Source organism: Acidimangrovimonas sediminis (genome assembly GCF_002871005.1).
Lineage (GTDB): Bacteria > Pseudomonadota > Alphaproteobacteria > Rhodobacterales > Rhodobacteraceae > Acidimangrovimonas > Acidimangrovimonas sediminis.
Window position 1 is genome coordinate 1 of the sequence record NZ_PHSN01000031.1, and the last position, 55,286, is coordinate 55,286.

General features: G+C 67.2%; 49 protein-coding genes. 23 read left to right on the forward strand and 26 right to left on the reverse strand.

The annotated features are described in order from the left end of the window. Positions 1-184 precede the first annotated feature (184 nt). The 3 genes from CVV76_RS21510 to CVV76_RS21520 are packed head-to-tail and all read right to left on the reverse strand — an operon-like array spanning position 185 to position 3,914. Positions 185-2,386, reverse strand: a complete 2,202-nt coding sequence (locus tag CVV76_RS21510) for a xanthine dehydrogenase family protein molybdopterin-binding subunit (protein ID WP_102226746.1) — start codon at positions 2,384-2,386, stop codon at positions 185-187. Continuing rightward, positions 2,383-3,408, reverse strand: a complete 1,026-nt coding sequence (locus CVV76_RS21515; RefSeq protein WP_102226747.1) for an FAD binding domain-containing protein — start codon at positions 3,406-3,408, stop codon at positions 2,383-2,385. Before CVV76_RS21515 ends, CVV76_RS21510 begins: the two co-directional genes overlap by 4 nt. Beyond that, entirely contained in the window at positions 3,405-3,914 is a 510-nt protein-coding gene (locus tag CVV76_RS21520; RefSeq protein WP_102226748.1) for a 2Fe-2S iron-sulfur cluster-binding protein, read from the reverse strand. The genes CVV76_RS21515 and CVV76_RS21520 overlap by 4 nt, the downstream gene beginning before the upstream one ends. A gap of 360 nt (positions 3,915-4,274) precedes the next feature. On the opposite strand from CVV76_RS21520, the gene otsB reads away from it, so the two are divergent. Both otsB and CVV76_RS21530 read left to right on the forward strand, forming a co-directional pair. Further along, positions 4,275-5,045, forward strand: a complete 771-nt coding sequence (gene otsB, locus CVV76_RS21525; RefSeq protein ID WP_102226749.1) for a trehalose-phosphatase — start codon at positions 4,275-4,277, stop codon at positions 5,043-5,045. A gap of 317 nt (positions 5,046-5,362) precedes the next feature. Then, positions 5,363-6,760 (forward strand): alpha,alpha-trehalose-phosphate synthase (UDP-forming), encoded by a 1,398-nt coding sequence (locus CVV76_RS21530; protein WP_102226750.1) that lies wholly within the window; start codon positions 5,363-5,365, stop codon positions 6,758-6,760. Positions 6,761-6,836: 76 nt separating this feature from the next. Here the strand turns inward: CVV76_RS21530 and CVV76_RS21535 are convergent, their stop codons facing one another. The 6 genes from CVV76_RS21535 to CVV76_RS24765 all read right to left on the reverse strand — a co-directional run bounded on the left by CVV76_RS21535 (position 6,837) and on the right by CVV76_RS24765 (position 12,414). After that, positions 6,837-7,949, reverse strand: a complete 1,113-nt coding sequence (locus CVV76_RS21535; RefSeq protein ID WP_102226751.1) for a mechanosensitive ion channel family protein — start codon at positions 7,947-7,949, stop codon at positions 6,837-6,839. A 107-nt stretch (positions 7,950-8,056) separates the two neighbouring features. Next, positions 8,057-9,115 (reverse strand): ABC transporter ATP-binding protein, encoded by a 1,059-nt coding sequence (locus CVV76_RS21540; RefSeq protein WP_102226752.1) that lies wholly within the window; start codon positions 9,113-9,115, stop codon positions 8,057-8,059. Continuing rightward, positions 9,115-9,960, reverse strand: a complete 846-nt coding sequence (locus CVV76_RS21545; RefSeq protein WP_199178673.1) for an ABC transporter permease — start codon at positions 9,958-9,960, stop codon at positions 9,115-9,117. Before CVV76_RS21545 ends, CVV76_RS21540 begins: the two co-directional genes overlap by 1 nt. Further along, positions 9,945-10,859 carry an ABC transporter permease gene (locus CVV76_RS21550; RefSeq protein ID WP_199178674.1) on the reverse strand — a complete coding sequence of 305 codons (915 nt, stop codon included), beginning with the start codon at positions 10,857-10,859 and terminating at the stop codon, positions 9,945-9,947. The genes CVV76_RS21545 and CVV76_RS21550 overlap by 16 nt, the downstream gene beginning before the upstream one ends. A gap of 1 nt (position 10,860) precedes the next feature. Continuing rightward, entirely contained in the window at positions 10,861-11,955 is a 1,095-nt protein-coding gene (locus CVV76_RS21555; protein ID WP_102226753.1) for an ABC transporter substrate-binding protein, read from the reverse strand. A 249-nt stretch (positions 11,956-12,204) separates the two neighbouring features. Further along, positions 12,205-12,414: a hypothetical protein gene (locus CVV76_RS24765; RefSeq protein WP_146010344.1), complete on the reverse strand. Its 210-nt coding sequence runs from the start codon at positions 12,412-12,414 to the stop codon at positions 12,205-12,207. 244 nt (positions 12,415-12,658) lie between these two features. Between CVV76_RS24765 and CVV76_RS21565 the strand changes: the two genes are divergently transcribed. Further along, positions 12,659-14,416, forward strand: coding sequence for a PhoX family protein (locus tag CVV76_RS21565; protein ID WP_102226755.1), 1,758 nt, complete (start codon positions 12,659-12,661; stop codon positions 14,414-14,416). Positions 14,417-14,655: 239 nt separating this feature from the next. Beyond that, entirely contained in the window at positions 14,656-16,308 is a 1,653-nt protein-coding gene (locus CVV76_RS21570) for a hypothetical protein (protein WP_199178675.1), read from the forward strand. Between the two features lie 9 nt (positions 16,309-16,317). Here CVV76_RS21570 and CVV76_RS21575 read toward each other — a convergent pair whose 3' ends face one another. The 5 genes from CVV76_RS21575 to CVV76_RS21600 all read right to left on the reverse strand — a co-directional run bounded on the left by CVV76_RS21575 (position 16,318) and on the right by CVV76_RS21600 (position 21,562). Then, the gene (locus CVV76_RS21575) at positions 16,318-18,021 is read right to left on the reverse strand and encodes an ABC transporter permease (RefSeq protein WP_102226756.1); all 1,704 of its coding nucleotides are present in this window, start codon (positions 18,019-18,021) and stop codon (positions 16,318-16,320) included. A gap of 133 nt (positions 18,022-18,154) precedes the next feature. Further along, complete coding sequence (locus tag CVV76_RS21585; protein ID WP_102226757.1) at positions 18,155-19,117, reverse strand: ABC transporter substrate-binding protein; 963 nt, start codon at positions 19,115-19,117, stop codon at positions 18,155-18,157. A gap of 1 nt (position 19,118) precedes the next feature. Then, positions 19,119-20,270: an ABC transporter ATP-binding protein gene (locus CVV76_RS21590; RefSeq protein ID WP_102226758.1), complete on the reverse strand. Its 1,152-nt coding sequence runs from the start codon at positions 20,268-20,270 to the stop codon at positions 19,119-19,121. 102 nt (positions 20,271-20,372) lie between these two features. Beyond that, positions 20,373-20,702 carry an L-rhamnose mutarotase gene (locus tag CVV76_RS21595; RefSeq protein ID WP_102226759.1) on the reverse strand — a complete coding sequence of 110 codons (330 nt, stop codon included), beginning with the start codon at positions 20,700-20,702 and terminating at the stop codon, positions 20,373-20,375. Between the two features lie 11 nt (positions 20,703-20,713). Beyond that, a complete protein-coding gene (locus CVV76_RS21600) occupies positions 20,714-21,562 on the reverse strand; it encodes an amidohydrolase family protein (RefSeq protein WP_102226760.1) in 849 nt (282 codons plus the stop codon). A gap of 191 nt (positions 21,563-21,753) precedes the next feature. Between CVV76_RS21600 and CVV76_RS21605 the strand changes: the two genes are divergently transcribed. Continuing rightward, entirely contained in the window at positions 21,754-22,731 is a 978-nt protein-coding gene (locus CVV76_RS21605; RefSeq protein WP_102226761.1) for an aldo/keto reductase, read from the forward strand. A 10-nt stretch (positions 22,732-22,741) separates the two neighbouring features. On the opposite strand, the gene CVV76_RS21610 is transcribed toward CVV76_RS21605, so the two are convergent. Beyond that, complete coding sequence (locus CVV76_RS21610; RefSeq protein WP_102226762.1) at positions 22,742-23,644, reverse strand: GntR family transcriptional regulator; 903 nt, start codon at positions 23,642-23,644, stop codon at positions 22,742-22,744. A 141-nt stretch (positions 23,645-23,785) separates the two neighbouring features. Here CVV76_RS21610 and CVV76_RS21615 point away from each other — a divergent pair, with 141 nt between their 5' ends. The 5 genes from CVV76_RS21615 (at position 23,786) to CVV76_RS21635 (ending at position 28,994) form a co-directional block, all read left to right on the forward strand. Next, positions 23,786-24,811 (forward strand): ABC transporter permease, encoded by a 1,026-nt coding sequence (locus tag CVV76_RS21615; RefSeq protein ID WP_102226763.1) that lies wholly within the window; start codon positions 23,786-23,788, stop codon positions 24,809-24,811. A 69-nt stretch (positions 24,812-24,880) separates the two neighbouring features. Continuing rightward, a complete protein-coding gene (locus tag CVV76_RS21620) occupies positions 24,881-25,840 on the forward strand; it encodes an ABC transporter substrate-binding protein (protein WP_233193092.1) in 960 nt (319 codons plus the stop codon). A gap of 54 nt (positions 25,841-25,894) precedes the next feature. Beyond that, entirely contained in the window at positions 25,895-26,668 is a 774-nt protein-coding gene (locus CVV76_RS21625) for an ATP-binding cassette domain-containing protein (RefSeq protein WP_199178676.1), read from the forward strand. Positions 26,669-26,731: 63 nt separating this feature from the next. After that, on the forward strand, positions 26,732-28,249 hold the full coding sequence (locus tag CVV76_RS21630; protein ID WP_102226764.1) for a UxaA family hydrolase: 1,518 nt from the start codon (positions 26,732-26,734) through the stop codon (positions 28,247-28,249). Between the two features lie 16 nt (positions 28,250-28,265). After that, the gene (locus CVV76_RS21635) at positions 28,266-28,994 is read left to right on the forward strand and encodes an SDR family oxidoreductase (protein WP_102226765.1); all 729 of its coding nucleotides are present in this window, start codon (positions 28,266-28,268) and stop codon (positions 28,992-28,994) included. A gap of 153 nt (positions 28,995-29,147) precedes the next feature. On the opposite strand, the gene CVV76_RS21640 is transcribed toward CVV76_RS21635, so the two are convergent. From CVV76_RS21640 to CVV76_RS21670, 8 genes are all read right to left on the reverse strand, one after another. Next, positions 29,148-30,035, reverse strand: coding sequence for a polysaccharide deacetylase family protein (locus CVV76_RS21640; protein ID WP_146010345.1), 888 nt, complete (start codon positions 30,033-30,035; stop codon positions 29,148-29,150). Beyond that, positions 30,032-30,457: a nuclear transport factor 2 family protein gene (locus CVV76_RS24770; RefSeq protein ID WP_146010346.1), complete on the reverse strand. Its 426-nt coding sequence runs from the start codon at positions 30,455-30,457 to the stop codon at positions 30,032-30,034. The genes CVV76_RS21640 and CVV76_RS24770 overlap by 4 nt, the downstream gene beginning before the upstream one ends. 14 nt (positions 30,458-30,471) lie before the next feature. Then, on the reverse strand, positions 30,472-31,131 hold the full coding sequence (locus CVV76_RS21645; RefSeq protein WP_102226767.1) for an aspartate/glutamate racemase family protein: 660 nt from the start codon (positions 31,129-31,131) through the stop codon (positions 30,472-30,474). 3 nt (positions 31,132-31,134) lie between these two features. Then, complete coding sequence (locus tag CVV76_RS21650) at positions 31,135-32,034, reverse strand: ABC transporter permease (protein ID WP_102226768.1); 900 nt, start codon at positions 32,032-32,034, stop codon at positions 31,135-31,137. Between the two features lie 2 nt (positions 32,035-32,036). Next, positions 32,037-32,915, reverse strand: a complete 879-nt coding sequence (locus tag CVV76_RS21655; protein WP_102226769.1) for an ABC transporter permease — start codon at positions 32,913-32,915, stop codon at positions 32,037-32,039. Between the two features lie 116 nt (positions 32,916-33,031). Continuing rightward, the gene (locus tag CVV76_RS21660) at positions 33,032-34,315 is read right to left on the reverse strand and encodes an ABC transporter substrate-binding protein (protein WP_102226770.1); all 1,284 of its coding nucleotides are present in this window, start codon (positions 34,313-34,315) and stop codon (positions 33,032-33,034) included. A gap of 51 nt (positions 34,316-34,366) precedes the next feature. Further along, positions 34,367-35,350, reverse strand: a complete 984-nt coding sequence (locus tag CVV76_RS21665) for an ABC transporter ATP-binding protein (protein ID WP_102226771.1) — start codon at positions 35,348-35,350, stop codon at positions 34,367-34,369. A 164-nt stretch (positions 35,351-35,514) separates the two neighbouring features. Next, a complete protein-coding gene (locus CVV76_RS21670) occupies positions 35,515-36,579 on the reverse strand; it encodes an alpha/beta fold hydrolase (protein WP_102226772.1) in 1,065 nt (354 codons plus the stop codon). 146 nt (positions 36,580-36,725) lie between these two features. On the opposite strand from CVV76_RS21670, the gene CVV76_RS21675 reads away from it, so the two are divergent. The 8 genes from CVV76_RS21675 (at position 36,726) to CVV76_RS21710 (ending at position 45,405) form a co-directional block, all read left to right on the forward strand. Next, a complete protein-coding gene (locus CVV76_RS21675) occupies positions 36,726-37,352 on the forward strand; it encodes a TetR/AcrR family transcriptional regulator (RefSeq protein WP_102226773.1) in 627 nt (208 codons plus the stop codon). A gap of 95 nt (positions 37,353-37,447) precedes the next feature. Continuing rightward, entirely contained in the window at positions 37,448-38,689 is a 1,242-nt protein-coding gene (locus tag CVV76_RS21680; RefSeq protein WP_102226774.1) for a GTP-binding protein, read from the forward strand. Then, positions 38,686-38,976: a DUF6525 family protein gene (locus CVV76_RS21685; RefSeq protein WP_102226775.1), complete on the forward strand. Its 291-nt coding sequence runs from the start codon at positions 38,686-38,688 to the stop codon at positions 38,974-38,976. The genes CVV76_RS21680 and CVV76_RS21685 overlap by 4 nt, the downstream gene beginning before the upstream one ends. Before the next feature lie 396 nt (positions 38,977-39,372). Further along, entirely contained in the window at positions 39,373-40,938 is a 1,566-nt protein-coding gene (locus CVV76_RS21690; protein ID WP_102226776.1) for an ABC transporter substrate-binding protein, read from the forward strand. A gap of 94 nt (positions 40,939-41,032) precedes the next feature. After that, positions 41,033-42,064: an ABC transporter permease gene (locus CVV76_RS21695; RefSeq protein ID WP_102226777.1), complete on the forward strand. Its 1,032-nt coding sequence runs from the start codon at positions 41,033-41,035 to the stop codon at positions 42,062-42,064. After that, positions 42,061-43,023: an ABC transporter permease gene (locus CVV76_RS21700; RefSeq protein ID WP_102226778.1), complete on the forward strand. Its 963-nt coding sequence runs from the start codon at positions 42,061-42,063 to the stop codon at positions 43,021-43,023. Before CVV76_RS21695 ends, CVV76_RS21700 begins: the two co-directional genes overlap by 4 nt. Further along, complete coding sequence (locus CVV76_RS21705; protein WP_102226793.1) at positions 43,020-44,081, forward strand: ABC transporter ATP-binding protein; 1,062 nt, start codon at positions 43,020-43,022, stop codon at positions 44,079-44,081. The genes CVV76_RS21700 and CVV76_RS21705 overlap by 4 nt, the downstream gene beginning before the upstream one ends. Beyond that, positions 44,065-45,405, forward strand: coding sequence for an ABC transporter ATP-binding protein (locus CVV76_RS21710; RefSeq protein WP_199178677.1), 1,341 nt, complete (start codon positions 44,065-44,067; stop codon positions 45,403-45,405). Before CVV76_RS21705 ends, CVV76_RS21710 begins: the two co-directional genes overlap by 17 nt. Positions 45,406-46,507: 1,102 nt before the next feature. Here CVV76_RS21710 and CVV76_RS21715 read toward each other — a convergent pair. The 3 genes from CVV76_RS21715 to CVV76_RS21725 form a co-directional block, all read right to left on the reverse strand. Then, the gene (locus CVV76_RS21715; RefSeq protein WP_102226780.1) at positions 46,508-47,920 is read right to left on the reverse strand and encodes a purine-cytosine permease family protein; all 1,413 of its coding nucleotides are present in this window, start codon (positions 47,918-47,920) and stop codon (positions 46,508-46,510) included. Between the two features lie 209 nt (positions 47,921-48,129). Then, positions 48,130-48,474, reverse strand: a complete 345-nt coding sequence (locus tag CVV76_RS21720; RefSeq protein WP_102226781.1) for an EthD domain-containing protein — start codon at positions 48,472-48,474, stop codon at positions 48,130-48,132. A gap of 100 nt (positions 48,475-48,574) precedes the next feature. After that, positions 48,575-49,501, reverse strand: coding sequence for a helix-turn-helix domain-containing protein (locus CVV76_RS21725; protein WP_158243216.1), 927 nt, complete (start codon positions 49,499-49,501; stop codon positions 48,575-48,577). A gap of 298 nt (positions 49,502-49,799) precedes the next feature. On the opposite strand from CVV76_RS21725, the gene CVV76_RS21730 reads away from it, so the two are divergent. From CVV76_RS21730 to CVV76_RS21750, 5 genes are read left to right on the forward strand one after another with little or no spacing between them, the layout of a single operon-like run. Further along, entirely contained in the window at positions 49,800-50,684 is an 885-nt protein-coding gene (locus CVV76_RS21730; RefSeq protein WP_102226783.1) for an arginase family protein, read from the forward strand. Next, positions 50,681-52,198, forward strand: a complete 1,518-nt coding sequence (locus tag CVV76_RS21735) for a sugar ABC transporter ATP-binding protein (protein ID WP_102226784.1) — start codon at positions 50,681-50,683, stop codon at positions 52,196-52,198. The genes CVV76_RS21730 and CVV76_RS21735 overlap by 4 nt, the downstream gene beginning before the upstream one ends. After that, entirely contained in the window at positions 52,195-53,169 is a 975-nt protein-coding gene (locus tag CVV76_RS21740; RefSeq protein ID WP_102226785.1) for an ABC transporter permease, read from the forward strand. Before CVV76_RS21735 ends, CVV76_RS21740 begins: the two co-directional genes overlap by 4 nt. A gap of 14 nt (positions 53,170-53,183) precedes the next feature. Next, positions 53,184-54,131 (forward strand): ABC transporter permease, encoded by a 948-nt coding sequence (locus tag CVV76_RS21745; protein ID WP_102226786.1) that lies wholly within the window; start codon positions 53,184-53,186, stop codon positions 54,129-54,131. 36 nt (positions 54,132-54,167) lie between these two features. Further along, on the forward strand, positions 54,168-55,145 hold the full coding sequence (locus CVV76_RS21750; protein WP_102226787.1) for a sugar ABC transporter substrate-binding protein: 978 nt from the start codon (positions 54,168-54,170) through the stop codon (positions 55,143-55,145). Positions 55,146-55,286 lie beyond the last annotated feature (141 nt).

Below are 55,286 nucleotides of genomic sequence, written 5' to 3' on the forward strand. Positions count from 1 at the left end.
TCGGGGGTGGAAACACATTGTTCCGTTGGCTGTGTCCCAGATGCCGGAATGCGTCGCAGCATCCTGTGGGGGCGTTTCTTTTGTTTTCTGGGCCGGCTGGGCAGAGAGCGACGGGGGAAGGGCAGGACACCGCGTAGGGTGCGTTTCAACGCGCCCCCACCGCGCCTGTCCCCCGCCGCCGGATTCATGCCCGGCCCAGCCCGTCCAGTCCCGCGATCACCTTGTCGGGCGTCGCCGGGTAGTCGCGCAGCCGAAGCCCTGTCGCGTTGTGCACGGCATTCAGCACCGCCGCACCCGCGCCCGAGATCCCCAGCTCGCCGATCCCTTTCGACTGCATCGGGTTGGCCTCGTCGTCGCGCTCGGGCAGGAACACCACCTCCAGCGCGCGCGGAATGTCCGCATGGGCCGGAACATGGTAATTGGCCAGATCGCGGCCGACGATATGCCCGGTGCGCGGATCATGCTCCAGCGCCTCGTGCAGTGCCGCGCCGACGCCCCAGATCATGCCGCCGACCGCCTGGCTGCGCGCGGTCTTGGCGTTCAGCACCCGGCCGATGCCGAACACCCCCAGCATCCGCCGCACCCGGATCTCGCCGGTGACGTCGCTGACCGCCACCTCGGCGAAATGCGCCCCGAAGCCCGAGGAGAAGTGGCTCTTGGCCGTCTCGCCCTTCTCGATCTTCGCCTCCATCGCCAGCGGCTCGGAGACCAGATCGGCGAGCCGGTGCCGCGTGCCCCCGGCCTCGACCGTGCCGTCGGCGAAACGCACGGTGTTCGGCGCGCCGCCGATCCGCTCGATCAGCGTCTCGCGGATCTTGCGGGCGGCAAGGAACACCGCCGAACCGGCCGACGAGGCGCCGAACGACCCGCCCGAGCCGGAGGAGGGCGGCAGGTCGCTGTCCGCCAGCCGTACCTCGACCTGATCGGGGGCGAGGCCCAGCACCTCGGCCACGATCTGGGCGAAGATCGCGTAGGTGCCGGTGCCGATGTCGGTCATGTCGGTCTCGACCACCGCGCCCGAGGGGCCGAGCGTGACCCGCGCCGCCGAGGGGATGAGCAGGTTCGTGCGCGCGGCCGAGGCAAGCCCCATGCCGATGCGCCACTCCCCCTCGCGCCGCGTGCCGGTTTCGGGGCGTGCGTCCCAGCCAAAGCGGCGCGCGCCGTCGCGCAGGCTTTCGGCCAGCGCATGGGCGGTGAAGGCCTGGCCGGTCTCGGGATGCGTCTCGGGGATGTTGCGCAGCCGCAGGTCCAGCGGGTCGAGGTTCAGCCTTTCGGCCAGCTCGTCCATGGCGCATTCGAGGGCGAGCATCCCCACCGCTTCGCCCGGCGCGCGGACCGACCCGGCGGGGGTGCGGTGGTTGCGCGACACGTGCTGGCGCATCAGCCGGCTGGGGGCGGCATAGAGGAACCGGGTGGCGGCGCTGACGGGTTCGAGGAACCCCTGGTCCGCCACGTTCGACACCCGGTCGTCATGCCCGATGGCGGTCAGCCTGCCTTCGGCATCCGCGGCGAGGCGCAGGCGCTGCCAGGTCTCCGACCGGCGCAGGACGGCGTCGAACACGGTCTGGCGCGCCATCACCACCCGGACCGGTCGGTCGAGGGCGCGCGACGCCACCGCCGCCGCGACATGCTCGGCCGAAATCCCCAGCTTGGAGCCGAAGCCGCCACCCACGTAGGGGGCCAGCAGCCGAACCTTGTCAGGATCCAGGCTCAGCGCATCGGCCAGCTCCGCCTTGTTGAACTGCAGCATCTGAAGCGCCCCGTGCAGCGTCAGCCGCCCGTCCTGCCACTCGGCCACCGCCGCGTGCGGTTCCATCGCCGCGGCGGCATGGCCGGGGGTGGTGTAGGTCAGATCGACCGAGGCGGCCGCCGCAGACATCGCGGCCTCAAGGTCGCCGGTCTCGGTATCGCCGCCGGAATTCGCCTCCAGCGGCGTGGCCGAGGGATCGACCGGTGCGCCGGGCACCTCGTCATAGGAGATGCCGATGCGCGCTGCCGCATCGCGCGCCACCTCGAAGCTTTCGGCGACGACAAGGCCGATCGGCTGACCGTGATAGCCCACCGCCCCGTCCGGTTGCAGCGGCGCCGCGGTCGACATGCCCTGCGCCGGAAGTGCCACGAACTCCGGCCCGTGGAACAACCCCAGGTATCCGGGCAGGTCCTTCACTGCGCCTTCGTCGAAGCCGGTCACGCGGCCATGGGTGATCGTGGCGCGCAGAAGCACCCCGTGCACGAGGCCGTCAGGCCGCTGCTCGGCCGCATAGGGGGCACGGCCGGTCACCTTCAACAGGCCCTCGGGCCGGTCCATCGGGGCGCCGATCACGCCCTGGCCGGTTTCGTCCAGCAGACGCGGTTGCGCCTCGTTCATTCTGAAAAGCTCGGTCATGCCGGCACCTCCACCTTGTCCGTCCCGGTCGAGGCCGGAGCAAGGCCCGTCGTCTCGGCCAGCACCGCCGCCAGCGCGCGGCGGGTCATCGCGAGTTTGAAATCGTTGCCCGCATCGGTCACCGCACCGTCCAGCACCGCCTCGGCCACCTCGGCGAAAAGCGCCTCGGACGGGGCCTTGCCAATCAGCAGCGCCTCGGCCCTGCCATCGCGCCAGGGCCGCGGGGCGAGGCCGCCAAAGGCGAGTGCGGCCCGGGTGATGCGGCCATCCTCGACCGCGACCACGGCGGCCACCGAGACCAGCGCGAAGGCATAGGAGGCGCGGTCGCGGATCTTGCGATAGGCCTGCACGGCGCCCGCATCTGGCGCGGGCAGGTGCACGGCGGTGATGATCTCTCCGGGGGCGAGGGTGGTTTCCACCTCGGGAGTATCGCCCGGCAGGCGGTAGAGATCGTCAAGTCCGATCCGCCGCAGCGTGCCGTCCGGGGCGTGCACCTCGACCTCGGCATCCAGAGCGCGCAGCGCCACCGCCATGTCCGAGGGATGCGCCGCGCGGCAGGCAGGCGAGGTTCCGAGGATCGCGAGCATCCGCGTCACCCCGCCCTCGGCGGCACAGCCCGCTCCGGGTTCGCGCTTGTTGCAGGCCATCGCCGGGTCGTAGAAATACGGGCAGCGAGTGCGTTGCAGCAAGTTCCCGCCCGTCGTCGCCTTGTTGCGGATCTGCCCCGAGGCGCCGGCCAGCAGGGCACGCGACAACACCGGGTAGGCATGGCGCACGCGCGGGTCGGCGGCGAGGTCGGCATTGCGCACCAGCGCGCCGATCCTCAGGCCGCCCGCTTCGGCCTCGATCCGGTCGAGGCCTGGCAGGCGGTTGATGTCGACCAGCGTCTCGGGCGCCATGACCTGCAGCTTCATGAGGTCGAGAAGGTTGGTGCCGCCCGCAATGATCCGGGCGCCGGGGGCATCCAGCGCGTCGGTCGCGGCGTCAAGGCTGTCGGGTCGGGTATAGTCGAAAGGTCTCATTCGCGTTCCTCCCCCACCGCGGCCTCGATTGCCTCGCGGATGAAGGGATAGGCCGAGCAGCGGCAGAGGTTGCCGCTCATCCGTTCGGCGATCTCGGCATCGGTCATCTCGGGCTCAGCCGTCAGGCTGTCAGTGACGTGACTGGGGCTGCCGTCGCGCAGTTCGGCCAGCATGCCGGTGGCCGACATGATCTGGCCCGGGGTGCAATAGCCGCACTGGAACCCGTCGCAGCGGACGAATTCGCGTTGCAGGGGCGCGGGGGCCTCGGGCGTGCCCAGCCCCTCGATCGTGGTGATCTCGGCGCCGTCGTGCATCACGGCCAAGGTCAGGCAGGCATTCACGCGGCGGCCGTCGATCAGCACGGTGCAGGCGCCGCACTGGCCGTGGTCGCAGCCTTTCTTGGTGCCGTTCAGGCCGAGGTGGTCGCGCAGCGCGTCGAGCACCGTGACCCGGGGGTCGAGGTCCAGCTCTCCGGGCGCGCCGTTGATGGTCCAGCGAAGTTTCATGGGGGTCCTTCCGGATGTGCCGCCCCGGATCGTCGGCCCGCTTTTTTTCGGGGGGCTGAGACGCGGCGGTCGGGACTGTCTTGAGTGGCGATGGTGAAACGTGCCCCGGGCGGATGAGTTCCGGCCCGGTTCTGGCGAAGGGCCGTCGCAGGGATGACAGCCGCGTGAGGTGATGGCGTCGGGGGCGGGAACAGGGCCGGTGGCACGGCGTTGTGTCGTGGTGGCGGCGCTCACTCTGCCCTCACACGGCGCGGACCGATCCATGGCGGATCGTACCGGCGCTGGCTGAGGGGAGGGCGTGCCGCTTGAAAGCAGACGCCGCATCATGGGCCACACGAAGGGCCACGCGAAGGGAACGTCATGACCAGTGCACATCAGCCGCAAGACGCAGACCTGCTGCCGCGCCCCGGCGACTGGGAAGGCTGGGCGCTGTTTCTCGATTTCGACGGCACGCTGGCGCCGCTCGAGTCCCGGCCCGAGCAGGTGTTCCTGCCGGCGCGCGAACGCCTGCTAATGGAGCGGCTGCACCATGCCACCGGCGGGGCGGTGGCCGTGATCACCGGGCGCGCGCTCGACGATATCCGGAAGATGACCGAGGGCCTCACGCTGGTGCTGAGCGGGTCGCACGGCGTGGAGACGCTCTGGCCCGGCGAGACGCCTCGGCTGGCCGAGGGGGTGTTCGAGGCGCTGGAGGCGCCGCATGATGCCCTTGCCGCCTTCGCCGCGCCGCGCGGCCTGCTGCTGGAGCGCAAGCCCGGCGCGGTGGCCCTGCATTACCGCGGGCACGAGGCTCTGGGCGCCGCCTGCCGCGAGGCGGTCGACCGCGCGGTCGCCGAGAGTTCGGGGGACGGCGGGATCGAGTTGCGAGCCATGCACGGTACGCTGGTCAGCGAGGTCGCGCCGGCCGGTGTCGACAAGGGCACGGCGCTGAGCGGTCTGATGGAACGTGCGCCGTTCTCCGCCCGCCGCCCGCTGATGGCCGGCGATGACCTGACCGACGAGGACGGCATCCGCGCCGCGCAGGCGCTTGGCGGTTCCGGTATCCGCATCGGTGGGCCTGACAGCGACGCCCGGGTCCGCTTTCCGCGCCGCGCGGCCTTCATAGACTGGCTTGAGGCGGCGCTGGGCTAGCGCGCGCCCGGGGTTGGGGGGCAGGGGCGCCGCCCCGGCCGCGTTTCCCCGGGGCCTTGATCGCGCGAGTATGTCGGGCGATATCATGAAGTGCGGAACACCTCGCCGCGTTGCAGCGTTGATCTGGTGACGGGACCAGGGCACCGCGGAAATTTCGCCGCGGCCCGCGGTCCGCCCGGCACACCGCCCCTGAAGCCCGTCCGCAGTGAACTGCCATCAGTGAGCTGGCCCCGGCGATCCCGGCCAGGGATCGCCTCTCCCGGTGAGTTGGTCGTGCAGTCTGCGTTCACCGAAGCACCCGGGCCGAAAAGGATGCCATGACTGAGCGGTTGATCGTCGTCTCCAACAGGATCCCCACCAAGGCGCCGTCCTCGGGCGGGCTGGTGGTCGCGCTGCACGAGGCGCTGGCCGAACGCGGCGGGGTTTGGATCGGGGCACATCCCGACGCGGGCGACGAGAAGGGGCTGTTCAGCATCGGCGACACCCCCTACCAGCGCCTGGCCTTCCGGCTGAGCGAGCAGGAATACGAGGATTACTATCTCGGTTTTTCCAATTCCGTGCTCTGGCCGCTGTTCCACCGCCGTTCCGATCTGGTCGAGCTGCGCTCCGGCTATTCGGCGGGGTACCGCAGGCTGAACGCCCGGCTGGCGGGGATGATCGCCCGGATGATCGAGCCGGGCGATACGATCTGGGTGCATGATTACCATCTCCTGCCGCTGGCGCAGGAGCTGCGCGCGCTGGGGGTGACCAACCGCATCGGGTTCTTCCTGCACATCCCGTTTCCTGCCCTGGGTGACCTGGCCGTGCTGCCCTATCCGGAGGCCTTTGCCGGCTGGCTGGCGGCCTATACCCTGGTGGGGTTGCAGACCCAGGCCGATACCGCGCGCTGCCTCGAGATGTTCCGCTCGGACCCGAGGGCCGAATTCCTGCCGGACGGCGCGGTGAAGTTCGATGGCGGGGTGGTCTCGGTCCGCTCCTTCCCGATCGGGATCGACGACGAGGGGTTTCGCGACCTAGCCGCGCGCGAGGCGCCCAACCCCTTCGGCAAGGATGCCCCCGAGGATCTGATCATCGGCGTCGACCGGCTGGATTACACCAAGGGGTTGCCGAACCGCTTCCGCGCCTTCGAGGCCTATCTCGACCGGTACGCCGCGGGCCGCCGCCCGACGCTTCTTCAGATCGCCCCGCCGACACGCGAGCAGGTCGAGGCCTATCGCCAGATCCGTGCCGAGCTCGAGGAGATCTCGGGCCAGATCAACGGCCGGCACGCCGAGCTGGACTGGACGCCGATCCGCTACATTCATCGGCCGGTGGGGCGCGAGACGCTGGCGCTTCTCTATCGCATGGCGCGGGTCTGCCTGGTGACCTCGCTCGCCGACGGGATGAACCTTGTGGCCAAGGAATACGTGGCGGCGCAGGACCGGGCCGATCCCGGCGTTCTGGTGCTGTCGCGCTTTGCCGGCGCGGCGGAGGAGATGGAAGACGCCCTGCTGGTCAACCCCTACGACACCGACGATTGCGCCAGGGCAATCGACATGGCCCTGAAGATGCCACTGTCCGAGCGGATCCGGCGCAACGAGGCAAGCCTCGCCGCCGTGGAACGCACGCGGGTTTCGACCTGGACGGGGCATTTCCTCGACGTGCTGGCGACGGTACCGCTGCAACCGGGCGGCGCCGACATGATGGCGCGGGAATGGTCGCTGGGCGGGAAGTGAGGGGGGCACCCGCCACCCGCCACCCGTCTTGCCCGGATCCGTCCCGAGCGCGCGGTAGGGTGCGTTTGAACGCGCCCTACGGGGCCGGCGGTTCGTCCATCTGCCGCAGGGCGACCTCGCCCCGGGTCTTGGGAAGGGCGCCCGGCATTTCGGCCTGAAGCCAGCCGATCAGTTTTTCCCGGATCTCGCAGCGCAAATCGAAGGTCGTGGGCCCGTTCTTGGCCGAGGCGAGGATGCGCACCTGCATCACCCGTTCCTCGAACTCCGTCACCTGCACGGCGAAGACCTTGCCATCCCACCGGGGGGAGGCGTGAACGATCTCATCGGTCTTTTCGCGGACCCGCGCAACATCGGCGGTCAGGTCGAGATAGATCATCACCGTGCCGATCAGTGCCGCGCTTTCGCGGGTCCAGTTCTGGAACGGCTGTTCGATGAAATAGGACAGGGGCACGACGAGGCGGCGCCAGTCCCAGATCCGGATCACGACGTAGGTCGAGGTGATCTCCTCGACATTGCCCCATTCACCGTCGACGATCAGCGCGTCGTCGATGCGGATCGGCTGGGTGATGGCCAGCTGGATCCCGGCGAACAGGTTCTTCAGAAGCGGTTGCAGCGCAAGGCCCACGACGACCGAGGCCGCGCCACCCGCAGCCAGGAGCGACACGCCGTATTGCCGCACCGCCGGAAAGGTCATCAGCGCGGCGGCGATGGCGAAGACGATCACCAGGATCCGCGCCACGCGAAGCAGGATGCGGGCCTGAGTGACGTGCTTGCGGGCAAGCAGGTTGTCCTCGGTATCCAGCTTGAAGCGGCGCAGGTGGATCGTCGTCCAGATGTAAAGCGCGGTATCGGACAGCCACGCGATGTCGAGGATCAGCGCGACGAAGAGGATCCGCCCGATCACCGTGGCCGCGCCATAGCCGACGGGCGCGAACGTCGTGGCAAGCCCCAGCGCGAGGATCAGCAGCATCAGCCGCACCGGCGGCGCGCCGCGCCCCACAAGCGAGCGCCAGAACAGGTCGCGCCCCGCGACCGCGCGGTTCAGCAGGTTCAGCGCGATGCGCGCAACCACCAGCGCCACCAGCGCCGCCACGACATAGACCAGGACAGTGACCGCCCAGTCCGGCAGATAGGCCTGCACCCGGACGACGGCCCGAGTCAGCTCCGTGTCGATCTGGTCTGCCGTCATTCGCACTCCGCCTTGCCGCGTTGCAGAAAAGATGGGGCGCGGCGCGCGGCAAGTCAAACTGCCTGGCCAGATGGGCCGCGCGGGAGGGCGCCGCCCGTCTGGTCGCCTCAGGCGGCGGTTCGGTCGCGGGGCAGAATGCGGGCGCGGTCCATGTTCCAGTCGACGGCGACCTCGGTCCCGGGCAGAAGTGCGCCCGCCTCGGGGGTGGCGAGGTCGGCGTGGATCTCGGCCCCGCCGGGAAGCGCCACGGACACTCGGGTCTGTGCGCCCATGAAGGTCTGCGCCCGCACCGTGCCGCGACGGCCACCCTCCACCATGGGCGACAGGCGCACGTCCTCGGGCCGGAGGTAGATGGTCACCTGGGTGCCCGTGGTCATGCCGTGGTCCGGAGGCGCGGGCAGAACCTCGGACCCCAGCACCACGCCACCCTCGGCGACATGGCCCTCCAGCCGGCTGGAAATGCCGATGAACCCCGCGACGAAGGCGGTCGCCGGACGCTGGTAGATCGCCTGCGGGGTGTCGAACTGGTCGATCCGACCGTGGTTCATCACCGCCACCCGGTCCGAGACCGACAGCGCCTCTTCCTGGTCGTGGGTCACGAAGATGGTGGTCACCCCGGTCTCCTGTTGGATACGCCGGATCTCGTCGCGCAACTGAACCCGCACGCGGGCGTCGAGGGCCGAAAGGGGTTCGTCCAGCAACAGAAGGCTGGGGCTGATCGCCAGCGCCCGGGCCAACGCCACGCGCTGCTGCTGGCCGCCCGACAACTGGTGCGGATACTTGTGGCGAAAGGCGCCAAGGCCCACCAGCTCCATGAGGTCGTCGACCCGCGCGGCCCGCCTGCGCCCCTCGGTCCGGCGAACCTTGAGGCCGAAGGCCACGTTCTCGGCCGCCGTCATGTTGGGGAACAGCGAATAGGCCTGGAACACCATCCCCATGTTGCGCCGGTTCGGCGCCATGGCCGAGATGTCGGCGCCATCGAGCATGACGGCTCCGCTGTCGGCCGTCTCCAGCCCCGCGATGATCCGCAGTAGCGTGGTCTTGCCGCAGCCCGAGGGGCCCAGCAATGTCACCAGCTCGCCCTCGGCGAAGGTGAGGCCCGCGTCGCGCAAGACATGTTGCGGACCGTAGGACTTGTTGACGTCACGAATTTCCAGACGGGCCATCAGCCGACGCCTCCTGCACGTACCTGGCCACGGCTGCCGCCTGCCAGCAGCCCCAGCATCCCGACCCAGGTGACGAAGAACGAGAACAGCGACAGTGCTGCCGCCCCGGTGCCGTTCACCTGGCCGATGTAGTTGATATAAACCGCGAAGGTGTTGAACAGCAGGATGTTGGCAAAGACGAATTCGCCCAGCACGATCGCGAAGGTCAGCAGCGTGGCACCGAGGATCGCGGTGCGCAGGTTGGGCACGATGACCCGGGCAAAGATCTGGCCCCAGTTGGCCCCGAGGCTGAGTGCGGCCTGCGTCAGCGTCTGCACGTCCAGCGCGCTCATCCCCACGTCCAGCGCGCGGTAGGTGTAGGGCAGGGCAAGGATGACATAGCCCAGCACCATGAATTCCGGGCGCGAGACGAACCAGACCGGCAGCGCCAGCGCCGCGCCGGGCACGGAATAAAGCCCAGTCAGGCCCTGCACCAGCGCGATCGGCGGGATGACGAAGGGCATGACCGAGATCACCTCGAGCACTGGGCGCAGCCACGGCGCACGCAGCCGGATGAAAAGGACCGCGGGCACCAGCAGGACCATGGTCAGCGCGACGGTGTAGATCGCCAGCTTTACCGACAGCCAGAGCGCGGCCCACATCTTCGGGCTCTGCACCAGCTTGGTGTAGTTCGAGAGGTTGTAATGGCTGCCCCCGGCCCAGAGGCTGAAGATCAGCGTCCCCAGCAGCGGCAGCAGGAAGAAGGCCGCGACCACGAGGATCCACAGGCCCGATGCCAGATCAGCGCCCGAGCGGGCCTTGCGTGTGGCGGGTGCGGGGGCGGATTGGGTCACCGCTTCTGCCATCGTCCGGCCCACTTCTGCAAAAGGGTGTAAAGGATCATCGCGGCCCCCATCACCACGATCATGCCCAGCGACAGCGCGTTGCCCAGCTGCGGGTCGGCGATGACATTGCCCGACATCAGGTTGCCGATCTCGATCGGGACCAGCGGCACAAGGCCCGAGGTCAGCGCATAGGGCGTGGCGTAGGAGGCGAAGGCGTTGCCGAACAACAGGATGAACGAGGCCAGCACCGCGGGCGTCAGCACCGGGATGCCGACGTGCCACCAGTAGTGCCAGCCGTTTCCGCCAAGGTTCAGCGCCGCCTCGCGCCATTCGCGGCGCATGCCCTGCAGGGCCGGGGTGATGATGATCACCATCAGCGGGATCTGGAAATAGAGATAGGTCAGCACCAGCCCCCAGAACGAGAACAGCGAGAACCCGGCCCCGTAGATGTCGAGGCCCACCGTCTTCAGCCAGAGCGTCAGCATGCCCTGCGTGCCGAGCGTAGAGATGAAGGCAAAGGCGAGCGGGATGCCGGCAAAGTTCGCGGCCACGCCAGCGAAGGAATTGACCGCGTTGCGCAGCCATTCGGGCGTGCCCGGGCGCTGGATCTGGTAGGCGGTGAGCAGCCCCGCCACCACGGCGATCAGCGCGGTCGCGGCCGACAGCGCGGCGGTGGTCAGGTAGGCCTTGGCATAGTAGCGGCCGAAGAGCTGGTCCACGTAGTGCATCGTGAACCCGCCGTCCGAGGAGGTGAAGGCCTGGACGAAGATCGATACCGCGGGACCAGCCAGGAAGGCCAGCACGTAAAGGAAGAAAAGCCCGATGAAGACCAGCGGCAGTGCGGCCGACAGGCTGATGCGGCGACGTTCGGCGGGCTGGCGGCGCCCGGGGGCGCCGCCGTTGGTCGTCTCGGAACTCACGTTATTGGCCGACCATGTTCTGCCAGTTTTCCTGAAGCACCTTCTGCGCGGCCTTCTGCTGGTCCTCGGTCGGGAATTTCACGTCGGTATAGAATTTCGACGGCGGCAGCTTGGCCTCCAGGTCCGCAGGGATCTTGCCGGCCTTGGCAAGGTCGTTGAACCGCGCGGGGTGGGCATAGCCTTCGAGGTAGATCAGCTGGCCCTCGTCGGAATAGACGAATTCCTGCCACAGCTTGGCGGCCTCGGGGTTCTTGGCGAATGCGCTGATCGCCTGGGCGTAGAAGTTGCCGAAGACACCGTCGGACGGCACGACCACCTCGATCGGGGCCTTGCCCTTGAACTTGTCGCGGTAGCCGAGGTTCAGGTAGTCCCAGTTGATCGCGATCGGGGTCTGGCCGGATTCCAGCGTCGCGGGCGTCACGCCGACGGGGATGAAGTTGCCCGACTTCGCCAGCTTGGCGAAGAATTCGACGCCCGGCTTGATGTCGTCGAGCGACCCGCCGTTGCCCAGCGACGCCGCATAGACCCCGCCGAAGGCCGCGCCCGCGCTCAGCGGGTTGCCGTTCAGCGCGATCATGTTCTTGTATTCGGGCTTCAGGAGGTCGGCCCAGGTCTGGGGCACGTTCTTGACCACCTTGGTGTTCACCCCGAACGAGACGACGCCGAAGTAATCGCCGTACCAGTGCCCGTCCTTGTCCTTCATGTCGGCGGGGATGCTGTCCCAGCCGGCCACCTTGTAGGGCGCGAACAGCTTCTGCTGCTGGCCGATCAGCGCGAAGGACGGGCCCACGTCGACCACGTCCACCGCGCGATCCTGGCCGCGGGTCGACTTCACCGCCTGAAGCTCCTGCGCGGAGGAGGCGTTGGGCGAGGCGTTGTCGATCTGGATGCCGTATTTCTTGGTGAAGGCCTCCATCATCTTGCCGTAGTTCGCCCAGTCGGGCGGCAGCGCGATGGTGTTCAGCTTGCCTTCCTTCGTGGCGGCGGCGACGAGGTCGCCCATCGCGTCGGCCAGCGCGAAGCCCGGCAGCGAGGCGGTCAGACCAAGGGCGGCGCTGCCCTGGAGGATGGAACGGCGGGTGAAGTGCGATGCCATGGGTTGCTCCCTTGTCGGCGGTGTCGCGCTTCGCATCGCAGTATTTGGTGACACTGCGGTGACAGCAGGGCGACGGCGGGGCAGCGGCGGACGATCGCCGATCACGCGGGCAAAGGGGGCGCCCCATGGCCTGCGGTGCCCGGCAAGCCAGGGCCAAGACAGCACAGGGTCGGCCGCCGTGTCCACGGTAGACGATTGTGTGGAGTTATGTTTTAAAACAGGTGATTGTCATCTGTTTCTCATGTCGCATCAGGCCTCAGGCGAGGCTGTGCTGCGGTCCTTCAGCCAAGCCACGAGGCTGGCGCGGCTCATGCCCGAAACTTCGGCGTCGGGCAGCAGGCGCAGCGCCTCTTCCGGGTCGTGGACAACCCGTGGCGTGCGGCTGCTTCCCCCGGCGCGCCACAGCGCGACAAGGCGCTGCCGCTCGTCCGTCTCGGCGATCAGAACGATTCGTTGCATCTGGGCCCCCCGGTCCATCTGTCCCGAACTCAGCTTAGCCCGGCCGACCCGTCCGGGGGCAGAAAAATTGTTGGTCCCGGCCCTAAATATGTCCCGCATCGCCTGCGCGGGCAGCGCCGCGCCGCCGGCTGCCCCGGTCATGAGCCGGGCCATGACCCGGGCCATGGCCCCACCTGTCACAAAACTGACGGCTCCCCCGGGTATCCCGACCTCGCGATTTCGTTATACCCCCGTGAGGATCACCATGCGCCGCCATCTGCTCGCAGCCACCGCACTGACCCTCGTTCCGGCCCTCGCCGGAGCGTCCGAGATCACCTTTGCCCCCGTGCCCTTTGCCCGGACCGATGCCGAGAAGCGCGCGGTGACGGCCTCGGCCAGCGCCGAGATCGACGGCAAGAAGGTCGACCTCGGCTATCACATCCTGGCGCGGTCGGGCGACAAGCTGGGCGACCATGTCTTTGGCGCGCTGGTCGATCGTCAGGGCAAGGTGGTGAAATCCGACGACGGGGCGGATCAGATCTCCGTCGATGCCGATTTCACCTCGCTGCTGCGGGTCGACGGCAAGCTCTACTCCGTCACCCATTTCGAATCGCGTCCCGGCGCGATGTACCTGACCCAGGTCGAACAGGCCGGGGACGGCACGCTGAAGGCCGTGTCGACCAGGCCAATCGACTTCTCGGGTCTCGGCGGGCTCTGGGTGCCCTGCGCGGGTTCCGTCACGCCGTGGGAGACGCATCTCGGCTCCGAGGAATACCCGGCCGACGCGCGCGCGATCGAGGCCGCGACCGCACTTGACCAGATCGACGATTATATCAAGCCGATGGTCCGCTACGAGGGGCTGAACCCCCGCACCATGACGCTGGCGGAGTTCAAGCAGGCCTACCGGCCCTATCGCTTCGGCTATCCGGTCGAGGTGACGGTGACCGGCGCGGGCGAGGCGACCCCGGCCAAGCACTATTCCATGGGCCGCGTGGCGGTGGAGCTTGCGAACGTCATGCCTGACCGCAAGACCGTCTACATCTCGGACGACGGGACGAACGTCGGTCTGTTCATGTACAAGGCCGATGTCGCGGGCGACCTGTCGGCCGGCACCCTCTATGCCGCGAAATGGACGCAGACCTCGGCCGAGGGCGCGGGGGCAGCCGATATCTCCTGGGTCGACCTGGGGCATGCCGACGATGCCTCGGTCCGGAAGGCGATCGAGGGCGGGGCGACGTTCTCGGACCTGTTCGATACCGCCAAGATCGGTGAAGACGGCAGCTGTCCCGAGGGTTTCAAGGGCTCCAACGCCGAAGGCGCGGCCGAGTGCCTGAAGGTCCGGCCGGGGATGGAGATGGCCGCCTCGCGGTTGGAGACCCGCCGCTACGCCTCAATGATGGGCGCCACGACCGAGTTTCGGAAGATGGAGGGGTCGACCCTCAACCCCGCGACCCACACGCTCTACCTGTCGATGTCGGCGATCGAGAAGGGGATGGAGAAGGACGCCAAGAAGGGCAAGTACGAGCTGGGCGGACGCAATGACATCCAGCTGACGGCGAACAAGTGCGGGGCGGTCTATGCCCTGACGCTGGACGCCGAGTTCAGGGCCACGAAGATGGAGGGCCTCGTCGCCGGCAAGCCCGCCAAGTACGCCGCAAATTCGGAATTCGCGGGCAATACCTGCGACGTGGACGGCATCGCGAACCCTGACAACATCACCTACATGCCCGGCTACGACACGCTGGTGATCGGCGAGGATACCGGCTCGGGCCACCAGAACGACGCGGTCTGGGCCTATAACCTGAACGCCAAATCGCTGACCCGCATCCTGTCGACGCCGTACGGGTCGGAAACCACCTCGGTCTACTGGTATCCGAACCTGAACGGCCATGGCTACCTGATGGGCGTCGTCCAGCATCCCTACGGCGAAAGCGACGAGGACAAGCTGACCGAGGCCGGGCAGGCCCGCGCCTACGTTGGCTATGTCGGCCCGTTCCCGGCCATGGACGCCAAGACCAACTGATCGGCCGCATTCGGCGGGGCGCCGGCGCGCCGGGGCTTCGTCCGGGGCCCCGGTGCGTGTGTGCCGGGCCCTGTCCTTCGTGTCGTGCGCACAGGCCCTCTGCCGGCCCCCGGTGATCCGCGCGCATCCGGCCAGATGCGGCCCTGCCCGACAGTTGTCAGCGCCATATCCAGGGACCTGCGCCGGCCCCGTTGCCGTCGCGCGGTCTTCGGCCGCCACCGAGATCCAAGGAAAACCCGATGCGCCGTCTTGCCATGCCGCTCCTTCTTGCCACCGCGTTGTCCGCCACCTCGGCCGTGGCGGGCAACGACCTCGCGTTGACGAACCCCACCGCCTACATCCCGCCGCAATGCTACACCAAGACCGAGGACGCCTCGGGCGGGGTGCACAACCCCTGCGCCACCTGCCACGTCCGGTCGCGCGCGCCGAACTACATCAACGACCCGGCGCAGCAGATGGAGTGGAGCTTTGCCGCCCCCGCCCGGGTGAACCGCTGGACCAACCTGTTCGTCGACCGCCGCGCCGCGGTGGCGGCGGTGAAACCCGACGACATCCTCGCCTATGTCCGTACCGACAATTACCGCGCCGAGGACGGGACCAACCTGCTGGCCCTTGCGCTTGCCCATCCCCCCGCCGGGTGGGATGCCGAGGGCGATGGCAAGTGGTCGGGCTATACCCCCGACGTCGCCTTCCGTTTCGACGATGCCGGCTTCGACATCGGCGGGGATGGTCGCATGACCGGCTGGCGCGCCTTCAGCTATACCCCGCTGCCGGGCACCTTCTGGCCCGCCAACGGATCCGCCGACGATGTGCTGATCCGCCTGCCTGCCGCCTATCGCCAGCGCGTGGACGGCACCCCGGATAGGGCGGTCTATGTCACCAACCTTGCCATCACCGAGGCGCTGATCAAGCGCCACGACATCGCCATCCCGCCCACGGACGAGGCCGCGATGGGCGTCGACCTCGACCGTGACGGGGTGATGGGCCGGGCGACGAAGGTGGTCTTTGCCTTCGCTCCCCTCGACGGCATCACCATGCGCTATGCGGGCCGGGCGGGCGCGTTGCAGGCCGCGGGCAAGGCGCCGCTTGCCGCCGGCCTCTACCCGCTGGGAACGGAATTCGTCCACACCGTGCGCTACCTCGATCTCGGCGCCGCGGGCGATGTCACGATGGCGCCGCGGATGAAGGAGTTGCGCTACATGCGCAAGATCGCATGGCAGAGCTATTTCGACCTTGAGGATGCCGTGCTGAAGGAGGCCAAGGAAAAGCACGACTTCCCCGACCGGATCCGGCTTTACGACGGCTCGGCCGAGCATGGCATCGCATCGGGCTCGGGCTGGCGGTTGCAGGGGTTCATCGAGGATGCGCAGGGTGCGCTGCGGCCCCAGACGCTGGAAGAGACGGTGTTCTGCATGGGCTGTCACGGCGGGGTGGGGGTGAACGACGATTCCACCTTTTCCTTCGCCCGCAAGCTGGGTGCCGAGGCGCCGCAGCGCGGCTGGCGGCACTGGACACAGGGCGCGGGACTGCGCGGGGTGCCGGACCTCAGGCGCGCGGACGGGACCGGCGATTACGCCCATTACCTGCGCACCAACCGCGCGGGGGACGAGTTTCGCGGCAACATGGAGCTGATCCGTGCCTGGCTGACCGCGAAGGGAGTGCTGACGCCGGAAAAGGCCTCGGCGTTTCGCAACGACATCTCGGCCCTGATCTATCCCAGCCCCGAGCGCGCGCTGGCGCTGGATGCGGCCTACCGGATGATCGTGCGGGACCAGAGCTTTGCGCAGGGCCGGGACGCGACGATCGCGCCGCAGCTGAACGTCTGGCGCAAGGTGGGCGAGGATCAGCCGACCGGCATCGTCTCGCCCGAGGATCCGTGGTTCGCGCCCTGAGGGGGCCGTTCAGCCCGGCATCTCAAGCCGCCGCATGGCGGAGAGGATGACGATCGGGACCAGCGTGGTCGCGACGATGGCAAGAAAGGCCACCGCCATCCCTTCGCCCATCGACCCCTGGTCGAACTGCCGCCAGATGTAGGTGCCGATCGTGTCCACCCCCACCGGGGCGACCAGCAGCGAGGCGACCAGTTCCCGTGCGGCGACGGTGAAGACCAGCAGCATCGCGGCCAGCACGCTGGGCGCGACCAGCGGCACCAGCACCCGCCAGGCGGCACGGGCCGGGCCCGCGCCATGCACCCGGGCCGCCGCCTCGAGCGCGGGGTCGACCTGCTGAAAGGCCGCCACGGTATAGCGCACCGGCTGTGGCAGCAGGATGCAGACATAGGCCAGCACCAGGATCGCGAGCGTGTTGTAGGGCGTCGCGGGCAGGGCGGGCTGGTTCCACAGCAGGATCAGCCCCAGTGCCACCACCACGCCCGGCGCGGCGTTGGGCAGCATCGACAGCGCGTCGATCAGCGCGGCACCGGGGGCCCTTCGCCCGCCCCGGCTGCCCCGGCGCGCGGTGGTGAAGGCCACGGCAAGGCCCAGCACCCCCGCCATCACGGCGCTGATCAGCCCGAGACCGAAGCTCGTGCCAAGTGCGCTCAGCGCGCCGGAGCTGTCGGCCAGCACCGCGCGGAAGTTGCCCAGGCCCAGGTTGTCAGGTGTCAACCCGCCCGAGATCGTCCGGCTCAGCGCGGTCGCAAGGATCGCCAGCAGGGGCAGCCCGGTCGAGACGAAGGCAACCGCCGCGAACAGCACCAGCACCGGCAGCGCCCAGCCGCAGAGGGGGCGCGTGGCCGCCCGCGCGGCCTTGCCGCCCACCACCCCCGCATCGCGCCGCGTGGCGACCCAGCGTTGCAGCGCGAAGGCCGCCAGCGACAGCGCGATCAGGGCGATCGACAGAAGGGCAGCCTTGGGCAGGTCGATCGGCCAGTCCGACAGCGAGGTGTCGATCCCGGTCACCAGCACGTCGAAGCCGAAGCGCGCGCCCAGCACGGCGGGGGTGCCGTATTCCTCGATCGTCATGGCAAAGACCAGAAGGCCGCTTGCCGCCAGCGCGGGCGTGGCAAGCGGCAGCGTCACCCGCCAGAAGGCGCGCAGCGGTCCCGCACCGAACACCCGGCTGGCATCCGATGTGCGCGCGCCGATCGCGGTAAAGGCACGGGAGGCCGCGAAATAGACCACCGGGAAGCAATGCAGCGTCATCACCGCCACGATCCCGGGAAAGGAGAAAAGCTGGGGCCCGAGGCTCACCCCGGTCAGCTGTTGCAGGTAGCCCGCGGGCTGCAGCGTCATGATCCAGCCCAGCGTGGCGATATAGGGCGGGATCATGAACGGCACGAGGAACACGAGATCCCAGATCAGCGCGCCGGGCAGCCGCGTCAGGGCCCTCAGCGCGGCCAGCGGCACGCCCACCGCGAAAGAGGCGACGACCACACCCGCCCCCAGCGCCAGCGTGTTGCGCGTCTGGGTTGCGAAATCCTCGGATCGCAGCACCGTGGCCAGGTGGGCGAGGGGCCGCGCGAAGGAACCGGCGCCGATCTCGGGAAAGACCGCCTGCAACGCGATGAAGGCGAAGGGCAGGGCCACCACCACGACCAGCGCCGCGATCGTCGACCCGCGGCCCAGCAGGGGGAGAAGCCCGCCAGCCAATCTGCCCGTCGTCATTCGGGGGCCAGTCATTCGGGGGCCAGTCATTCGGGGGCCAGTCATGCGGGGGCCTGTCATTCGGGGGCCAGTCATGCGGGGGCGCCGCCTCGACGGGGCCGCGGCCCCGGTGAACGCGTCGCCCCCCATGGGTCTACTTGCCCATCGCCTTGGCGAAATCGCCGAGGATCGCGGCGCGCTTGGCCTGCGCGCCCTCGCTGTCGAGCTTCAGAAGCTTCAACTCGCTGATCGTCGGGCGCTTGGCGGGCACGTCGGTGCGCGCGGGCATCAGGTAGACCTTTGCGACCGCCGCCTGGCCGGCATCCGACAGCACGTAATCGACGAATTTCTTCGCCTCGTCCGCGTGCGTGGTGGATTTCAGGATCATCATCGGGCGCGGCGCCACCACCGTACCGCTTTCGGGGAAGATCACGTCGACCGACTCGCCCTTCGCCTTCGCCGCCATCGAGATGTAGTCGACCGCGCCGAACACCGCCGCCTTGGCGCCCTGCAACACCGGGTTCAGCGCGGCCTTGTTGGCGCCCGCGACCAGCACACCGTTGCCGTGCAGCTTGCCGAAAAGGCCCTGCTGACCGTTCCCGTCCAGCGCCGCGACCAGCTCGAAGGCAGACCCCGACTGCGCCGGGTCGGGCATGGTCACCTTGTCCTTGTAATAGGGCTTGGCGAGGTCGGACCAGTCGGTGGGCCTGGGCGTGCCGCTTTTCGGGTTCCATGCAATGGCGAGGGCGGAAACCCCTTCGGCCACGGCGGTGTCGGTCTTGAGGAAATCCGGCACCTTGGCGGCATTCGGGCTGGTGTAGGGCATGAGGAGGCCCTGTTTGGCAAAGCTGGTGGCCGTACCCCAGGAGGCCGAGATGACGACATCGGCCTGCGGGTTCGACTGCTCGGCCTTGAGCCGCGCCATCACCTTGCCTGTGGTGGCCTGGTAGAGGTTCACCTTGATCCCGCTTTCCTTGGTGAAGCCCTGCACCAGCGCCTTGGCCAGGCCGCCGGGGCCCGCGGTATAGACCGTGATGTCGGCCCGTGCGGCGGTGGCGGCGGCACTGGCGGCGGCGGTCAGGGCCGTGGTGGCGATGAGGAGGGAAAGTCTTTTCATCTCAATCTCCTGTCTGGGGATCTGCATGTTGGTCGGGGCCGCCTGCGAACCAGCGCAGGGCGGAGATGTTCAGCGAGAGCGGCAGCGCCTCGCCCGGATCGGCGCGCTGCGCCAGCGGCAGGTGCAACGTGGCGCCGCCGGGCAGGTCGAGCGTGGCGAGGTAGCCCTCGCCCTTGAACAGGCAGCGCCGGACGCGGGCGGTCAGGGCCGCATCCGCGGTGGCGCAGGGCGTCAGCGCGCGTCGGGTGAAAAGGACATGGGTCGTGCCCCGGGGGGCCGCCGCGGGCGGGGCGACCGGAGTGCCGTCGTCCAGCGCCCAGCCTTCGGCGCCCACCCGCACGGGCAGCACCGCGCCCAGCCGCAGGAAGGCCGCGATCCAGGCGCTGGCGGGTGCGTCGACCAGCCGCTCGGGCGGGGCGCTCTGCACGATGCGTCCCGCCGCCATCACCGCGACCTCGTCGGCCAGCGAGAACGCCTCGGCGTGGTCGTGCGTGACGTAGAGCGCGGTAAGGCCGAGGTCGGCCACCAGCGCAGCGATCTCGTCCACCATGGTCTCGCGCAGCTCTCGGTCGAGGTTGGAGAGCGGCTCGTCGAACAGCACCGTCCCCGCGCCCGATGCGATGGCGCGGGCGATGCCGACGCGTTGTTGCTGCCCGCCCGACAATTGCGCAGGCCGCCGCGCCGCCATGGTGCCCAGGCCCACCCGGTCAAGCGAGGCGAGGGTGCGGGCCTCGCGCTCGGCCCGGGGCACGCCGGCCATTTCGAGCGCGAAGGAGACGTTGCGCGCGACGCTCAGATGCGGCCAGAGCGCGTAATCCTGGAACACCATGCCGAGACCCCGCTTTTCGGGCGGCAGGCAGCGGCGCGCAGTGGCGTCCGCGACGACCCGGCCGTTCAGGGCGATGGTTCCGGCCGAAGGGGCCTCCAGCCCCGCGATGGCGCGCAGGAGGGTGGTCTTGCCGCTGCCAGACGGGCCGAGAAGCGCCAGCGCCCGGCCGGGGGCAAGGGACAGGTCGATGCCGCGCAGGATCTCGGCCGGGCCATAGCTGAGGCGCAGGGACGCGACCGCGATGGCGGCGGTCGCCGCCTCGGTCGCGTCAGTCGCTGTCTCCGTGCCGGCCACCTGTGGCCCGCCTGTGATCCTGTCGAACATGATCCCGTCCCCGTCTTGGGGCCAAGCCCTATGACGGCAAGGTAACACTTCGATAACACCGGGCATGATTGCCGGTGGCAGGGGGGAAAGGGGCGAGAGGGGTCAGGGCAGGTGGAAGACCTCTTCCATCGGCGCCCACCATTCGCCCTCGGCCCGGGTGTCGAGGGGGCGTTGCATCGGGCCGCAGAGCGCCCACCATTCGCGCGTCACCGGGTCGGCGGCGATGGCCGCGTTATCCGCCGCGAAATCCGTGCCGCGGTATTCCCAGTAGCTGAACATCAGGTTCTCTGGCTCGCGGAGGAAGATGGAGTAGTTGGTAATGTTCGAGGCGCCCAGCCGCGCCAGAACCCCGGGCCAGACGTCGGCATGCAGGCGCCTGTATTCGGGGATCTTCGCGGGATCTATGCCGATCACCAGGCCCATCCGTTGCATGACGTCTCCTTTCAGGTGTCCGCGCCGGGGCGCGTGTCGTCGAGGCCGTAGAACCGCGCCGCCGTGCCGCCGAAAAGCGCCTGGACGTCGGCGGGCGGCAGGTCGCGGGACAGGGTGCGGGCGGTGGCTATCCAGCGGGCGTAATCGCCGGCCAGTTCCAGCACCGGCCAGTCGCTGCCCCACATCACGCGGTCCGCCCCGAAGGCGGTCAGCACATGGTCGAAGACCGGGCGCAGGGTGTCGGCCGACCAGCCCGGGCCGAATTCGTTGGCAAGGCCCGAAAGCTTGCAGAACATCTGCGGGTGCGTGGCAAGCCGCGTCATCCCCGTGCGCCAATCGTCGCCCGGGTCGCTGCCCGTGAACACGGGCTTGGCGCAATGGTCTATGACGATCGGCAGGGCGGGGATCTCGGCCGCCAGCCTGTCGATCGTGCCGAGATGGCGCGGCGTGATCAGCGCGTCCAGCCGGAGCCCCGCCGCCGCGACCTCCCGCAGGCCCGCCAGCACCTCTGGGCGCAGGATCCAGCCGGTTTCCCCGATGTCCTGCAGCATGGGGCGCAGGCCGACAAGGTAGGGGTCGGACAGGCGGTGGAGTTGTGCGCGGACATCTCCCGCGAGGTCGATCCAGCCGACCACCCCGCGGATCAGCGGGGTCTCGTGCGCGAGGCCGAGCAGGAAGCGCGTCTCCTCAAGCGTGGGGGCGGCCTGCACCACGACGGTGCCGTCGATGCCGGCCGCGCGGGCGAGGGGGGCCAGGTCGACAGGCAGCAGGTCGCGCCGGATCGGCGCCACGCTGTCGTCCATCCAGGAATAATCCCCCCGCGCGATGCGCCAGAAGTGCTGGTGCGCGTCGATGGCCACCGGATCTCCTCCCCAGTTTCCTCTTGCCCGACGATATGGTTCTTAATAATAAGAAACTGTATTCGGGGAGGAATACGCATGTCAACAACACCGATCGTGCCCTTGGGCACCCGCCGCCGCGCCCGCCGGGCCGGGGCCTGTCTGTCTTTGTCCGGGGCCCTGCCGGGCCGCGCCATTGCGGGAGGGGCGGCATGAAGACGAACCGGATCGGCCGCACGGATGTCGCGGTGACCGAGGTGGCCTTCGGCTGTGCCAGCATCGGCAATCTGTACCGCGAGGTGACCGAGGACGAGGCGCAGGCGGTGCTTGCCGCCGCGTGGGACGCGGGCATCCGTTACTTCGACACCGCGCCGCATTACGGGCGGGGGCTGGCCGAGATGCGGCTGGGGCGGTTCCTGAAGGGGCGGTCGCTGAAAAGTGGGGCGGGCTTTGCGCTGTCGACCAAGGTGGGGCGCATCCTGTCGCCCGCCGCGGCGCCCATTTCCGAGGCCGACGGCTACGTCAACCCGGCGCAGAACGACATGCGCTACGATTATTCCGGCGACGGCATCGAGGAAAGTCTGGCGCAAAGCTTCGAACGGCTGGGCGTGACTCGGGCCGATATCGTCTACGTCCACGACATCGGGGAATACACCCACGGCGCGGCCAACGCGGCGCATATGGAGGCCTTCCTCGGGTCCGGCTACGCACGGCTGGCGCGTCTGAAGGAACAGGGGCGGATCGGGGCCTTCGGGCTTGGCGTCAACGAATGCGAGGTCTGCCTCGAGGTGATGGACCACGGGCCGCTCGACGCGATCCTGCTGGCCGGGCGGTTGACGCTGCTGGACCGTTCGGCCGAGGCGGCGCTGGTGCCGCGTTGCCTTGAGGCGGGGACGAGCCTTGTGCTGGGCGGCGTCTTCAACTCGGGGATCCTCGCCACCGGGCCGGTGGAAGGGGCGACCTACGATTACGGCCCCGCGCCGCAGGAGGTGCTGGACCGTGTGGCCGCGCTGAAGGCCCGGGCCGATGCGCATGGCGTGCCGCTGGCCACCGCTGCGCTGGAATTCGCGCGGCGTCATCCGGCGACGGCGGCGGTCCTGCTGGGGACGGCGAAACCCGCCTCGCTTCGCCGCAACCTCGATGCGCTGTCACGGCCGTTTCCCGCCGGGGCCGAGGCCGCGCTGGCCTGAGGCTGCATTCTCAGCCCAGGTCGTGATGGCGCAATGAGGACAGCAGCGTCGACTTGGAGGTTTTCAGGTGACGCCGCGCCGCCTCGACCGCCGCGTTCCCGTCGCGCGCCTCGAGCGCGTCGATGATCGCCAGATGCTCCTCGATCGCGGCGGCGTTGCGGGTCTTTTCCAGGGTTTTGTCCCACATGTAGTGGTAGTGGAAGATCAGCGAGATGACCTTCTGGAACTCGGCCACGAAGCGGTTGGAAACGACCCCGTTGATCGCCATGTGAAAGCTTTCGTCGAGCTTCGAGAACTCGTGGTAATCGGTATCGATCCGCTGCTTCAGCGCAAGATGGCGGGTGCGGAGCGCGTCGAGCTGGTCCCAGATCGGATGGTCGATCGGCGCCTCGGCGGCATGGGCCACCGCGTTGAGTTCCAGCACGGAGCGGAAATCCGACAGCTCGATCGCGAATTCCCGGGTGAAGCCGCGCAGCATCCAGCCGCCCTGCTTGCGTCGCCCGACGAGGCCGAAGCGGCTGAGGCCCGCAAGGAATTCCTTCAGCTCGTGCTGGGGCACGTCGAAGCTGCGCGACAGCTCCGCCACCGAGAGTGGCGTATTGGCGGGCACGTCGAAGCGCAGGATCCAGCTCAGGAACCGCTTCTCGAGGTCCTCGCTCGACCCGCCATGTTCCGGAAGCGCGATCCGGTCTGCCGGGGCGGGCGCGCGCAGCAGGTGTTTCTCGCGCCCGTCCCAGGAAATCAGCCCCAGTTCCTGCAACCGCGCAAGACATCGCCGGATCACCGTGCGGCTGACCCCTGCCGCGTCGCTCAGCGCCGTTTCCGCCGGCAGGGCGGCCCCGACCGGCAGCGCGCCGCAATAGTCCAGAAGCCGGTTGAAGGCCTCGCGGTAGCGGGTGTCACTGCGCGCCATTTTCCCGGCCCCTCCCTGTTCTTGCGGTCTGGTCCACCCGGATCCGCCTGTTTTGTTTGAAATTATAAAAAACACTTGACGGGAATCAAGAGGGCGATGTGTAGTCTTAAATAATTAAAGTCTGATATGTGAGGGAGGCATATGTCGGATACGAGCAAGCCCGCGCAGGGATTCCGTCTTGATGCCCTTATGCCCGGGGAGGGGCAGATCCACCGGTTGTCGGCCCTGGCCACGCTGCTGCTTCTGGTGGCGGGGTTCTCGATCGCCAGCCCGGCCTTCTTTTCGGTGAACAACGCGCTGACCGTGCTGTTGCAGACCTCGGTGATCGGGCTTCTGGGCATCGGCATGACGATGGTGATCCTGACCGGCGGCATCGACCTGTCGGTGGGGTCGGTGCTGGCGCTGTCGGGTGTCGTGTCGGGGCTTGCGGTGAAGGCGGGGGTGCCGGTCGCGCCGGGAATGGCGCTGGGTATCGTGACCGGCGCGGCCTGCGGCGCCTTCAACGGTTTCGTCATCACCAAGCTTCGGATCACGCCCTTCGTGGCGACGCTGGGCATGATGCTGATTGCGCGCGGCCTTGCCTTGCAGGTGACCGGCGCGGTGCCGGTGTCGGGGCTGGGCGAGGGGTTCGGTACGCTGGGCAACGGCGCGCCGTTCCGCATCGTCCACATGAAGCCGAACGGGTTTCCGCAGGTGCTGTTTCCGGGCATCCCGTACCCGGCGATCCTGCTTCTGGTGATGGCGGTGGCGGGGGCCTACCTGCTGCGCCGGCGCCAGCTGGGCCGCCACATCTACGCCACCGGATCGAACGAGGAGGCGGCGCGGCTGTCGGGCGTGCGCGTCGACCGGGTGAAGCTTTACGCCTACACCATCACCGGGGCGCTGGCGGGGCTTGCGGGCAACGTGCTGATGTCGCGCCTCGTCACCGCGCAGCCGAGCGAGGGGATGTTGTCCGAGCTGGACGCGATCGCCGCGGCGGTGATCGGGGGCGCGTCGCTGATGGGGGGCGTGGGAACGATCTCGGGCACCATGATCGGCGCCTTCATCATCGGCACGCTGCGCAACGGGCTCAACATGGCCGGGGTCTCGGCCTTCATTCAGCAGATCATGATCGGCCTCGTCGTCATCGGCGCGGTCTGGATCGACCAGATGCGGAACCGGCGCTGAGGGAGAGCGGCGCCGGCCCGGCAGGGCGACCCCCGGGGAGGGGGCGGACAACAACGGAGGAGGAAGACGATGACGACAACGAAGATGGTGCGGATGCTGGCCACCACGGCGGCGGTGGGGCTGATCGCAGGATTGACCGCCGGTGCGGCAGGGGCGGCCGAGATCGCGGTGATCGTGAAGACCACGAATTCCAACTACTGGCAAAACGTGAAGAAGGGCGCCGATGCGGCCCTCAAGGGCCAGTCGAAATATACCATGAGCTTCGACGGCCCCTCGGCGGAAAGCCAGATCGCCGACGAGGTGAACATGGTCGAGAACGCGATCAACCGCGGCGTCTCGGGCATCCTGCTGGCGCCGTCGGATCCGGATTCGCTGGTGCCCGCGGTCAAGAAGGCGTTCGAGGCCGGGATCCCCGTGGTGATCATCGACAGCGCGCTGTCGAAGAGCGGCGACAAGTATTACCAGTCGTTCCTGTCCACCGACAATTGCGCGGCGGGCGAGCTGGTGGCCAAGCGCATGATCAAGGACGCGGGCGACACCGGCAAGATCGCGATCATGTCCTACGTGCCGGGCGTGGGGTCGGAAATCGGGCGCGTCGGCTGCTTCACCAAGTACGTGAAGGCGCATTCCAGGCTGTCGATCGTGGGCCCGTATTATTCGCAAAGCCAGATGTCGACCGCGCTGAACCAGACCACCGACGTGCTTTCGGCCAACCCCGACCTGGTGGGGATCTTTGGCGCGAACGAGCCTACCGCGGTGGGCATGGGCCGGGCGCTGGTGCAATCGGGCAAGGCGGGCAAGCTTGTCGCGCTCGGCTTCGACGGCAACAAGGACGAGCAGCAGTTCATCAAGGACGGCGTCTTGCAGGCCACGGCTGTGCAGGGCTCGTTCCAGATGGGCGACATGGGCGTGAAGACCCTGATCAAGGTGATCGAGGGCGACAAGGTGCCGAAGCATGTCGATACCGGGGTGGTGCTGGTCGACAAGACCAACATCGCGACGCCCAAGGCCGAGAACGTTCTTTACTGAGATCGGAAGGGGGCCATCGGGGCCCCCTTTCACCCCGCAAGCAGAGGTCACGCAATGTCACAGCCGCTGGTCGAGATGATCGACGTCGAGAAGCATTTCGGAGGGGTCCGCGCGGTCGATCACGTCTCGCTCGATCTCTGCGCTGGTGAGGTGGTGGGGGTGCTGGGCCACAATGGCGCGGGCAAGTCCTGCCTCATGCGCATGCTCTCGGGCGCCATGGTGCCCTCGGGTGGCGAGATCCGGATCGGCGGCGAGGCGGTGCAGATGACCAGCCCCAACGACGCTCGCGACCGGGGGATCGAGACGATCTACCAGACGCTGGCGCTGGCCGATCACCTGGACGCGCCCGCCAACCTGTTCCTTGGCCGCGAGCTGAAGACGCGGTTCGGCAATCTCGACGATACGCGGATGCTGCGCGAGGCGCGCACGGTGCTGGCGCGGCTGAACCCGAATTTCAAGAACCTGCGCGATCCGGTCTCGTCGCTGTCGGGCGGGCAGCGGCAGGTGATCGCGATCGCCCGGGCGATCTATTTCGACACGAAGATCCTGATCATGGACGAACCGACCGCGGCGCTGGGGCCGTCCGAGACGGCGATGGTCGCCGACCTGATCCGCCAGTTGCGCGACGAGGGGATCGGGATCTTCCTCGTCAGCCACGACATGCACGACGTGTTCGATCTTTGCGACCGGGTGGTCGTGATGAACAAGGGGCGCCTCGTCGGGGCGCATCGTATCGACGAGGTGACCAAGGACGACGTGCTGAGCCTGATCATCAAGGGCGAGCTGCCCGCCGACTGGAGCGCGCGCAACCTCGCCCCCGCCCTCTGAGATTCACCCCCCGGACGGCGCGCCCTGACGGCGCGCCCGCCGCGATTGCCCCCGAGAAGACACATGCCCGACACTCCGCTCGCCCTGCGCCTCCACGAGGCCGATAACGTCCTGGTGGCGCTGGCCGCGCTGTCCCCCGGAACCGAGGTCGAGGGGATCCGCCTGACCGAGGCGATCCCCGCTGGCCACAAGCTGGCGGTGCGCGCCATCGCGGCGGGCACGCCGGTGATGAAATACGGCCAGATCATCGGCACGGCCACCGCCGACATCGCACCGGGCTGCCATGTCCATGTGCAGAACCTCGGGATGGGAGAGCACAAGCAGGATTACGGCTTCGGTTCCGCCGCGCATGCCCTGCCGCCGGTCGACACGCCCGCCACCTTCCGGGGCTATCACCGCCCCTCCGGCCGGGTGGGGACGCGCAATTACCTCGGTATCCTGACCTCGGTGAACTGCGCTGGATCGGTCGCGCGCTTCATCGCCGAGGAGGTCGAGCGTCAGGGCTGGCTGGCGGGGTTCCCGAATATCGACGGCGTGGTGCCCATCGTCCACGGCACGGGCTGCGGCATGGCGGGCAAGGGAGACGAGGGGTACGAGACGCTGTTCCGCACGTTGGCGGGTTATGGCCACAACCCGAATTTCGGCGCAATCCTGATGGTGGGCTTGGGCTGCGAGGTAATGCAGATCCCCGACCTCATCGACCGCCGCGCACTCAGGGACGACGCGCGGTTCCGCTACATGACGATCCAGCAGACCGGCGGCACGCGGGCGACCGTGGACAAGGGCGTGGCGATCTTGCGCGAACTGGCCGAGGAGGCGAACCGCGCCACCCGCGAGGAGGCGCCTGCAAGCGCGCTGTCGCTGGGCATGCAATGCGGCGGCTCCGATGGGTATTCCGGGATCACCGCGAACCCGGCGCTGGGGGTCGCGTCGGACCTGCTGGTGCGCCACGGCGGGATCTCCATCCTGTCCGAGACGTCGGAGATCTATGGGGCCGAACACCTTCTGACCCGCCGCGCGGTGGATGCGCCAACGGGCCGCAAGCTCATCGACCTGATCGAGTGGTGGGAGGATTACACCGCCCGCAACAACGGCCAGATGGACAACAACCCCAGCCCCGGCAACAAGCGCGGCGGGCTGACGACAATCCTTGAGAAAAGCCTTGGCGCCGTGGCCAAGGGCGGATCGGCCCCGCTGGCCGGCGTCTACCGCTACGGCGAACCGATCGACGCGCCGGGCTTTGCCTTCATGGACAGCCCGGGCTACGATCCCTGTTCGGTCACCGGGCAGATCGCCTCGGGCGCGAACCTCATTGCCTTCACCACCGGACGGGGAAGCGTGTCGGGATACCGCCCCGTGCCGTGTCTCAAGATCGCCTCGAACGCGGACCTGTGGCGGCGGATGGAACCTGACATGGACGTGAATTGCGGCGAGGTGCTGGACGGGGTCAGCCTCGAGGACAAGGGCCGCGAGATCTTCGATCTGATGTTGCGCGTAGCCTCCGGGGAGGAGACCAAGAGCGAGGCGCAGGGGTTCGGCGCGGTGGAATTCGTGCCGTGGCAGATCGGCGCGGTGATGTGAACGAGGAGGGGACCAGATGTCGGAACGCGAGCTGAAGGGAAAGACGGTGCTGCTGACGGCGGCGGCGCAGGGTATCGGACGGGCCAGCGCCGAGGCCTTCGTGGCCGCCGGCGCGCGGGTGATCGCGACGGATGTGAACGCGGGGGGGCTTGCCGGGCTCGAAGGCTGCGAGACGGCGCCGCTCGACGTGCTGGACGGGGCGGCGGTGGCGGCCTTCTGCGCCGAGGTGGGCCCGGTGGACGTGCTGTTCAACGTGGCCGGCGTCGTCCATGGCGGCACGATCCTCGAGGCCACCGAGGACGAGATGGATTTCGCCTTCGACCTGAACGTGAAGGCGATGATGCGGATGATCCGGGGTGTGCTGCCGGGGATGGCCGAGCGCGGCGCGGGCTGCATCCTGAACATGTCATCGGTCGCCTCGTCGGTGAAGGGGGTGCCCAATCGTTTCGTCTATTCCGCGACCAAGGCGGCGGTGCTGGGGCTGACCAAGTCGGTGGCCGCCGATTTCGTGGGGCAGGGGATCCGCTGCAACGCGATCTGCCCGGGCACGGTGCAATCGCCCTCGCTCGACCAGCGGCTGTCGGCCACGGGTGACTACGATGCCGCCCGCGCGGCCTTCATCGCGCGCCAGCCGATGGGGCGCATCGCCGAGGCCTCGGAAATCGCCGACCTTGCCGTCTACCTGGCCCACGCGACCTATACCACCGGGCAGGCGCATTGCATCGACGGCGGCTGGACGATCTGAGGGCGCAGGGCAGAGCGGAGGGCAGCGCCCGACCCGCGGGTGGGCGCTGGCGTGTCGGTTGTGGTTCGCGCCTGATCGTTTCACGCCCCTTCGGCGTTCGTATGCGCTGTGGTTGGTAGTCGCGGGGCCGGTCGCCCCGGGCTGTGCCATGCCTCAACCCGGGAACAGCTCCGGCCGGGCGTGGCAGAATTTGCTAATCTCGCCGGCCGTCGTGAACCAGACCTTCTCGCGCGCGCCCAGCATGTGTTCCACCGCCGCACGGAAGCGGCGCAGGCGGAACGGCTGGCCCAGGATGTAGGGATGCAGCGCGATGCCCATCACCAGCGGCTGGCGCGCGGATTGCTCCAGCATCTCGTCGAAGCTGTCGGTGATCATCTGGGCGAACTCTTCGGACGAGCCCCGCCGCGCCGCAATCGCCGGGATGTCGTTGAGCTCCTGCGGATAGGGCACCGACAGGATACGCCCGCAGCGGGTCGTCATCCACACCGGCTGGTCGTCCATGCACCAGTTCATCGTGTAGGTATATCCCGCCTCGGCCAGCAGGTCGGGCGTCACCGCGCTTTCGGCGATCCAGGGGCTCAGCCAGCCCTCGGGCGCGCGGCCCTCGGCGGCGGTGATCGCCGCCGTGGCTTCCTCGATCAGCGCACGTTCCTCGGCCTCTGGCAGAATGCTCTGGCGTTCGGAATTGCTCCGGCCATGGCCCGCCACCTCGTCGCCGCGGGCGCGGAAGGCCGCCATCAGCTCGGGCGCGTAATCGTACATCGCCGAATTCGCCAGCACCGTGACCGGCAAATCGAAGCTGTCGAACAGCTCCAGCATCCGCCAGGCGCCGACCCGGTTGCCCCAGTCGCGCCAGGCGTAGTTGAGGACGTCGGGCTGCGGCCCGCCCGGCGCAAGCTCCGCCCCCAGCCCCTCGCCAAAGGCGAAATGTTCGAGGTTGAGGCCAAAGTAGACCGCCAGCCGCTTGCCCTCCGGCCAGTCGTAATCGGGGCGGCCGGTGATCGGGCTGTAGCCGTAGCGGCCATGATCGCGAAGGCTCACAACGGGGCCTCCGCGAGGCCCGCGCGGTCCAGCAGGATCTCGGCGCTGTCGTTCCAGACGTTGGTCTCGACGATCAGCCCGTCGCGCACGGTGAAGATGTCGATATAGCGGTTGGTCTCGAAGGCGGTGCCGTCGGGCCATTCGCCGTAGAGATAGCCGGTGTTGTAGACCCGGACATCGCCGCTGATCGGGTCGAGGGCGGCATCGGTCCGCAGGAAGCGCTTTTTCACCCAGGTGTAGCGCTTCGCGTTGAAGGCCGCGCTTTCGGCGGGCGAGGTGAAGCGGCGCCCCCCGGTGAAGGTGAGGGTGAAGCCCGGTGCGACATGGCGCGCGGCGGCCTCCGGGTCGGGGATCATCGAAAGCTCCAGGTAGCGTTCCACCACCTCGCGGGCGGTGGCGAGCGGGTCGTCTTGCGGGGTCATGGGGTGTCCTTTGCTCAGGCGGCGGAAAAGCCTACGGCGGCACGGGCAAGATAGGCCGCGGCGGCGACGCCGTCGATCAGGCGGATGCCGGTGCGGGCGGCGAGGTCGGGGGCCAGCGCCGACATGCCGGCGCAGCCCAGCACCACGGCCTGGGCGCGATCCTCGTCACGCGCAAGCGCGATCTCCTCGGCAATGCGGGCGCGTGCGGGCTCAAGGCCTTCGTCGATCTCCAGCACCGGCAGGTTCGCCGCCCGGACCGAGGCGCAGGCGCCCGCAAAGCCCTGCTCGCGGATGTTGCTCTCGATCACCGGGATCGACGGATAGGTCGAGGTCACGACGGAGAAGCGCAGACCCAGCAGAGCCGCCATGAGGTACGACGCCTGTCCGATCCCCAAGACCGGGCAGCCCGCCATCGCCTGGGCCTCGGCCAGGCCCGTGTCGTCGAAACAGGCGATGACGATGGCCTCGGCGCCGGTGGCGCGGGCCTCGGGGATCCGGGCCAGAAGGCCCGGCACCGCGGCGGCGCCATCAGCGGCGCCCTGGATCGCGGGTGGGCCGTCGGTGTTGGTCATGCCGGTGATGGTGGCATCGGGAAGGGCCGCGCGGGCCACCGCCACCACGCTGTCGGTCATCGCCCGGGTGGAGTTTGGGTTGATGAAGGTGATGCGGGTCATCGGCTAGACGCCCTTGCCCGCGTCCGATCCGTGGCGGCGGCGCCTACGCTGCACGATCGTCACGACGGTCAGCACGGTGCCGATCACGGTGAGCGAGATCGCCGTGGTCACCGTGCCGAGCGCGTAGATCGCGGGGGTCGTCACGGTGGTGGTCAGCGCGCGGAGCGTGATCGGAAGGGTGTTGTCGGCACCCATCGCCTGGCTCGACCTTGCGATCTCGTCCCAGGACAGGGTGAAGCCGAAGAGGGCGACCCCCGCGATGGCGGGCGCGATGATCGGCAGGACGACGTGGCGGAAGGCCTGCCACGGCGTCGCGCCCAGGTCGCGGGCGGCCTCCTCGAAGGCGGGGTTGAAGCGGTTGAAGACGGCGAACATGATCAGCAGGCCGAACGGAAAGGTCCAGCTGAGGTGGGCGCCGAGGCCCGAGGTGAAGAGGCCCATGGTCGTGGTGAAGTTGTCCCAGATCCATTCGATGGAATAGGCGTCGCCAAGCGCCTTGACCCCGTCGTCGGCGATGCGGAATTCCAGCGCGATCCCCAGCGAGACGACGATGGAGGGCACGATGAGGCTGGCGATCGCGGTGTAGAACAGAAGCGTCGCGCCGCGGAAGTTGCGCCGGAAAGCCAGCCCCGCCATGACCGAGGCGACGACCGTCAGGATCGTCACGACGATCCCAAGCTTCAGCGAATTCCACAGCGCCCCCCCGATGTCGACCACGCCGATCCCCTGGAAGAGCTGGCGGAACCAGTGCAGCGAGACGCCCCGCATCGGGAAGGTCAGGCCCCCCTGCGGCCCCTGGAACGACAGGATCAGGATGGTGATCGTGGGCCCGTAGAGGAACACGACGAACAGCGCGAAGAACAGCGCGAGGGCGAAGAAGGCGGGAGAGCGGCGCTCGTGCATCGTCAGAGCTCCTTGCGGATGTCGACCAGCCGGCTCAGCGCCCAGATCAGGACGAGGACGGTGGCCAGAAGCACCACGGCATTGGCGGCGGCCAGCGGGAATTGCAGGAAGTTGGTCTGCACCTGAATCACCTTCCCGACGGAGGCGATCTGTTGCCCGCCCATGATGCCGATGGTGATGTAATCGCCCATCACCACGGTGATGACGAAGATCGACCCGATGGCGATGCCGGGCTTGCACAGCGGGATCAGCACGTTCCACAGCGTCTGCCAGGCGGAGGCGCCGGCGTCATGCGCGGCCTCGATCAGCGATTTGTCGATGCGCGCCATGGAGTTGAGGATCGGAATGATCATGAACACGGTGTTGAGGTGGACGAAGGCCAGCAGCACCGAGAAATGCGAATAGAGCAGCCATTCGATCGGGTGGCTCGTCAGCCCCACGTCCTGAAGCCCCTGGTTGATCAGACCGTTGCGCCCCAGAAGCGGGATCCACGAGATCATGCGGATCACGTTCGAGGTCCAGAACGGGATGGTGCACAGGAGGGCGAGGACCACCTGCATGGTGGTCGTGCGCACCTCGAACACCAGGAAATAGGCGATGGTGAACCCGATCGCGAGGGTCAGCGCCCAAACCTCGGCGCAGAAGATCAGCGTCTGGAGGTAGGTCGAAAAGGTCGTGCAGAGGCTGGGAAGCTGGGTGAAGCAGCCCGAGAAGATGTCGGTGTAATTCGAGAAGATGAAGGCGGGGCTGATGGAATACTGCGTGTATTTCCAGAAGCTTACGATAAGGATCACCCCCAGCGGCACGGCGAAGAACAACAGGAACACAAGCGCCATCGGCGCCGCCTGCCAGTAGGAGGTCTTGGTGGAGCTCTTTGCCATGGCCGTTCTTTCGCCGGGAAGGTCTTGCAGGGTTTGGGGAGGGCCGCCCCGCACGCATGGGGGCGGCCCTCCGGTTCAGGCGAGCCTGAGCCCGCGCATGGAACGGAAGACGGGCCTCAGGCCGCGATGAACTCGTTCCACTTCTTCACCATGTACTCGTTCTGATCCATGACCGAGTTCCAGCAGGCGACATGGCCCATCCGGTCGACGTAGGAGCCGCCGTCGCGCACCGCGCCCGCCTTCTCGATCAGCGTGCCGTCGGGGGCGTGGATGTCCTGCGCGGCGGGCTTGCCTTCCATCCAGAAATCCCACTCGTAGGGCTTCATGTATTCCTTGGCGGTGTCGAGAACGGCCGAGTAATACCCCTGGCGGTTCAGGTAGGCGCCGGCCCAGCCCGAGAGGAACCAGTTCACGAATTCATAGGCCGCGTCGATCTTCTTGCCGCGGGTGGTGCGCGGCAGGCCAAAGCCCGAGGCCCAGCCGCGATAGCCTTCGGCCAGGCCGGGGTAGGCGCATTTGATGCCCTTGGAACGGACGGCGGTGACGGCGGGCGACCACATCGACTGCAGCACCACCTCGCCCGAGGCCATCAGGTTGACGCTTTCGTTGAAGTCGGTCCAGAAGGCGCGGAACTGGCCGGCCTTCTTGGCCTTGATCAGGGTCTCGATCGTGAAGTCGATCTCTTCCTTGGTCTGGTTGCCCTTGTCCTTGTACTTCATCAGCCCGGCGGATTCGATCGCCATGGCCGCGTCCATGATGCCGATCGAGGGGACGTTGATCAGCGCGGTCTTGCCCTTCAGCTCCGGATCGAGAAGCGCCTTCCAGTGTTCCACCTTGTGGCCGATCAGGTCGGGGCGCATGCCCAGCGTATCGGCGTTGTAGGTGGTGGGGATCAGGGTGATCCACTCCGTCGGTTCCTTGGCGAAGGACTTGGAATGCTCGCCCTCGAGGTAGAACACCTTGGCGGGCGCGGTGCCCTGCATGCCGATCTTCTTGCCGTCGACCTCACCCTTGGTGATGACGGTCGCCAGCTTGTCGGAATACTTGATCTTCTTGGCATCCATGCCGATCAGGTTGCCCGAGGGGACCAGGTTCGGCAGCGAGAAATATTCGCTGTCCACCATGTCGAAGGAGTTCGGCTGCGTGATGATGCGCTTGGCCACCTCGTCGGTGGTGACGGGGATGTACTCGATGGTGATTCCGGTGTCTTCCTTGCACTTCTTGGCAATCTCGGCCGACTGGTTCACCGCGGTGCCGAGGTAGCGCAGCGTCACGCCCGATTCCGCGTGGACGGCGGGGGCGCCCAGGATCTGCGCGCCGGCCAGCGTGGCGCCGGCGGCCGCGGTTCCCTTCAGGAACGTGCGGCGATCCACCGATTTGCCGTTGAGACGATAGGACATGGTTACTCTCCTCTGTTGTTCTTTGCGAGTTCTTGCAGGGTCCGGGGCGGGTCAGCCTTCCAGCGCGTGCACGTCGGCCTCGGACCAGGCGACGTTCGCGGTTTCGCCGATCTCGAAGGGCCGGCTGAAGAAATCCCGCTCGGGCAGGACGACGGTCAGTTCCTCGTCGGCCGGGGTCTTGAGGATGATCTGCACGGTGGTGCCCTGGTACTCGATCCCGAAGACGGAGGCAGCGATGCCCTCCGTCCCCTCGCGGCTGAGCTGCATCCGGTCGCTGCGGATCGCCAAGGCGCGGCCGTCTTGGCGGACGACGTTGTGACCGCCAAGGAAACGGGCGACGAATTCGGTCCGGGGCGTGTTGAACAGCTCGCGCGGCGGGCCTGATTGCTCGATCACCGCGTTGTTCATCACGATCACCTCGTCGGCCAGTGCCAGCGCCTCGTCCTGGCCGTGGGTGACGTGGATGAAGGTGATGCCCAGCTCCCGCTGAAGGCGCTTCAGCTCGGTCCGCATGCGGATCCGCAGGAACGGATCGAGCGCCGAGAGCGGCTCGTCCAGCAGAAGGACCCTGGGTTCGGTGATCAGCGCGCGGGCGAGCGCGACCCGCTGCTGCTGCCCGCCCGAAAGCTGGTTGGGAAGCCGCGCGGCGTAACGGCCCATGTCCACGAGATCCAGAAGCTCGTCGGCGCGGGCGTGCCGCTGCGCCTTGCCGACGCCCTTCATCTTGAGAGAGAAGGCCACGTTGTCGCGCACGCTCAGATGCGGGAACAGGGCGTAGCTCTGGAACATCATGGCGGTGCCGCGGCCCGCCGGCGGCAGGTTGGAGATATCCGCCTTGTCCAGCAGGATGGCGCCTTCGCTGACCGATTCATGCCCGGCGATCATCCGCAGGGTCGACGACTTGCCACAGCCCGAGGGCCCGAGAAGGCAGACATAGGTCCCCGCGGCGATCAGGTGGTTGAGATCGCGCACGGCGACGGTGTCGCCGTAACGTTTCGTCAGGCGAAAAAGCTCTAGATCAGTCCCCGTGCGCATCCTGTCCCCGCGTCCGTATCGAGTTGCAGACTGTCGCGGGAACCGCCGTCACCGGAAGAAAATTGCCCAGAAAGGCGGCAAAAGCCTCTACCTGCCTATTGTTCGGGCGATCCTCCGGCCTCATGCCCAAAAAATGAGAGACGGTGAGGGGGCGGGCGGGGTGCCTACTTTGCGCCGAAGGCCGTGTTCACCGCGGAGAGGAAGACCCCCGGTTTGTCGAGGTTGACGACATGCGTCGCGTTCACCTTGAGGTAGGTCCCGTGCCGGAGCAGCGACATCGCCCGCTTCGCCTGCACCGTGCTCATCGCCGCGTCGAGCGTGCCGTCCTTGAGGTATTTCACGTCGGCCTGCATCAGCAGCACGGGGCAGCGGATCCGGGCCAACGCGGCGGCCTGGTCGAACCCCTTGTTCCATGTCCCGTCGTAGAAGGCCGCGCCGAATCGCGGGTCGTACTCGCTCAGGCCCCGCACCAGCATCCGCACCGTGGGGTTGGGCAGCAGACCCAGCTCCACCGGCTGCCCTGGGTGACGGCTCTGGTAGATCCCGACAGCCTTGCTCAGCAGGAAGGGCGTGCCGGGACCTATGTTGTTGCGAAAGAAAGGGGCGTTCCGGTGGATCCAGTAGCGCAGGAAGTCCTTGGGATGGTCCTTCAGCGCGGTGGCGCTGGTGCGGAAGGCGCGGTAGGCCACCGTCTTCTTGATCGCGGGATATTCCGAGGCGAAGAGCGGCGGATCCTCCAGCAGGGCCGCGCGGATCAGCCCGGGCCGGTTCGCCGCGAGCCAGACCGCAAGCAAACCGCCCGAGGAATTGCCGCTGATGTAGACCGGTTTGCCGATCTTGCGCTGGATGAACAGGCCAAGATCCTTGCCGATCCGGTTGGCGTTCATCGGATAATCGGGCGCCGTGCGGGTCGCGCCGTGTCCCGGATAATCGATGTCGAAGACGTGGTAGGATTTGGCCAGCGCGGGCAGCACCCGGTAATAGCTGAACCAGTCGAGGAACTGGGCGTGCAGCAGGACCAGCGGCGGCCCGTTGTCGGGCCCCTCGGCATAGCTGAAGCTGACTCCGTCGATCGTCGCGCGTTTCAGCGTATACCCGGCGGCCGAGACCCTGGCGTGGTCGCCACGGGGCGTAGCGCCTGCCAGAGGGGCGGTGCCGAGGCTTGCCACCGCGGCCAGCGCGGCCGGGAGCAACCGCAAGCGGCGTGTCAGGGGGTGTTTGCGCGTCATGTGGGCTCCGATCTTGCTTGCTTGTCTGCCGGTCCGGCGGCGCCTAGTCTGACCCGGGCAAGGTCGGGGCGTCCGCGGGCCTTTCCAGCAATTAGGCCGACGCAGCCCCGATCCACTCGCATTCCCGACCGACGAGAGGCGCTCCGGTGAAATCCGACGAACCCGATGATCTGCTTCGGAAAAAGCCGGTTCAGGACCGGTCGCGCCAGACCATGGAGACGATCCTTCAGGCGGCGGCTCAGATTTTGCGCGGCGGGGAGCGGCTGACCACCGAGGCGCTGGCGCGGCGGGCGGGCTATTCGGTCGGCACACTCTACCAGTACTTTCCCAGCCGCGAGGCGGTTGTGCTGTCGCTGATCGAGCGTCAGCGCGCCGAGGTGAACCGCCGGCTGAAGCAGATCGCCGCCGCCCCGGCCGAGGCCGACCCGCGGATCAAGACCCGGCTGGTGGTGGCCGAGCTGTGCCGCGCCTTTCGCCTGCACCACGGCACTGACCGCCGCCATCTGCGCGCGCTGCTGCGGGCGACGGTGGAGCGCGGATTGCCCGAGCCGGGCCCGGTGATCCCCGAGGTTCTGATCGCTATCTGGTCGGAAGCTGCGGGGCCGGGCACGGCGCCACCCGAGTTGTCGCAGACCGAGCGCGCGGTACTTGCCCGCGCGGTGATCGAGCCGCTGCGTCAGGCGGCGCTCAGTCCGGCGCCGGAGATCGCCGAACCCGCGTTCGAGGCGGCGCTGGTGCGGCTGATCAGCGGCTTCATGACGGAACGTGGATGACATCTGCCGAACCGGCGGGGTCTCCTGTCCCAGCCTGCTTGAACTTCGTGGCAGAATTAGTAATGTTATGACATTACATTAATCTGCGAGGCCTCATGTCACCGAATTCCATCCTCACCGGCGCGCCGTCTTCGGGGAAGTTCCGGCTGCCCGTCACGATCCTTTCGGGCTTTCTCGGCGCCGGCAAGACGACGCTTCTGAACGAGATCCTCAATAACCGCGAGGGCCGGCGCGTCGCCGTCATCGTCAACGACATGTCCGAGGTGAATATCGACGCCGACCTCGTGCGCGAGGGCGGGGCCGGCCTGTCGATGCAGGAGGAACGGCTGGTCGAGATGACCAACGGTTGCATCTGCTGCACCCTCCGCGAGGACCTGCTGACCGAAGTGCGGCGGCTGGCCGAGGAGGATCGCTTCGATTACCTGCTGATCGAATCCACCGGTATCGCGGAGCCGCTGCCGGTCGCCGCGACCTTCGAATTCCGTGACGAGCTGGGCCGGTCGCTGTCGGATATCGCGCGGCTCGACACCATGGTGACGGTGGTGGATGCCGCGAACCTGCTGAAGGACTTCTCCAGCCACGACTTTCTGACCGACCGGGGCGAGAGCCTGGGGGCGGCGGACGAGCGGACGCTGGTCGACCTGCTCGTCGACCAGATCGAGTTCGCGGATGTCGTGGTGCTGAACAAGGTATCGGCGGCGGGGGGCGACCGCCTAGATGCGGCGCGCAAGATCGTCACCGCGTTGAATCCCGACGCACGCCTGATCGAGACCGATTACGCCCGCGTCGCGCCGGGGGATATCCTCGACACCGGGCTTTTCGATTTCGACACCGCGCATGAGCACCCGCTTTGGGCGAAGGAGCTTTACGGTTTTGCCGACCACGTGCCGGAGACCGAGGAATACGGTGTCTCGTCCTTCGTCTACCGGGCCCGCAAGCCCTTCGACCCGGCCCGCATCCATGCGGTGCTGAACGGCGACTTGCCCGGGGTGATCCGTGCCAAGGGGCATTTCTGGATCGCCACGCGGCCCGACTGGCTGGCCGAGTTCTCGCTGGCCGGGGCGCTCAGTTCGGTGCGGCCGATGGGCAAGTGGTGGGCGACGGTGCCCGAGGATCGCCGCCCCGACCACCCGACGGCGCGCGCCTATCTGGCACGACACTGGCAGGAGCCTTGGGGGGACCGGCGGCAGGAGATCGTGTTCATCGGTTCCGGGCTGGATCGCGGGGCGATCACCGCGGCGCTGGATGCCGCATTGGTGAACGAGGCCGAGGACGCAAGGGCGCGCAAGCTGCCCGATCCGTTCCCGATCTGGCGCGAGGCGCCGGTCCCGGCATGAAGCGGGCGGGCAGGGGCGCAGGTTCCGGCGCCAATCTGGGGTCTGCCCGGGTGCGCAAGCGCCGCCGTTCGGCCGATCCCATGGCCGAATATGATCGGCTTCCGGCACCGCTGCGGCAATGGCTGGCGGGGGCGGTGCTGCCATGGTCGGCCCGCTCGGCCGCCCGCGCCTGGAACGCGGCGCTTGGCCGGGTGGGCGGCGACCCGGCGCGTGCGCGCGATGTGCTGACCGAGATCGAGGCCCGCCAGCTTTCGCGCACCCCGCACCGGCCGGCCATCGCCGGATAGCCGGTGCCTCCCTGATCGACGCGCGGCCGGGAAGCAGGGCCCGGTACGAAGGTGCCGGGCCTTCTTCGTCGGCGGGCCTTCCGGGGCCCGTCCGGGGGTTCGCATCTGGGCCGCCAATCGGGACGCGGGCACTTTTCTTACGGTGCCGCAGATGGCATCGAGCGGCCGCGGCGCGCCGCCGCTAACTGGTGCGTCTTCCGTTCGGGGCGGGGAGGGGAGGCCGTCGCTCCGCAACGTCAGGTTGCGGCGATACTGCTTAAGGTGGTCAAACAGTCGTGATCGCGGTGGCGGCGCTCTTGAGCGTGCGGCGGCTTGACGCAGCGAGGGCCTGCGTCTCTCCTCGCCGTTCATGCCGCACGAGACCGAAAACCGACAGAACGGCAGGGAGATATTTTCATGACCAGAGACCGGACACCTCTCAAACTGATGACGGCGGCCTGTGCCCTGTCGGCATTTGCCGCGCTGGGGCTGCCCGGTGCCGCCTCGGCCGCGTCGAAGAAGGACACGCTGATCGACGGCACCACCGATACCGTCACCGCGCTCGACCCCGCGGGGCAATACGATTACGGCTCGGATACCGCCGACCGCGAGATCTTCCAGCACCTGATGGGCCTGCCCGCGGGCGGCGGCACCCCGGTGCCGGAACTGGCGACCAAATGCTCGGCCGACGACAGCCAGACCACCTGGACCTGCGAGTTGCGCAAGGGCGTGAAATTCTCCAACGGCGACGATTTCACCTCGGAGGACGTCAAGTTCTCCTTCGACCGGGTGGTGAAGATCCACGACGCCTCGGGGATCTGGGGCCTTCTGGCGAACATGAAGGAGGTCGCCACCGACGGGCCGGACAAGGTGGTCTTCCACCTCAAGAACCCACAGTCGACCTGGCCCTACATCCTGGCCACCAGCGCGGGCTACATCGTCGACCACAAGGTCTATCCGGCCGACAAGCTCCAGCCCTCGACCTCGCCGCAGGTGGGCACCGGGCCCTACAAGTTGGTGAAATACGTTCCCAGCCAGATCGCCGTCTACAAGGCGCGGGAGGATTTCTGGGGCACCAAGCCGAAGATCCCGAACCTGATCATCAACTACTTCGCCAAGTCCTCGACCATGAAGCTCGCGCTGCAGAAGGGCGAGATCGACATGGCATTCCGCAGCTTCTCGCCGACCGAGTTGACCTCGCTCCAGGGGGCGAAGGGCATCAAGGTGCACAAGGGGCCGGGCGTCTCGATCCGTTACCTGACGCTCGACACCAAGCGCGCGCCGACCAACAAGCTGGCGGTGCGTCAGGCTCTGGCCTACCTGATGCCGCGCGAGGCGATCGCCAAGCAGGTCTATCACGGTTTCGTCCAGCCGCTCTATTCCATGGTGCCGGCGGGCCTGCCGGGGCATGAGGATGCCTTCGCCAAGATGTACGGCAAGACGCCGGACAAGGCGAAGGCGGCGGAGGTGCTGAAGAAGGCCGGGATCAAGACGCCGGTCGACCTGACGATCTGGTGGACACCCAGCCACTACGGCGCCGCCTCGGCCGAGGAATTCACCCAGATCCAGCGTGCGATGAACGCCTCGGGCCTGTTCAAGATCACGCTGAAATCGGCGGAATGGGCGACCTATTCCAAGACGCTCGGCACCCAGTACGACGCGTTCCAGCTGGGCTGGTTCCCCGACTATCCGGATGCCGAAAACTACCTGACGCCATTCTACGAGTCGGATTCGAACTTCACCTCGAACGGCTATGACAGCAAGGACATGGATGCGATCCTGACCAAGGAGAAGGGCGCCAAGACCGACGAGGAGCGGATGAAATACGTCAAGGAGGCGCAGGATCTGGCCGCCAAGGACGTGCCGATCATCCCGTACTTCCAGCAGGCCATGGTCGCCGTCGCGCGCGACAACGTGCACGGCATCGACAAGACGCTGGATACCACGTTCCTGATGCGCTTCTGGATGCTCAGCAAATCCTGATCGCGATGGTGCGGTTGCGGCCCCCGGCATGCCCCTTCGCGGGGTCTCCGGGGGCCGTTTCCTTCGCGGCAAGAACAAGACCTAAGGAGTAGGCATGGCTGGCGGAGGTTCCTCCCTCAAGTCCTATCTGTTGGTGCGGACGCTTCTGGTGATCCCCACCATCTTCATTCTTCTGACCCTCGTCTTCGTGTTGATGCGGGTGGCCCCGGGCAACCCGGTTTCGGCGGCGCTGGGGGGCCACGTGCCGCAGGCGGTGATTCAGGAGATCAGCCACCGGCTGGGCTATGACCGGCCGCTCTACCAGCAGTTCGGCAGCTACCTGTGGAACCTTGCGCATGGCGATTTCGGCGCGACCATCACCGACAAGCGGCAGGTGAGCGACATCATCCTCGTCAACGGCGCGGCGACGCTGGAGCTGACGCTTGCCGCCGCGATCGTGGCGCTTGCGGTGGGCATTCCCATCGGCCTGATCGCCGGGCGTTTCCGCGACCGTCCGATCGACGCGGCCAGCCGGATCTTCGGCATCATCATGTACGCCATGCCGGTCTTCGTGCTGGGGCTTCTGGCGCAGATCGTCTTTGGCTCGTGGCTGGGCTGGCTGCCGATCTCGGACCAGGCAAGCCCGATGACCTCGGCGCTGATGACGACGCATACCAACCTGCTGCTGGTGGATGCCGTGATTGACGGCGACTGGGACAGCTTCTGGGACGTGCTGCAACATCTCGTCCTTCCGGCGGGGACGCTGGGCCTCGTCTTCGCGGGGGTCTTCGTACGGCTTGTCCGGATCAACGTGATCCGCACGCTCAAGGACGATTACATCGAGGCCGCCCGTGCGCGCGGCATCCGCGAACAGGCCGTGGTCTACCGCCACGCCTTCCGCAACGCGCTGGTGCCGGTGATCACCGTCATCGGGCTGGAGATCGCCCTTCTGATGGGCGGCGCCGTGCTGACCGAGACCACCTTCAACTGGCCGGGGATCGGCCACGCGCTCTATACCTATCTGCAGAACCGCGATTACGCGGCGGTGCAGGGGATCGTCATCGTCTTCGGGCTGGTCGTGGTCTTCGCGAGCCTGCTGGTCGACATCCTGAGCGCCCTGATCGACCCGAGGATGCGCTACCAATGACTGACAGCCCCCACACGCCCGTCCCCAAGCCCCAGCGGTTTCCCGCGTTGCGCCGGATCTTCCAGCCGGTGGCCGAGACCCGGGGCTTCGCCCGGTTCATGCTGTGGACAGGGGCGGTTCTGACCGGCCTGTTCATCCTGATGGCGATCTTCGCGCCGTGGCTGTCGCCCTATGCCTTCGATCAATACCAGTTGGCGGGGGTGGCGTTTCCCCAGACCGCGCCGCCGTCGGCCCTGCACCCCCTGGGCACCAACGTGCAGTCGACCGACGTGCTGGCTCAGATCCTGTGGGGGGCGCGGACCGAACTTCTGGTCGTGGCGCTGGCGCTGATCCTCGCGCTTGCCATCGGCGTTCCGCTGGGCCTGATCGCGGGTTATTTCGGCGGCTGGTTCGACCGGATCATGGTACTGGTGATGGATGCGATGTTCGCCATCCCGTCGCTTCTGCTGGCCCTCGTGATCGCGTTCCTGCTGGGATCTTCCATCGCCTCGGGCATCGTTGTGGCGGCCGCCGCGATCACCATCGTCTACGTGCCGCAATATTTCCGGGTGCTGAGGAACCACGTCACATCGGTGCGCGAGGAATCCTATGTCGAGGCCGCCCGCGCCATCGGCGCGCCACCCTCGACGATCCTGACGAAATACATCTTCTTCAACGTGATCCAGGCGATCCCGGTGCTGGCCACCCTGAACGCCGCCGACGCGATCCTGACGCTGACGGGCCTTGGCTTCCTGGGCTACGGCGTGCAGCCGACGCAGGGCGCCGAATGGGGCTATGACGTCTCGCGCGCCGTGGGCGATGCGGCCTCGGGCATCTGGTGGACGACGCTCTTTCCGGGGCTGGCCATCGTCCTTCTTGTGACCGGGCTCACGCTTCTGGGCGAGGGGCTGAACGAGACGATCAACCCGGTCCTGCGCCAGCGCGCGGCGACCCGCGTTAACATGGAGGACGAGGCATGAGCGAGACCTCCGCAAACGCCGCGACCCCTGCCGACGCCGAAGATCCCATTCTCACGGTGCGCGATCTGCGCGTCTTCTACGGCACGCCACGGGGGGCCGCCCGCGCGGTCGACCGCGTGTCCCTGACCATTCGGCCTGGCGAAACGCTGGGCGTCGTGGGCGAAAGCGGCTCGGGCAAGTCCACGCTGGGCCGTGGCATCCTCAGGCTTCTGCCTGAGGGCACGGGTGTCGATGGCGAGGTGCTCTACAAGGGGCAGAATCTTGTGAAGATGACCCCGGATCAACTGCGCCGCATGCGCGGGCCGGAGCTGGGCCTGATCTTCCAGGAGCCGATGACGCGCCTCAACCCGCTCCTGCGCATTCAGGAGCATTTCGAGGAGGCGCTGAAGCAGCACCACCCCGAGCTGAAGCGTGACGAGCTGCGCAGGCGTGCGCTGGCCGCGCTGGGGCGCACGGGCATTCCGCCGACCCGCTACCGCCAGTATCCGCACGAATTCTCGGGCGGGATGCGGCAGCGGATCATGATCGCGCTGGCGCTGGTGCTGAACCCCACGCTGCTGATCGCCGACGAACCCACCACCGCGCTCGACGTGATCGTAGAGGCGCAGATCATCCGGCTGCTCGCGGATCTGAAGAAGACCACGGGTACGGCGGTCATGCTGATCACCCACAACCTCGGCATCGTCGCCGAGGCCTGTGACCGGGTGGCCGTGATGTACGGCGGCAAGATCGTGGAGGAGGGGGATGCGCGCTCCGTCTTCGCGGATCCACAGCACCCCTATACGCAGGCCCTCCTGCGCTCGACCATCTCGCTCGAGACGACGGAACTGCACACCATTCCCGGCGCGCCTCCCAGCCTGATCAACCCGCCGCAGGGGTGCCTTTTCAGCCCGCGCTGCGGGCACGCGATGAAGGTCTGCGCCCGGAAGGCCCCGGCCGAGCAGCGGCTGGAGGATGGCCGCCGTGTCGAATGCTGGCTGCATTGCCCGGGTGCCATCCCGGCGGGCGAGGAGGCCCCCCTTGAACGACAGGAGATCACAGTTGCAGACGAAGCCTGACACTGCACCCGACGCTCCGGCCCCCGATGTGCCTCTCGTCTCGGTCAGGAATCTCAAGACCTGGTTCGAGATCCGTGGCGGCGTGCTCGACCGCATGCTGGGCCGCGACGCCGGCACGGTGAAGGCGGTCGACGACGTGACCTTCGACCTCGCCCGCGGCGAGGTGCTGGGGCTGGTGGGTGAAAGCGGCTCCGGCAAGTCGACGCTGGGGCGCAGCCTTCTGGGCCTCGTCCATGCCACCGGCGGCAGCGCCTCCTTCGAGGGGCAGGAGGTCGTGGGCCTTGACGAGCCTGCGCTGCGCAAGCTTCGGTCGCGGATGCAGATGGTCTTTCAGGATCCCCACGCCGCGCTGAACCCCGCCATGACCATCGCGCAATCGGTCGGCCACCCGCTGACGATCCACGGCCGCCTGAAGGGCCGCGACGAGATCCGCGCCCATGTGGCGAAGACGCTGGAGCGTGTAGGGCTTTCGCCCGCCGATACCTACATGGACAAGTACCCCGGCGACCTGTCGGGCGGGCAGAAGCAGCGCGCGGTGATCGCGCGGGCGATCGTGCTGGACCCTGTGCTTCTGGTGGCGGACGAGCCGGTGTCGATGCTCGACATGTCAGTGCGCTCCAAGATCCTGAAGCTGATGATCGACCTGAAGGACCAGCTGGGACTGACCTACCTCTACATCACGCACGACCTGGCCTCGGCCAAGTTCTTCTGCGACCGGATCGCGATCCTCTACCTCGGCAAGATCGTCGAGATCGGCGAGGCGCGCGCGCTCTATGCCGGGCCGAAGCACCCCTATACCGAGGCGTTGCTGGGCGCGATCCCGGATCCCGATCCGACGCGGACGATCCCGCGCAACCTGCCGCGGGGCGAGATCCCGGATGCCGCGAAACCGCCGCGGGGCTGCGCCTTCCACCCGCGCTGTCCGCGCGCCTTCGCCCCCTGCGGCTGGGAGCTGCGCGACCTCACCCCCGTGCTCGAGGCCCGCTGGGCCGGGATGGAGGAACAGGCCCACCTCGCCGAGCGCGCGCTGATCGGCGAGATCCCGGCCGAAGTGATGGAGGGCACCACCGCGCGGCTGCCGGCGGCGACACCGGGCGGCGGGGCGGACCTTCTGGCGATGCTGGAACGGATCCGGTCCGAGGACCCGGCCGAGCCCTTCTGGACCGGCATCAAGGAGATGCGGGCCGAGGCCGATCACGTGGCGATGGAGTTCCACCCCGCCCTGACCCCGCGGCTGTACGCCGAAGGCACGACCGCCGCGGCCTGCCACCTGCTCGACCCCGGCCTGACCCACCCCCGCGCGGCGGCTGCGCCAGTCCTCTGAGCCGCAGCGGCCTCCGCCGCCGGTGGGGCGAGAGGGCCGATCGGCCCCGGGTAGATTGTGCGCCGGCCTGACGCGCCCGGCGCGAATGCGACGGGCGGTGCCATACCATTCCGCGCGTGTGTTTGATTGTATCGGCAGTGTGGTGGCCGCGGGAGATCGGGAGAAGCGCCAAGGGGCGGAGTTAAGCAAGCGTTTTGGGCCCCGGTGCCGATCGTCAAGATCAGCACCACCCAACAGCGTGGACCAGCGTAGCTGGTTGCTATGGCCGAATTGCAGGCCGTTGATTGCGGATAAACATTCGCCGCGGCACAGTCTTGAGGGAACAGCCCGGAGGCAGGAACTTCTGGAGTTGTCCAACTGCTTCCCCGCGTTGCGCAACGCGGGGTCTCTACCTTTCGGGTGGGGTAGCTATTCGAAATCCTTGGGGATTTTTGGCTCCGGCGGTAGGGATCGGAGCTATCTTGGCTTCAGTCTTAAGCTGTTGAAGTCGTTAAGGCTTTTCTGCGTGGTTCCGTGGTTGTTGCCACAGTCGGATGTCCCGACGATAGATGTTCGAATTCGAAGCTACAAGGCTTTTTCGGTAGTCCGCTCACGCTAACAAGCCGATAAATGGCTCGGCTTGACAGAAGGGTTGGCCTGGCCGAATTCACCAAGTGTTCTAAGCTTGTCTTGAGGCTTGAAATTGCACTATGGGCGGTTTCCGGAAGTTCGCCGCACGTGCGAACCCGCCTGAGCTCCACCGAGGAAGCGGACATTCCGCCAAGCCTGCCTCGCCAGAATCGAGGTGCTCGGCACTGAGGGCGGGAAGCGCATTTGCGGCGGCGCCGCAAGACAACTGAAGCATCAGGTATAAGCGGCGTATGCCCCCTCGAACCGTCGCAGCCCATTTAGCAGGGTGCTGAAAAAGGTCTGAGGAGCGCGCCTCTCGCCTCGCTCGTCAGACCCCGGTGCGCCACCTTTTCACCAGATCGCCGAGAGACCGTGACAATTGACGCGCTTTCGCGTCGAAACGGCGGCACTCGGAGTATTTCAGCACCCTGTTAGGAATGAAGGGATGCCCGGATTGCGGTCCGGGCATCCTTTCTCATTCGGCGTCGGCGCTTCAGGCGTGGCCGAAGGTGTTGAGCGCAGCCTCGCGGACCTTTTGCATCTCGGTGGCAAGATCGACCCTGCGGGCAAGGACGGCATAGACGATTGAGGAGACCAGCAGCCCGGCGATGAACGACACATCGACCCCGTGCATGCTTGCCGCGAGCGGCCCGGTGTAGATGGCCGAGCTGAAGAACGGGATCATCGCGACGAAGCCGATGGCGTAGCTCGCAATGCCGATGCCGCCCCACGCGCCGTACATTCCGCCGTCCGGGCGCATGATGTCCGTGATGGAGTAGCGCCCGCGCCGTACGAGGTAATAGTCGGTCAGGTTCACCGCAGTCCACGGGATCAGGACGTAGCCGAGAATGGCGAGGTAGGCACCGAAGGTGTTCAGCGTGTCCTGAGACATGGCCAGCGAGCAGGCGAGCGCGAGGATCATGCCGATGGAGATCGACACGGTGCGCAGCCAGAGAGTGGGGCGGAGCGGGCGGAAGGCCTCAAGGCCCGAGATCAGCGCAAGGGTTCCGCTGTACGCGGTGATCGAGATGGTGATCAGGCAGCTCAATGCCGCGACCACCATGGTGAAGGCCCCGAGCCCATAGCCGAAGCTATCCCCAAGCTGGCGCACCGCGGCGATGGTGTCGAGGTCCGGGAAGGCGGCAGTTACGAAGGCGCCGATGCCCTCCAACCAGACCGCCGAAAGCGTGGTGCCGAAGAAGACCGAAGCCGAGACTTTGGCGCCGCTGGTCTTTGCCGGAAGGTAGCGGGTGTAGTCCGACACCAGCGGTGCGATGGCGAGCTGGTAGATCGCGGACACGCCGAACTGCAGGAAGAAGGCATGGGTGCTGAAGCCGCCCTGCTGGAACAACGCATCGATCGGCAGCACGGTGACGACGGCGATGCTCAGCAGCGCGAAGTTGAGCAGGGTGAGCCAGGACGCGAACTTCTCGACCTTCATCACCAGCCGGAACCCGACGATCGCGATGATCCCCGCCACGGCGGCGATGATGACTTGGAGCAGCGTGAAGGAGCCGATCCCGGTCACGTCGCTCACCGCGTAGGACGCGGTCTGGATCAGAAAGACCGCGAAGCCGAAGGGAGAGAGGGTGGCGGCAAGGATCGGCAGCAGCACCCCGCGGGAGCCGAATTGCACGCGCGACTGGATCATCTGGGGCAGGCCCATGACCGGACCCTGCGCGCCGTGGAAGGCTTGGAACAATGTGCCCACCAGAGAGCCGGTGAGGATCGCGACCAGAGCCCAGCCGAGCGACAGACCGGTCGCGACACCGACGGCGCCCGTGTAGATCGTGAGGATCTGGGCGTTGATCATGAACCAGAGTTGCACTTGAGAGCGGACGTTGCCGTGCCTTTCTTCTTCCGGAACATAGTCGAAGGATCGTGTTTCAAGCAGTGGTTCGGACATTCCTGTCTCCCTGACGAGGCCTTGTGGCGTGCTTCTTGGTGTCGGGCCGCAGCTGCCCGGATGACGCCAGAATGCTCGGAAAGCCGCAGGGAAACTTGGACTCCGCGGCCAGAGAGTCGCTCAGGTCGGCCAAGAAAAGGCAGGGGAATGCGAAACGCGCCCGGCCTTGGAAGGCGGGCGCGTCACGAAGGTTGGGGCGGCTGGCGGGATCAGCCGAACATGAACACCGTGCGGCGATTGGTCGGCAGCGCGACCATCGTGTCGAAGTCGATGAAGGCGGCACTGTCCTCGATCACTTCCGGCATGCCCCAGCACTCTTCTGCTTGGGCTTCGGTCTCGAAACTGTAGACGGAGAGGGCGTCATAGGCCGGGCCATCCTCGGCCAGATAGCGGCCTTCCTTCTGGGCAGTAACCGGGAAGTGCTCATAGGCCAGAAGCCCTTTGTCCTTGATCAGCTCGACCATGCGCGGGCCGTGGCGGTCGCGGTAATAGGCAAGGAAGTCTTCCAGCGACATGCCGGGCTTGCGCTTCATGATGAAAGCGACGGTGTACATGGCGATCTCCGTATCTGTTGGTCCCGCGAAGATGCCATGTCAGGATTGAGCGGGCTCGTCCGTGACGGCCATATAGTTGACCGAGACGGACGCGTGTCATTCAGTGCTGGACGAGGCAGACCTGACGTGGAGTCTTCCCGTAGGCCTTCTTGAACGCGCGGCCAAAGTACGACAGGTCGCGGAACCCGCAGTCATAGGCAGCCTCTGTCACCGAGCGCGCGCGCCCCTCGGAGAGCATCGCATGCGCCTCGGTCAGGCGGCGATCGCGCAGCCAGTTCATCGGCGTGGTGCCCTCGGCGGCGAAGGCACGGCCCAGCGAGCGGGCGGAGATGTTCTGCGCTTCGGCAATATCCGCGACGCCAAGATCCTCGTTCCCCATGTTCTCGATCATGAAGCGTTTGATCCGGTTCAAGGTATCGTTCCGGCCAGCAACCTCGTTGCGCAGGGTCTCTTGCCCGAAGGCTCCGGCAATGAGATCCAGCGTCGGCGCGATGAACTGCTCTGGCAGATCACCGTCGCGCGCGGTGTCGAGCAGGTTGACGATGAGGCTCTGGATCAATGCAGCCTGAGGGCGACCCGCCGACATCAGCGTACCGCCAAGATCGCGCACGCCAAGCATCCGGGCTTCCATCATCTGTCGTGGCACGCGCAGCAAGGCCGTGCGGTAGGCACTGGGATATTCGTATTCGTAGGGTCGTGCGGAATCGTAGATCAGCACGGTCCCGGGGGCATGATGCACGGCGCGGTCGTTCTGGCGGAAATAGCCGCCCCCCTCGAGCATCACCGAGACAAAGAAGGCATCCGTGTCGCTCCGGCGCAGGTGACGCTCGCTGCGCAGGTAACGCACGGCGTCCGAGGTAAGAGCCGTCAGCTCACTGTTGCCGCAATGCGCGATCTCGATCTCGGCGCGAAAGCTGCGACGGTTCGGCGCGATCCCGTCGCAATGGGCGAAGGAAGTTTCGACAATATTGTGCCAGAAGTCGTACTGCATTCCGGGCGCGTGTTCGGCGGTGCTGAGGCGCTGCATTCCGATCTCCCCGGTAATGGCAGAAGGATCGGAGAGTTCTGGCGCACTCCCCTGAGCTTGACGAGAGCGAGCGCGGTGCGAGGCGGAGGCTGACCTCAAAAACGCACAATAATTACTCATGTATCGCTCATTCTGCACGAAGGATGAGCGCGTGGCGCGCTGCATATGCGCAGACCCGGACTGTAGCGCCAATGCGGATTGGCCGGTGAGTCCGAGAATCTGACCGTGCGCGCCGAGCCGCAGGGCATGGAAATCGGCAGGGTTGTCGCCAACGACACATCCAGACGACGGAGGTCCCATGACCCGCACTCCAGCAAAGACCCTGCGCCTCGTGATGCCGCAATGGCAGGGTGGTGACGAACCGGCCTACCGCGTTGGCGCCAAGGTTCTCGGGGCGCTGCTCCCGGATGCAACCGGTCCGGTCGAAACGATCGAGGTGCCGACCGCAGAGGGCGCGGACCGCGCTCCTGTGGACGGGATCAAGTCCCGGGCAGCACTGAAAGCACAGCTCGACGCCGCGGTGGAGGCCATCGCCTCTCATGCCCCGGAGGCAATTTTGACGGTGGGCGGCGACTGCCTCGTGGACCTCGCGCCCATTGCCTATCTTTCTGAGACATACGGCGATGATCTCGCGGTGATCTGGGTCGATGCGCATCCGGACGTGATGAACAAGAGCCAGTTCAGCCATGCCCATGCTCACGTTCTCGCCATGCTTCTCGGTGACGGTGACGCGGAATTCACCGCCTGCGTGACACGCCCGGTCAATCCCGCCCGCGTGCTCTATGTCGGCGTCAACGACATGATGGAAGGCGAGCAGGCCTATCTTGCCGAGCGCGGTATGCACAGCATCCCCCCGAACGAGTTCCGCAACAACCCGCAGGCCGTGCTCGAATGGCTGAAGGCCAGCGGAGCGACGAAGGTGGCCGTTCACTTCGATCTCGACGTGCTCTCGCCTGAAGGTCGCGACTACCTCCTTTTCAACAAGCCGCACGTGCCTGCTGGCGCATTCGACGGCATCGCCAGGGGCAAGCTCGAACTACCCGAGATTGTCGAGATGCTGCGCGGCGTCGCGGCGCAGGCCGACATGGTCGGCCTTGCCATCACCGAGTTCCTTCCCTGGACCATGATCGACCTGTCCAAGGCGCTCGCCGAGCTGCCGTTACTCAGCACGGATGCGAAATGAGCGCACCGATCCTGAGCGCCCGTGGGCTGAAGAAAAGCTATGGCGGTGTGCGTGCTCTGCGGGGCATGGACATCGACCTTGCCGAAGGCGAGATCCACGGTCTCTGCGGCGAGAATGGCGCAGGGAAGAGTACTCTTGTGAAAATCCTCGGCGGGCTGGTCGAGCCCGACGAGGGAGAGCTGAACATCGGCGGGATGCGGGTCGAGCTCGGCACTCCGGTCGATCCGGCGCTGCTGTCCATCGTTCATCAGGAACTGTCGATCATCCCCCACCTTTCGGTGCTCGACAACGTGATGCTGGGCGCGCGCGATGTAGGGCGGATCTATCGTCGCGGTCAGTTCCGCGACCATGTGCGACAGGTTCTGGATTCGGTGGGGCTGGGGCATGTGTCTCTTGACGCCCAGGCCGAGGCCCTGCCGCTGGCCGAGCGCCAGCTGATCGAGATCGCGCGAGGCATTGCCCGTGGCGCACGGGTGTTGCTGCTCGACGAGCCGACCGCGACCCTGTCGGATGGCGAGATCGAGAAGGTCTTTGCCGTGATGCGCCACCTCAAGGCCGAGCAGGGCACCACCATCGTCATCATCTCGCATCGTCTGAACGAGATCTTCGCGCTGACCGACCGCGTCACCGTGTTGCGGTCGGGCCAGCATGTGATGACCGCGAACACGGCCGAGCTGACCAACGCCCGGCTGGTCGAGGCGATGATCGGACATGAATTGCAGACCGGAGAGATCGCACCGAGCCATGCCCGCGAGGGTGTTGCACCGCGCCTCTCTCTTTGCGACTGGAGCCTGCCGGGGCGCTTTGCGCCTGTCGATCTCGACGTGCAGCCGGGGCAGATCGTCTCACTGGTCGGCCAGCTTGGCTCTGGTGCGGACACGCTGCTCGAAAGCCTTGCCGGTCTGCATCCGTCCCGGGGCATGCTGAAGCTCGACGGCAACGCCGCAACGACGCGCGGGATCGCGGTGGCCTATGCTGCAGGGATCGCCTATGTCTCCGAGGATCGCGCCCGGCGCGGGGTCTTTCTCGAGGCGGCCATCGTGACCAACCTCGTAAGCCAGATCCTCGACCGGGTGTCGCGCAAAGGTTGGATGGTGACCGCTGCTGTCCGCGAACGCGCGAGGCAGCTGGCGCAGAACTTTGCCATCGACCCGGCGCGCCTGCCGCATGACGTCTCCACCCTGTCGGGCGGCAACCAGCAGAAGGTCGCGTTGGGCAAAGCCGCGGCGCTCGGCCCACGGCTTCTGCTGCTGAACGAGCCGACCCGCGGCGTCGACATCGGTGCGCGTGCCGAGATCTATGCGCAGCTGCGGCGGCTCGCCGAGGCCGAGGGGCTCACGATCCTCTTCTACTCCACTGATCTTGAGGAGGTGCTCGATGCCTCGGACCGAATTGTGACCTTCTATCGCGGTGCCATGGTTCGGGACGCGCTGCGTCCGCAGATGGATGCCGACATGATCCTGCACGACATCCTGCATGGTCCCGACACCCCCAATACAGAGGCAGCGGCATGAGCGCAGCAACCCTTTCCCGGACCTCTGTCTTCGGCGCCCTTTTCGCCCCCGCGCGCGTGCAGGCGACGGTGATACAGATCGCCACCGTGGTGATGTTCCTGGTGGCTTGTGCCTTCATCGAGAACTTCGCTAGCGCCTCGAACATCTCTTCGATCCTCTACTCCGCCTCGACCGTGGGGATTGCGGCACTCGGGCTGGCCAGCGTAACGATCAGCGGCAACCTCTTTGCGTTGTCGCTCGGCAGCACGGCGGCCTTTGCCTCGATCGTTTACATCGCGGCCTCCGGCTGGGGCGTGCTGCCCGCGCTGGCAGCGAGCCTTGCGCTGGGGCTCGTCTTCGGGCTGCTGCAGGGCCTTGTCGTGGGCTGGCTGCGCTGCAACGCGATCATCTCGACAATCGCCGCGGGCTCGCTGATCGCGGGTCTGGCGACATGGGTTTCCGACGGGCGCACCGTGCTGGCGGAGAGTGGACCAAGCTGGCTGGGCAGCGGCACCCTCATGCCGGGCGTGCCCTGGCAGGCGGTACTCTTTCTGCTCATAGTGATCGTGGGCGAGGTGCTGATGCAGCGCACCCGCGCCGGATGGGAGCTGCGCCTGCGTGGCACCAATCCCGACGCCGCGGAACTGGCCGGTCTGCGGGTCACCCGCATGGTCGTGCTGTCCTACGTTCTGGCCGGTGCTGGCGCGGCCATTCCCGGAGCACTCATCGCGGCGCAATCCGGAACGGGCAACCTGCGGGTCGGCGCGGATCTGGACTTCAGCGCCATCGCGGCAATGCTGGTCGGCGGTGTCGCCATTGGCGGCGGTCGCGGTCGGATCATCGACGTGGCCTCGGGCACGCTGTTCCTTGCCGTGCTCACCAACATCCTGCTCGTCAACAATTTCGCCTACGAGGTGCAGCTCATGGTCAAGGGGCTCGCCGTTCTGCTGGCGGTCATGGCCGGCGCCCTGCTGGCACGCAAGAAACGCTGAGAAGGGAGAGCTTTATGAAAACGCTTGCCGAAAACCCGCTTCTCGCCCTGCGCTGGCTGCTACTGCTTGGCATGACGCTGATCTTCACCGCCGCCAACAGCTACTTCCTCGCGGCGGGCAATATCTTCGCTCTGGGCGAGAGCTTCGCTCTTCTGGGCCTTGTCGCTCTGGGGCTCGCCTTGACGATGTTGGCGGGAGAGTTCGACCTCTCGGGCGGCGCGATGGTCTCGGTCGCGGGCCTCATCATGCTGAAATGCGGCGCAGATAATGCCCTTCTGGGGCTGCTTGCTGCGCTCGCTTTCGGCGGGTTGGTCGGGCTCTTCAATGGCATCGTGACGCTGAAGCTTGGCGTCTCGTCGCTGGTCACCACGCTGGGCGTGATGATCCTGCTTTCGGGTTTCGCCGTCTGGCTTGAGGGCGGTCAGGCCGTCAGCTTCGAGAATTACGATCTCACCGATGCCTTCAACATGGATTGGTTCGGCATCCTCTCGCCTCGCTCGGTCATCACCATCGCGCTCTTCGTGATCACGGGGCTGATGCTGGCCTTCACGCGAATGGGGCGGGACATCATTGCCGTCGGCAGTCACCGCAAGGCCGCGGGCATGGCCGGGGCGGATGTGCGCGGCGCGGTGGTCACGACCTTCGTGCTCAGCGGGCTCTTCGCCGCGCTGGCCGGCGCTCTGCTGGCGATCACGCTGGGCCGCGCCTCCTCGACCTTCGGCGCCAACCTGCTGCTTCAGGGCGCTTCAGCGGCGATCCTCGGAGGTGTGGCGCTCTCCGGGGGTATCGGGCGCCCCTTTGGCGTCGCCATCGGGGTGCTGGTGCTGGCGGTTCTGAACAACGGGCTGGGGCTGATCGGTGCCAGCTCTCCCGCGATCCTGCTGCTGAACGGTGGCGTGCTGCTGATCGCGGTCCTTGCCGGGGGCGCACCCGGCACCTGGCTCCGGGCCAGACTGGCCTGAGATTTCCAACAAAATAACCAACAGGAAGGACTAGCAATGAACATTATCCGATCGACCTTCGGCGCACTGCTCGCCGGCTCGCTCCTCGCCTCGGCAAGTTTTGCCGCAGAGGGTGCAGAGGCTGGCAAAAAGGTCATCTTTCTCGGCGCAGACGACATCTGTGAGTATTGCGCCGTCTACAACGACCAGATCCGCAAGCTGGCCGCCGAGAAGGGCATCGACCTTGAAGTCGTGACCAATAAGTTCGACCCGGCACAACAGGCGACGCAGGTCGATCAGGCTATCGCCAAGCGCCCCGATGCCATCCTGCTGTGGACCATCGACGGCACCGCGCTCTTCCCGGCAATGCGCAAGGCTCAGCGCGCCGGCATCCCGCTGCTGCTGACCGACGTGCAGCCCGACAAGGCGCGCGAGGACCTCTGGGTGCAATACACCGGGGGCAACTACGAGGAACAAGGCTCGAAGTCGGCGCAGCTTCTGGTCAACGCGCTGAAGGCGAAGGGCAAACCGCTAAAAGGTGGCGTGATCATGATCACCGGCATCGTGGGTCAGGCACAAACCATTTCGATGACCAAAGGCTTCACCGAAACGCTGGCAGCTCTGGCGCCCGATCTCAAGATCCTCGGTGCGCAGCCGGGAAATTGGGACACCGGAACCTCGACACAGGCCGCAGCTGGCCTCTTCACCAAGTACGGTGATGAGATTGTCGGCGTCTATGCCGCAGAAGACATTATGATGCAGGGTGTTCTGATTGCCGCGAAGCGTGCCGGTCTCGACCCCACCGAGATGGCAATGGTCGGCGGCGGCTGCGAGCCGGTCGGCATCAAGAACATCAAAGCGGGCCTTCAGTACGGCACCGTTCTGCAATCGCCGGTCGATGAGGCGCAATACGCGGTACAGAGCATCGTTGACCTCTTCAATGGCGCGAAGATGCCCAAATCCGTCTATGTGCCGCACCCGATGGTCACCGCCGAGAATGTCGACGAGGTCTGCCATCCCTGGCCGACCAACTGAGGCGGCTGCTCTCTCGTGCCGGCCGGAGGGCAGCCCTTGTGTGCTGCCCTTTTGCTTTTCTCGCGGCGACAGGGGGCAATTTCATCCTCTGCTACGCTGCCGACAAACCTCGATCAAAGTCGCGAACGAGACCTATCTGAG

What these genes read in the sequence shown, in the direction of transcription:
- CVV76_RS21725 (WP_158243216.1), bottom strand. Translation starts at nt 49,501, where the DNA reads ATGCAGCGCCTCAGCACCGCCGAACACGCGCCCGGAATGCAGTACGAC.
- CVV76_RS21745 (WP_102226786.1), top strand. Translation starts at nt 53,184, where the DNA reads ATGAAAACGCTTGCCGAAAACCCGCTTCTCGCCCTGCGCTGGCTGCTA.
- CVV76_RS21585 (WP_102226757.1), bottom strand. Translation starts at nt 19,117, where the DNA reads ATGAAAAGACTTTCCCTCCTCATCGCCACCACGGCCCTGACCGCCGCC.
- CVV76_RS21720 (WP_102226781.1), bottom strand. Translation starts at nt 48,474, where the DNA reads ATGTACACCGTCGCTTTCATCATGAAGCGCAAGCCCGGCATGTCGCTG.
- CVV76_RS21590 (WP_102226758.1), bottom strand. Translation starts at nt 20,270, where the DNA reads ATGTTCGACAGGATCACAGGCGGGCCACAGGTGGCCGGCACGGAGACA.
- CVV76_RS21685 (WP_102226775.1), top strand. Translation starts at nt 38,686, where the DNA reads ATGAAGCGGGCGGGCAGGGGCGCAGGTTCCGGCGCCAATCTGGGGTCT.
- CVV76_RS21665 (WP_102226771.1), bottom strand. Translation starts at nt 35,350, where the DNA reads ATGCGCACGGGGACTGATCTAGAGCTTTTTCGCCTGACGAAACGTTAC.
- CVV76_RS21615 (WP_102226763.1), top strand. Translation starts at nt 23,786, where the DNA reads ATGTCGGATACGAGCAAGCCCGCGCAGGGATTCCGTCTTGATGCCCTT.
- CVV76_RS21630 (WP_102226764.1), top strand. Translation starts at nt 26,732, where the DNA reads ATGCCCGACACTCCGCTCGCCCTGCGCCTCCACGAGGCCGATAACGTC.
- CVV76_RS21555 (WP_102226753.1), bottom strand. Translation starts at nt 11,955, where the DNA reads ATGGCATCGCACTTCACCCGCCGTTCCATCCTCCAGGGCAGCGCCGCC.
- CVV76_RS21520 (WP_102226748.1), bottom strand. Translation starts at nt 3,914, where the DNA reads ATGAAACTTCGCTGGACCATCAACGGCGCGCCCGGAGAGCTGGACCTC.
- CVV76_RS21545 (WP_199178673.1), bottom strand. Translation starts at nt 9,960, where the DNA reads ATGGCAGAAGCGGTGACCCAATCCGCCCCCGCACCCGCCACACGCAAG.
- CVV76_RS21535 (WP_102226751.1), bottom strand. Translation starts at nt 7,949, where the DNA reads ATGACGGCAGACCAGATCGACACGGAGCTGACTCGGGCCGTCGTCCGG.
- CVV76_RS21565 (WP_102226755.1), top strand. Translation starts at nt 12,659, where the DNA reads ATGCGCCGCCATCTGCTCGCAGCCACCGCACTGACCCTCGTTCCGGCC.
- CVV76_RS21510 (WP_102226746.1), bottom strand. Translation starts at nt 2,386, where the DNA reads ATGACCGAGCTTTTCAGAATGAACGAGGCGCAACCGCGTCTGCTGGAC.
- CVV76_RS21540 (WP_102226752.1), bottom strand. Translation starts at nt 9,115, where the DNA reads ATGGCCCGTCTGGAAATTCGTGACGTCAACAAGTCCTACGGTCCGCAA.
- CVV76_RS21735 (WP_102226784.1), top strand. Translation starts at nt 50,681, where the DNA reads ATGAGCGCACCGATCCTGAGCGCCCGTGGGCTGAAGAAAAGCTATGGC.
- CVV76_RS21650 (WP_102226768.1), bottom strand. Translation starts at nt 32,034, where the DNA reads ATGCACGAGCGCCGCTCTCCCGCCTTCTTCGCCCTCGCGCTGTTCTTC.
- CVV76_RS24765 (WP_146010344.1), bottom strand. Translation starts at nt 12,414, where the DNA reads ATGCAACGAATCGTTCTGATCGCCGAGACGGACGAGCGGCAGCGCCTT.
- CVV76_RS21575 (WP_102226756.1), bottom strand. Translation starts at nt 18,021, where the DNA reads ATGACGACGGGCAGATTGGCTGGCGGGCTTCTCCCCCTGCTGGGCCGC.
- CVV76_RS21610 (WP_102226762.1), bottom strand. Translation starts at nt 23,644, where the DNA reads ATGGCGCGCAGTGACACCCGCTACCGCGAGGCCTTCAACCGGCTTCTG.
- CVV76_RS21645 (WP_102226767.1), bottom strand. Translation starts at nt 31,131, where the DNA reads ATGACCCGCATCACCTTCATCAACCCAAACTCCACCCGGGCGATGACC.
- CVV76_RS21695 (WP_102226777.1), top strand. Translation starts at nt 41,033, where the DNA reads ATGGCTGGCGGAGGTTCCTCCCTCAAGTCCTATCTGTTGGTGCGGACG.
- CVV76_RS21620 (WP_233193092.1), top strand. Translation starts at nt 24,881, where the DNA reads ATGACGACAACGAAGATGGTGCGGATGCTGGCCACCACGGCGGCGGTG.
- CVV76_RS21705 (WP_102226793.1), top strand. Translation starts at nt 43,020, where the DNA reads ATGAGCGAGACCTCCGCAAACGCCGCGACCCCTGCCGACGCCGAAGAT.
- CVV76_RS21570 (WP_199178675.1), top strand. Translation starts at nt 14,656, where the DNA reads ATGCGCCGTCTTGCCATGCCGCTCCTTCTTGCCACCGCGTTGTCCGCC.
- CVV76_RS21690 (WP_102226776.1), top strand. Translation starts at nt 39,373, where the DNA reads ATGACCAGAGACCGGACACCTCTCAAACTGATGACGGCGGCCTGTGCC.
- CVV76_RS21700 (WP_102226778.1), top strand. Translation starts at nt 42,061, where the DNA reads ATGACTGACAGCCCCCACACGCCCGTCCCCAAGCCCCAGCGGTTTCCC.
- CVV76_RS21730 (WP_102226783.1), top strand. Translation starts at nt 49,800, where the DNA reads ATGACCCGCACTCCAGCAAAGACCCTGCGCCTCGTGATGCCGCAATGG.
- otsB (WP_102226749.1), top strand. Translation starts at nt 4,275, where the DNA reads ATGACCAGTGCACATCAGCCGCAAGACGCAGACCTGCTGCCGCGCCCC.
- CVV76_RS21715 (WP_102226780.1), bottom strand. Translation starts at nt 47,920, where the DNA reads ATGTCCGAACCACTGCTTGAAACACGATCCTTCGACTATGTTCCGGAA.
- CVV76_RS21605 (WP_102226761.1), top strand. Translation starts at nt 21,754, where the DNA reads ATGAAGACGAACCGGATCGGCCGCACGGATGTCGCGGTGACCGAGGTG.
- CVV76_RS21530 (WP_102226750.1), top strand. Translation starts at nt 5,363, where the DNA reads ATGACTGAGCGGTTGATCGTCGTCTCCAACAGGATCCCCACCAAGGCG.
- CVV76_RS21670 (WP_102226772.1), bottom strand. Translation starts at nt 36,579, where the DNA reads ATGACGCGCAAACACCCCCTGACACGCCGCTTGCGGTTGCTCCCGGCC.
- CVV76_RS21595 (WP_102226759.1), bottom strand. Translation starts at nt 20,702, where the DNA reads ATGCAACGGATGGGCCTGGTGATCGGCATAGATCCCGCGAAGATCCCC.
- CVV76_RS21660 (WP_102226770.1), bottom strand. Translation starts at nt 34,315, where the DNA reads ATGTCCTATCGTCTCAACGGCAAATCGGTGGATCGCCGCACGTTCCTG.
- CVV76_RS21680 (WP_102226774.1), top strand. Translation starts at nt 37,448, where the DNA reads ATGTCACCGAATTCCATCCTCACCGGCGCGCCGTCTTCGGGGAAGTTC.
- CVV76_RS21750 (WP_102226787.1), top strand. Translation starts at nt 54,168, where the DNA reads ATGAACATTATCCGATCGACCTTCGGCGCACTGCTCGCCGGCTCGCTC.
- CVV76_RS24770 (WP_146010346.1), bottom strand. Translation starts at nt 30,457, where the DNA reads ATGACCCCGCAAGACGACCCGCTCGCCACCGCCCGCGAGGTGGTGGAA.
- CVV76_RS21625 (WP_199178676.1), top strand. Translation starts at nt 25,895, where the DNA reads ATGTCACAGCCGCTGGTCGAGATGATCGACGTCGAGAAGCATTTCGGA.
- CVV76_RS21515 (WP_102226747.1), bottom strand. Translation starts at nt 3,408, where the DNA reads ATGAGACCTTTCGACTATACCCGACCCGACAGCCTTGACGCCGCGACC.
- CVV76_RS21635 (WP_102226765.1), top strand. Translation starts at nt 28,266, where the DNA reads ATGTCGGAACGCGAGCTGAAGGGAAAGACGGTGCTGCTGACGGCGGCG.
- CVV76_RS21655 (WP_102226769.1), bottom strand. Translation starts at nt 32,915, where the DNA reads ATGGCAAAGAGCTCCACCAAGACCTCCTACTGGCAGGCGGCGCCGATG.
- CVV76_RS21740 (WP_102226785.1), top strand. Translation starts at nt 52,195, where the DNA reads ATGAGCGCAGCAACCCTTTCCCGGACCTCTGTCTTCGGCGCCCTTTTC.